The organism is Nocardioides psychrotolerans, assembly GCF_900113685.1.
Classification (GTDB): Bacteria; Actinomycetota; Actinomycetes; order Propionibacteriales; family Nocardioidaceae; genus Nocardioides; species Nocardioides psychrotolerans.
Genome location: NZ_FOQG01000007.1, coordinates 168,784 through 224,738 on the forward strand (window position 1 = coordinate 168,784; position 55,955 = coordinate 224,738).

The window sequence follows — 55,955 nt, forward strand, 5'->3', positions numbered from 1 at the left end:
GACGCCGAGGTCGCACCCGAGCAGTCTGCCGCCGGCACCGCAGCGGACATCAACCCCGATCCGCCGATCCCGCCCGTCAGCGGCTACAGCAGGTCGGACCCGCGCTCCGAGTGAGCCTCGGCTGACGGCATGCTGAACGGCTGCCTGGTCGCCGGTGAGTCGTGTGGCGCTGGCTCCGACACACGACTGGGGCCCGGCGATCGGCGCCTCGCCGTCCCAGCACGGTCATGTGCCTGACGCAGCACTGGACCGCGCTCTGCGGCACACGACCCGACCGGCGGCCGCCAGCCACGACCAGCCCTCAGCGACAGGCAGTCGCTTCGGGCAGAGGCGCGGGGACGCCGACCGACGGCATGCCGAGGGTGACGCCGGAACCGGCGGGGGCGCCCTGGCGGGCCTCCCACGCGTCACCGGAGCGCGTGCGGCGCACGACGGCGACACTGTCGGCGACCAGGTGGTGGGGCGCGGCGTAGGTGATCTCGACGGTGACGTGGTCGCCCGGCCGCACCGGCTCCGCGGGCGCCGCGAAGTGCACGAGGCGGTTGTCGGGGCCACGGCCGGAGAGCCGCAGGGTGGCGGCGTCCTTGCGGCCCTCGCCCTCGGAGACCATCAGCTCGACCTGGCGACCGACGAGCTTCTGGCTCTCCGACCATGCGATCTCGTTGACCAGCGCGACCAGGCGCTCGTAGCGGTCCTTGACCACGGCGGGTGACACCTGGTCCTCGAGCGTGGCGGCCGGCGTGCCGGGGCGCTTGGAGTACTGGAAGGTGAAGGCCCCCGCGAAGCGGGCCTCGCGCACGACGTCGAGCGTCGCCTGGAAGTCCTCCTCGGTCTCGCCGGGGAAGCCCACGATGATGTCGGTGGTGATCGCGGCGTCGGGCATCGCGGCGCGCACCCGCTCGATGATGCCGAGGTATTTCGTCGACCGGTAGGACCGACGCATGTCCTTGAGCACCTTGTCGGAGCCGGACTGCAGCGGCATGTGCAGCGACGGCATCACGTTGGGCGTCTCGGCCATCGCCTCGATGACGTCGTCGGTGAACTCGGCGGGGTGCGGCGAGGTGAAGCGCACGCGCTCCAGCCCTTCGATCGAGCCGCACGAGCGCAGCAGCCGGGAGAACGCCTGGCGGTCGCCGAACTCCACGCCGTAGGCGTTGACGTTCTGCCCCAGCAGGGTGATCTCGGAGACGCCGTCGGCGACCAGCGCCTCGATCTCGGCGAGGATCTCGCCGGGTCGGCGATCCTTCTCCTTGCCGCGCAGCGCGGGAACGATGCAGAACGTGCAGGTGTTGTTGCAGCCGACCGAGATCGACACCCAGGCCGCGTAGGCCGAGTCGCGCTTGGTCGGCAGCGTCGAGGGGAAGACGTCGAGCGACTCCAGGATCTCGACCTGGGCCTCCTGCTGCACCCGCGCGCGCTCGAGCAGCACGGGCAGCGAGCCGATGTTGTGGGTGCCGAAGACGACGTCGACGTAGGGCGCCTTGGCCGTGATCGTCGCGCGGTCCTTCTGCGCCAGGCAGCCTCCGACGGCGATCTGCATGTCGGGGTTGGCGGCCTTGATGGGCGCCAGGTGCGAGAGGTTGCCGTAGAGCTTGTTGTCGGCGTTCTCCCGGACCGCGCAGGTGTTGAACACCACCACGTCGGCCTGCACGTCGGACGGCGCCGGCACGTAGCCCGCGGTCTCGAGCAGCCCGGTGAGCCGCTCGGAGTCGTGGACGTTCATCTGGCACCCGTAGGTCTTGACCTCGTAGGTGCGTGCGGGACTCTCAGCGGGGGTCTCGGGCAGGGCAGTCATGACTCGGTCAGCGTACGGCGACCGCCGCTGCGGGCCAGCATCCGGTCACCGTGCGCTGGCTAGGCTGCCGAGCATGCGCCTGCTCCTCACCGGTCACGACCTGGCCCGTCTCTCGAGCGAGAACGAGGCCGGTGAGGGGGGCGGCGACATCGACCTGGCGCAGGCCTATCCGTGGCCGGCCGAGGGCCCGTGGACACGCGTCACCATGCTTCGCGCGCTCGATGGCGGCGTCGCCGGCCCGGACGGCCGCAGCCGCTCGATCTCCTCGGACATCGACCGCGAGGTCCTGGGTGAGGTGCGCCGGCTCGCCGACGCCATCGTCGTCGGCGCGACGACGGTCCGCCAGGAGCCCTACGGCCCGCTGAAGGCCGACCCCGAGGCCGCCGAGGAGCGCCGGGCCCTCGGGCTGAGCGAGGCGCCGGTGATGGTGATCGTCAGCGGCAGCCTCGACCTGCCGTGGTCGGAGGACATGTTCGGCCAGTCCTTCCACACCCCCATCGTCGCGACCACCGAGGCGGCGCCCGACGAGGCGATGGAGGAGGCCCGCAAGCACGCGGAGCTCCTCGTCCTGCCCGGCGAGGACCTCAAGGCCGCCGACCTGGTCGCCGCGCTCCACGAACGTGGCCTCCGACGCCTGGTCTGCGAGGGCGGACCGGGTCTCCTCACGGCCTTCGCGGCCGATGACGTCATCGACGAGGTCGACCTGACGGTCGCCCCGCTGATGCCCACGACCGTCATCGAGTCCTCGCCCGGGGGCCTCGACGCGGTTCCCGGCTTCTCGCTGGCCGGGCTGCTGCTGCACGACTCCTTCCTCTTCGCCCGCTACACCCGCGACCACACCCACGACGTCGCAGCCCCGGACGAGGACGGGGAGCCATGGTGATCAGCCTCGCAGCCCTGGCCGAGCTGGCCGAGGCACACCGCGACACCCTCGACCTCCCCGTCGCGCCGGTCGTCCTGGGCGAGAAGGTGATCGACAGCGACTCCACCCCCGTTGTGATGGCCGCGCTGAACCTGTCGCGCGACTCGACCTACCGCGACTCGATCGCGACGACGACCGAGTCGGCTATCCGGCGCGGGCGGATCTTCGCCGCGCAGGGTGCCGACCTGGTCGACATCGGCGCGGAGTCGACCAACGCCACCGCCACCCGCGTCGAGCGCCAGGGCCAGATCGACACCCTGGTGCCGGTGATCAAGGCGCTGGCCGACAGCGGCGTCGTCGTCTCGGCCGAGACTTACCACCCCGACGTCGCTGAGGCCTGCCTCCAGGCCGGCGCCCAGGTCCTCAACTTCACCGGCGCCGCGCACCAGGAGGAGTTCTTCGATCTCGCGGTCGCCTACGACGCCACGGTGATCCTCTGCTCGGTGCTGGGCTCCAACGTGCGCGACGTCGCCGACGTCGAGAGCGAGGCCGACCCCTTCCCCGGCCTCGTCGCCCACTTCACCGACCGCGTCGCCCAGGCCCGCTCGCAGGGCCTCGAGCGGATCATCCTCGACCCCGGCCTCGGCTTCTTCTACGCCAACCTGACCGTGCCGTCCGTGCGCGTCGACTTCCAGACCCGGGTGATCCTCCAGACCTTCCGGCTGCGCTCGCTGGGGCTCCCGGTCTGCCATGCGCTGCCCCACGCGTTCGACCTGTTCCAGGAGCAGTTCCGCGAGGCGGAGCCGATGTTCGCGGTGCTCGCCAAGCTCGGCGGCACCGGCGTCTTCCGCACCCACGAGGTCCCACAGGTGCGTGCCGTCCTGGACGCGCTGCAGTTCCTCCAGGTGCGCTGAGGCAGACCGGCGTACGACGACCCGGGAGGTCACGGCTCGGCATCACCCCAGTCGCGACATAGCCCATTCGGACTATCTACGGCTAGTGTCACCGGCCATGACCATGGTGGAGGGCGAGTCACGCCCAGCGGAGACCGGTGAGCCCCTCGTCGTGCTCGAGGGCGTCAACAAGTGGTTCGGCAAGCTCCACGTCCTCCAGGACATCAACCTCACGATCAAGCGCGGCGAGGTCGTCGTCGTCATCGGCCCGTCGGGCTCGGGCAAGTCGACGCTGTGCAGGGCGATCAACCGCCTGGAGACCATCGACGAGGGTTCCATCACCCTCGACGGCCAGCCGCTGCCCCAGGAGGGCAAGGCGCTGGCCCACCTGCGCGCCGAGGTCGGCATGGTGTTCCAGAGCTTCAACCTCTTCGCGCACAAGTCGATCCTGGAGAACGTCACGCTAGGCCCCATCAAGGTCCGCAAGAAGTCCAGGGCCGAGGCTGAGACCCGCGGCAAGGAGCTCCTCGACCGGGTCGGCATCGGCCACCAGGCCGACAAATATCCCGCCCAGCTCTCCGGCGGCCAGCAGCAGCGGGTCGCGATCGCCCGCGCGCTGGCGATGGACCCCAAGGTGATGCTCTTCGACGAGCCGACCTCCGCGCTGGACCCCGAGATGATCAAGGAGGTCCTCGACGTCATGGTCGACCTCGCCGAGCGCGGGATGACCATGGTCGTCGTGACCCACGAGATGGGCTTCGCCCGCACCGCCGCCGACCGGGTGCTCTTCATGGCCGACGGTCAGGTCGTCGAGGAGAACACCCCCGAGCAGTTCTTCACCAACCCCCAGAGTGATCGGGCCAAGGACTTCCTCGGCAAGATCCTCAAGCACTAAGGAGACATGGATGCGACACATGAGGATCAAGGCTGCCGTGGCCGCTCTCGGGCTGAGCCTCAGCCTGGCCGCCTGCGGTGACGCCGGCAGCGACACCGGGGGTGTCGACGTCGAGGCAGCAGACGTCACCGCCGAGGACTTCGAGTCCGGCTCCGCGATGGCCGAGATCGCCGAGGCCGGCGCGATCACCGTCGGCGTGAAGTACGACCAGCCCGGGCTGGGCTTCCAGGACGCGTCGTCCGACATCCCCACCGGCTTCGACGTCGAGATCGCCAAGCTCCTCGTGGCCGCGCTCGGCATCGACCCCGAGTCCGACTCGGTGACGTGGGAGGAGACCATCTCCGACAACCGCGAGCCCTACCTCGAGGAGGGGCGCGTCGACCTCGTCCTCGCGTCGTACTCGATCACCGACGAGCGCCGCCAGATCGTCGGCCAGACCGGCCCCTACTTCCTCACCGGTCAGCAGGTCCTCGTCGCGGCCGACAGCGACATCACCGGCATCGAGGACCTCGAGGGCGAGACGGTCTGCTCCGTGACCGGCTCGACCTCGCTCGAGAACGTCGAGGCCGCCGGCGCTGTCGGCGCCCCGGCGGAGGCCTACTCGCAGTGCGCAGAGGACGTCCTCAACGGCACCGTCGAGGCGATGTCGACCGACGGCTCGATCCTGCTGGGCCTCGCGGCTCAGAACGAGGGCGAGCTCAAGGTCGTCGGCGAGGAGTTCTCCGAGGAGCGCATCGGCGTCGGCTACAGCCTGGAGTCCCCCGAGATGTGCGAGTTCATCAACGGCGTCCTGCAGGACGCCTACGACGACGGTTCGTGGGCCGAGGCGTTCGAGGCGACCCTCGGGGGAGACGGCGTCGAGACGCCGGAGCCCCCGGCGCTCGACGCCTGCGCCGCCTGATCCGCCGCACCTGACGACGCGAGGGCGGCCGGTCTCCACCGGCCGCCCTCCGCTCGCTCCTGACGAACCCGACTGAGAGGTCCCTGGTGGAAACGGTCCTGGACAACCTGGACGACGTGGGTCTGGCGTTTGCCTACACCGTCCTGCTCTTCGTGATCGCGGGAGTGCTGTCCCTCGTCTTCGGCACGCTGCTCGCGGCCGCACGTGTCGGCCCCATCGCGGTCCTGAGCAAGGCGGCGGCCCTCTACGTCTCCGTGGTCCGCAACACCCCGCTGATCATCGTGTTGATCTTCTTCCGGATCGCCGGGCCCAAGATCGGCCTGAAGTTCAACTTCGTCGACATCACCATCGGTGACGTGCGGCTCAACAACCTGTTCACCGCGTGCGTCATCGGTCTGACCGTCTACACCTCGACCTTCGTGTGCGAGGCTTTGCGCTCCGGCGTCAACGCCGTGCCCCTGGGCCAGGCCGAGGCCGCGCGGGCGATCGGCCTGCCGTTCTCCGGCGTCATGCGTGAGGTGATCCTGCCGCAGGCCTTCCGCGCATCGGTGCCACCGCTGGCCAGTGTCCAGATCGCCCTGCTGAAGAACACCACCGTCGCCGGAGCCCTGGGCGTCTTCGAGGCCTTCGCCCGCATGCGCACCCTGACCAACAAGAACGCCGGCGACCGCATCGAGATCTTCCTGACCTTCGCGCTGCTCTTCGTGATCCTGGTCGAGATCGTCTCCTTCGCCGCCAACCGTCTCGAGCGCCGCTGGAGGGTCGCCTCATGAGCTCTGCCGTCCTGTTCGACGCCCCCGGCCCCAAGACCGTCGCACGCCACCGGATCTACACGGCGGTCGCTGCGCTCGGACTGCTCGCACTGCTCGCCTTCGTGATCTGGAAGCTCTACAGCGAGGAGCAGTTCGCCTACGACAAGTGGGAGCCGTTCATCACGCCCCGCTACCTCACCGCCCTCCTCGAGGGGCTGCTCACGACGCTCCAGATGGCCTTCACGTCCGTCCTGGGGGCCGTTGGTCTCGGTGTCGTCCTGGGCGTGGGCAAGCTCTCGGAGCACGGCTGGGTGCGCTGGCCGGCCTGGGCCGTGGTGGAGTTCTTCCGGGCCGTGCCCGTGCTCCTGCTGATGATCTTCGTCTTCTACTCTTACGGCATCAGCCGTGGTGACAGCGGCGCCTACTGGAGCGTCGTCATCGCGCTCACCCTCTACAACGGCTCCGTGCTCGCCGAGATCTTCCGCGCCGGCGTGCTCGCCGTGCCGAGGGGTCAGGCCGAGGCGGCCTACGCGATCGGCATGCGCAAGACCCAGGTCATGCAGATCGTGCTCCTGCCGCAGGCCGTCAAGATCATGCTGCCCGCCATCATCAGCCAGTGCGTGGTCGCCCTCAAGGACACCAGCCTCGGCTACGCGATCGCTGCTCCCGGCCTGACAGTCGTGGGCACCAGGATCTACACCAACTTCCAGAACCAGGTGCCGACCGTCTTCGTCATCGCGGCGATGTACATCGCAGTCAACTTCCTGCTGACACTGCTGGCGACCTACATCCAGCACCGGCTGGTCGGCGAGAAGAGCCCCCTCGACCTCACTCGTGTCGGCAACATGCAGGGCGGGGAGAACACCGGCGGCGCCGGCGGCCTGGTCTAGGACCTCGGGGTCACCCAGAGCTTGATGACTCCCTCGATGACGACCGTGCCGTCGTCTCGGACGCCCTTGACCCGGACCGGCAGGTCGGGGTCGCCGGAGGTCCACTGCTCGGGGTCGGTCTCGGCGGTGCACGTGATGTCGCTGGTGGCTTTCGCGGTGTAGGCGATGTCCATGCCCTTGGGGATCCAGCGCTTGTCCGCCGGGATCGTGGCCTCGGCCAGCGCCCCCATCGCGGCCTCGAGGCCGTTGCACAGCGCAATCGCGTGGACCGTCTTGAGGTGGTTGTGGACGCCGCGGCGCTTGGGGATGACCAGCTCGGCGTAGTCGGGGCGGATCTCGACGAAGCGCGGCCGGATGGTGGCGAAGTAGGGCGCCATCTGGCTGAACGCGAAGGAGAACACGCGCTTGCCGACCAACGGGCCGACGACGGGCAGGGTGGTGGACTTCTGCCACAGGGTGAGGACCTGACTCATGGCCAGCACGTTACCAGTCAGTAACTTCGATCCGGTCAGGACGCTTGCTGACACGCGTCAAATCCCCTGCTAGCGTCCGCCCACGTGACGACCATCACCCAGGAGTTCCCCGAGCTCGCGTGCTACGGCCTGGCCGGGCACAGCGCCAGCCCCGCCGACCTGCTCGACGAGGTGCGACTCGCCGAGCGGCTCGGCCTCGGGTCGGTCTTCCTCTCCGAGCGCTTCAACGTCAAGGACGCGGCCGTCCTCGCGGGCGCTGCCGTGGCGGTGTCGACCTCGATCGGGATCGCGACCGCCGCCACCAACCACAACACCCGCCACCCGCTGGTCACCGCCACCATGGCCACGACGCTGCACCGGATGAGCGGCGGTCGCTACGCGCTCGGGCTGGGCCGAGGCTTCAGCCTGCTCTTCGACGTGATGGGCGTCCCCCGGATCACCGGAGCGCAGATGGAGGACGCGATCGGGATCTACCGACGCCTCTGGCACGGCGAGGCGTTCGGGCACGACGGCCCCGCCGGTAGCTATCCGTTCCTCAGCCAGGACAGCAGCTTCGACGAGGACATCCCGGTGCTGATGATGGCGATCGGCGAGAAGTCACTCGAGCTCGCCGGGCAGGTCGCCGACGGCGTCGTCCTCCACACCTTCCTCAGCGACGAGACCCTCGCGCGCTCGGTCCGCACCATCCGCGACGCCGCGGCCGCTGCCGGCCGTGACCCTGCCGCCGTACGGATCTGGGCGGTGCTCGCCGTCGTCGAGGAGTCCGTCCCCGAGGAGCTCGCCCTGCGCAAGCTGGTCGGGCGGCTCGCGACCTACCTGCAGGGCTACGGCGAGGTGCTGGTGCGGGCCAACGGCTGGGACCTCGCCGACCTGAAGCGCTTCAAGGAGGACCCGCTCGTGCAGGGGTACGCCGGCGCGTTCGACGCCGTGGGCACGACCGAGCAGCTCACCTACCTCCGCGACGAGGTGCTGCCCGGCGCCTGGACCGCAGCTTCGGCCACCGGGTCCGCGGCCGACTGCGCGCAGCGGATCGTCGACCAGCTGAACGCGGGAGCCGACAGCGTGGTGCTGCACGGCGCGACGCCGACCGAGCTGGCTCCGGTCCTGGAGGCCTACCGCACCGTCCGACCGGACCTGCCGAACCTGCCGGTCAACCCGGGACACGTGCGATGAGCGCGCCGATCGTCACCGACGTCTCGGGCCTCACCGCCGCCTGGGTCTCCGAAGCCCTCGGAGCAGAGGTGACCGAGGTGGTCGCCGAGCAGGTCGGGACCGGACAGATCGGCACCTGCTACCGCCTGCGCCTGACGGGCCAGGGTGTCCCCACCTCCGTGCTGGTGAAGCTGCCCGCCGCCGAACAGGGCTCGCGCGACCTGCTCGCCGGCGCCTACCGCGGCGAGCTGATCTTCTACGCCGACATCGCCCCGACCGTCCGGGTGCGGGTCCCGACGTGCCACTTCGCCGCGATCGCGCCCGACTCCGGCGACTTCACCCTCGTCATGGAGGATCTCGCCCCGGCCGAGCAGGGCGACCAGATCGCCGGCTGCACCGTCGACCAGGCGCGCGAAGCCGTGGTCAACCTCGCCGGGCTGCACGGCCCCCGCTGGAGCGACCCGACGCTGGAGGACTTCGACCACCTGGCCCTGAGCGGGCCCGAGGACGCCGCGATGCTGGCCGAGCTCGCCGGCCCCACGACCGAGCTGTTCATCGACGGGCTCGCCGACCTGCTCGCGGCCGAGGACGTCGAGACGCTGCGCGCGTGCGTGCCGGTCATCGAGGCCTGGACCCTGGCCCGGCCGGAGCGGTTCGCGCTGGTGCACGGCGACTACCGGCTCGACAACCTGATGTTCGCGCCCGCGGAGGTTTCCCCGGGGGCACGCGACGTCCCCGCCGTCGTGGCGGTCGACTGGCAGACCCTGTCGCTCGGGCTGCCGGCCCGCGACCTGGCCTACTTCGTCGGCACCTCGCTCGACCCCGCGGTGCGGGCCTCGAGCGAGCGCGACCTGGTGGCGGCCTACCACGCCGCCCTCACGTCGTACGGCGTGAGCGGGCACAGCCTCGAGGAGTGCTGGGACGACTACCGCTTCGCGATGGTCCAGGGGCCGCTGGTCGCAACGTTCGGCTGCGCCTACGGCACCCGCAGCGAGCGGGGCGACCGGATGTTCGCGACGATGGTGGCGCGCTCCTGCGCCGCGATCAGGGAGCTGGGGACGCTCGACCTGGTCTGACGCACGCAGTCACGCCAACGACAAGAAGAGCTTCTCCAGCTGGTCCATGCGCTCGGCCGGCAGCTGCTCGCCGAGCTCGCTCGCGCGGCGCCACTCGGAGGCGATCATCGCGAAGCCGGCCCGGTCGAGCGCGTTGGACACCGCCTTGAGCTGGTGGAGGACCGCGTCGACGTCACGCGCTTCGTCGATCATGCGCAGCACCCCGCCCAGCTGTCCTTGAGCGCGCTTGATCCGGTTGACGACGGCGACGAGCTCGGCCGACTGAGTCTCCACTGCACTCCTGCTCGACGTGCGGCCTCCGCGGACCCGGATGAGGGCTGCGGAGGTCCCCATGCGGACCCCCTGGCACACCGGACGGGTGCGCCAGGGTGGACAACCGAGCAGGTCAGGCGCTGGTTATGCAGGTCTAGACACGCGGCCCCAAAATCTCGATTCGGTTCCCGTGGCCGTCGCGGGTGTGCAGCCGGTCGTGGCCCGGGAAGGTGTCGCGCTGGCTCAGGTCGAGCTCGAATCCAGCCAGCGTGAGGCGCGAGGCGACCGCCCGGAAGTGCGCCGGGCTGTCGAGCACCAACGCCGGGTGCGCCTTGCCGGCGGGGACGAAGGGGTCTTCGACACCGACGTGGATCTCCGCGGTGACGGCTCCGTGCTCGTCGTGGGCGCGGAACCACGCGCCGCCACGGGCGCGCAGGTCGTCGGGCTTGTCGACCTCGGTCATCTCCAGGACCTCGCCGTAGAACGTCCGGGCCACCTCCTCGCCCCCCGGCGGGCAGGCGACCTGGACGTGATGGAGCCTCATGCCGGCGCCTGCGCGACCACGAAGACGCGTCGGAAGGGCAGCACGACCCGGCCGGCTCGCGTCGGGTAGGCCGCGCGGAGCCGCTGCTTGAAGTCCCGCTCGAAGTCGGTGCGCAGGTCGGGGGGCAGCGCCTCGAGGGTCGGTCGCGCCCCGGTGCCGGAGACCCAGGTGAAGACCGGGTCGTCGCCGGTGAGGACATGGAGATAGGTCGTCTCCCACGCATCGACGTCACAGCCGAGCACGCTGAGCGCCCCGAGGTAGACGGCCGCGTCGTGGCTCGCGGGAGAGGCGATGCCGCGCGTGTGCTCGTCGTACGGCGGCAGGTCGGCGAGCTCGGCCCGCAGCGTGTGGCTGGGCTGGTCGAAGTTGGCGGGGACCTGGAAGGCGAGCCAGCCGCCGGGGCGCACGGCGCGCAGCAGCGTCGGCAGCAGCTCCAGGTGCCCGGGGACCCACTGGAGCGTGGCGTTGGAGACCAGGACGTCGACGCTGCCGGGCTCCGGAGTCCACTCGCGCAGGTCCGCGACCTCGAAGGCTGCCCGCGGCTCGGTCGACCGCGCCGCTGCGATCATCTCGGGGCTGGAGTCCAGGCCGCTGACGACGGCCCGCGGCCAGCGCTCGACCAGCAGACGCGTCAGGTTGCCCGGCCCGCAGCCGAGGTCGACGACCACCGCGGGGGCTGCGGCGGCGACGCGCGAGAGGAGGTCGACGAACGGCCGGCCACGCTCGTCGGCGTAGGTGAGGTAGCGCTGCGGATCCCAGCTGTGCGGCATGGTCACTCTCCCGAATTGTCTTGACATCAAGATAACTTCACCATCGAAATCTCTCGATGTCAAGATTCTCGATCAAGTCCGCTACGCTGCTGTCATGCGGGACGAGGTGGATGAGCTGGTGGAGGCGTGGGCGCGCGAGCGTGCCGACCTGGACCTCGAGCCCGTGGCCGTCTTCAGCCGGATCACCCGCCTCGCCCGCCACCTCGACCTGGCCCGCCGCGCGGCCTTCACCGCCCACGGCATCGAGTCCTGGGAGTTCGACGTGCTGGCCGCTCTGCGCCGCGCCGGCGCGCCCTACGAGCTCTCGCCGGGACGGCTGCTGCGCGAGACCCTCGTGACCAGCGGCACCATGACCAACCGCGTCGACCGGTTGGCAGCCCGCGGCTTCGTCGAGCGCTACCCCGACCCCGAGGACCGCCGCGGGGTCATCGTCCGACTCACCCGCGAGGGCAAGACCGCCGTCGACGCGGCGTTCGAGGCGCTGCTGGTCGCCGAGCAGGCGCTGCTCGCCGACCTGCCCGCGCGCGAGCAGAAGAAGCTGGCCGCGCTGCTGCGCACGCTGCTGGCCCCCTACGCGTGAGGCCTCAGCTCAGCACCTCGGCCGCTTGGAGCCACTCGACCTCGACCGCGTCACGCTCGGCGCTGACGGTGGTCAGCTCCGCGCTCAGCCCGGCCAGCAAGTCGTAGTCGTGGGCGTGCTCGGCGATCTGCTGGGTCAGCTCCGTCTCCCGCTTGGTGAGGCGGGCCAGCTGCTTGTCCAGGCGCGCCATCGTCTTGCGCGCCGTGCGCTCCTCGGCGCTCCCGCTCTTGGGCCGTGAGCCCTCGTCAGCCGCCGGAGCGGCAGCAGGTGCAGCCGGCACAGCAGCGGCAGCTGAGGCGGCCGCGAGGGACGCCGTACGACGCTCGAGGTATTCGTCCACGCCGCGCGGCAGCATGGAGATCTGCCCGTCGCCGAGGAGCGCCCACACGGAGTCGGTGACCCGCTCGAGGAAGTAGCGGTCGTGGGAGACCACGATCAGCGTGCCCGGCCAGCTGTCGAGGAAGTCCTCGAGGACGTTGAGAGTGTCGATGTCGAGGTCGTTGGTGGGCTCGTCGAGCAGCAGCACGTTGGGCTCCTCGAGCAGCAGCATCAGCAGCTGGAAGCGGCGGCGCTCCCCACCCGAGAGCTCGCCGATCCGAGCGGTCAGCTTGTCGCCGGTGAAGCCGAAGCGCTCCAGCATCGAGGTGGCGCTGATCTCGCCGCTGTCGGTCTTCACGACCCGGCGGAACGACTCGACCATCGGCAGCACCCGACCGTCGGGATCGAGGTCGTCGAGCTGCTGGGTCAGGTGCCTCATCGCGATCGTCCGACCGTGCTTCACCGTGCCCGCTGAGGGCTCGAGGTCACCCGCGAGCAGGGAGAGCACCGAGGTCTTGCCGGCGCCGTTCACGCCGACCAGGCCGACCCGGTCGCCCGGGCCGAGCCGCCAGGTGGCGTGGGTGAGCAGGGAGCGTTCGCCGCGCTTGAGATCCACGTCCTCGACGTCGATCACCTGCTTGCCGAGCCGCTGGGTGGCGAATTTCTGCAGCTCCAGGCGGTCGCGGGGCGGAGGGACGTCCTCGATCAGGGCGTTGGCCGCCTCGATGCGGAACTTCGGCTTGGCGGTCCGGGCGGGTGCGCCGCGGCGCAGCCAGGCGAGCTCCTTCGTGGCGAGGTTCTGCCGCCGGGCCTCGGAGGCCGAGGCCTGGCGGGTGCGCTCGGCCTTGGCGAGCACGAACGCGGCGTACCCGCCCTCGTAGGCGTCCACCACACCGTCGTGGACCTCCCAGGTCCACTGGCAGACCTCGTCGAGGAACCACCGGTCGTGGGTCACGACCACCATCGCGGAGGCCCGCTTCACCAGGTGGTCGGCCAGCCAGGCGACCGCCTCGACGTCGAGGTGGTTGGTCGGCTCGTCGAGCACGATCAGGTCGTGGTCGCCGAGCAGCAGCGCGGCCAGCGAGCAGCGACGGCGCTCACCACCGGAGAGCCCGACCACGGGACGGTCGAGGGAGACACCGGCGAGCAGCACCTCCACGACCTCACGCGTGCGGTAGTCCGCAGCCCACTCGTGGTCGTCCATGCCGCCCAGCACGGCCTCGCGGACGCTGTGGGTGTCGACCAGCTCGTCACCCTGGTGCAGGTAGCCGACGTGCAGGCCACGGGTCATCGAGACCCGACCGGAGTCCGGCTCCTCCAACCCGGTCATGACCTCGAGCAGCGTGGTCTTGCCGTCGCCGTTGCGGCCGACGATGCCGATCCGCTCGCCGACGGCGATCCCGAGGGACACGTCGGTGAGCAGCGGACGGACCCCGTAGGACTTGGAGACGCGTTCGAGGTTGAGCAGGTTAGCCATGAAGGTTCTCCACGAGGTGGGCGCCGGCGACGGCACCGTTGGCGACCAGGACGACGGTGCGCCCGTGGCGCATCAGCGCCCCGGCCAGGTCGCGTGCATGGTCGGAGGACTCGCACAGGAAAGCGCACGTCGGTCCCGAGCCACTGATGATCCCGCGCAGGGCGCCCTCGGACTCTCCCCGCTCGAGCAGCACCCCGAGGTCGGGACGCAGGTCGAGGGCAGGCTCCTGGAGGTCGTTGCGCAGCAACCGCGCCAGGCGCACCGGGTCACCCGATGCGACGGCGTCGAGCAGCTCGTCGGCCGGGGGCGGCACGGCCGGGGCATCGGGGAAGAGCTTGTCGAAGTGCCGGTAGACGTCCGGCGTCGCGAGCCCGTCACGGCTGGGCACGAGCACCCACCACCAGGTGCCGCCGTCGGGCAGCGGTGTGACGAGCTCGCCGCGTCCGGTCCCGAGGGCAGTGCCGCCGATGAGCGCGAACGGCACGTCGCTCCCGAGCTCGGCGGCCAGGGTCAGGAGGTCGTCGTCCGAGGTGCGCGCGTCCCAGAGCCGGTCGAGCGCCACCAGCGCCGCGGCCGCGTCGGCCGAACCACCGGCAAGTCCCCCGGCGACCGGGATGGCCTTGTCGACGTCGATGTGCCCGCGCACGGGAACGCCGTGGTGGGCCGCCAGGAGCGTGGCTGCCCTGGCGACGATGTTGTCGTCGTCGACGGGGACGGCGCCCGGGTCGATGTAGTCGGCGACCCTCAGCCGCAGGTCCCAGGGGGCGTCCTGCTCGCCCGGCAGGGTCGCGGTGAGGTCATCGCACAGGCCGACGGCCTGGTAGACGGTCGTCAGGGGGTGGAAGCCGTCGTCACGTGGGGCCCCCACCCCGAGGTGGAGGTTGATCTTCGCTGCAGATCGGACGGTGATGTTGACCGAGGTCCGGACGGGGATGCTCACGCGTGCAGGACCTCCGCGATCCGGGCGAACTGCTCGATGGTGAGGCTCTCGCCCCGGGCCAGGGGGTCGATGCCCGCGTGTTCCAGCGCGGCAGCGGCAGCCTCGGCCGATCCGGCCAGGTCGCGCAGGGCACCGCGCAGGACCTTGCGCCGGTGTGCGAAGGCCAGGTCGACGACGGCGAAGACCTGCTCGCGGGTGGCCGCGGTGACCGGCCGCTCGCGCCGGGTCCAGGCGACCAGCCCCGAGTCGACGTTGGGCGCCGGCCAGAAGACGTTGCGTCCGACGGCACCCGCGCGACGTACGTCGGCGTACCAGGCGGCCTTGACGGACGGGACGCCGTAGACCTTGGAGCCGGGCGAGGCGGCGAGCCGGTCGGCGACCTCGGCCTGCACCATCACCAGGCCGCGCTCCAGCGAGGGCAGCAGCATCAGCAGGTGGAGCAGGACCGGGACCGAGACGTTGTAGGGCAGGTTGGCCACCAGGGCCGTCGGTGCGGGTCCGGGCAGCACGGTGATGCGCATGGCGTCACCGAGCACGACCTCGAAGCGGTCCGCCTGCTCGGGGGCGTGGGACGCCACCGTCTCGGGCAGCAGACCGGCGAGCTTGTCGTCGATCTCGATGGCGATGACGCGCTGGGCGACCTCGAGGAGGGCCAGGGTCAGCGACCCCAGCCCGGGGCCGACCTCGACGACGACGTCGTCACCGGTGATCGCCGACTCACGCACGATACGGCGGCAGGTGTTGGCGTCGATCACGAAGTTCTGTCCGCGCTGCTTGGTCGGTCGCAGGTCGAGCCTGGCCGCCAGCTGACGCACGTCCGCCGCCCCGAGGAGTCTCGGGGCGGCGGAGGAGGTCATGCAGGAGAGGTTAGTGCTCAGGTCGGCAGACCCAACGAGGCGGCACAGCCCGGCCATGATCCGTAGCCCCCGGTGGCGTCACGCAGGCGCGTCGCCACGGCGATCTGGGTCTCGCGGCTGTTCTCGCTCGGGAGTCCCGTCCCGCCGTAGGCCTGCCACGTGCCGAGGTTGAACTGCAGGCCGCCGTAGTAGCCGTTGCCGGTGTTGATGGCCCAGTTGCCGCCGGACTCGCAGCCAGCGAGGGAGTCCCAGACGGTGGTGCCGGTGGCGTAGGCCTCCACGACCGGCGCGGTGCCGATCTCGACGACCTCGTCGACGGGTGCCCTGAGGACCTCCTGGCGCACGACCTTGCGCACGGTCAGCTCGCCGTTGCGGAAGACCAGGCGGTAGGTGACGTTGCGCAGACCGTCGCGGCCGCTGCGCACGACGCTTGTCTCGCCCTCGGTCATGGAGTCGTCCTCGCGCTCGACCGTGCCGAAGCCGATCCGCTCGCCCTGGATGGTCTTGCGGACCACGCGGACGTTGGTGAAGACGATCCGGTCACCGTCCTCGACGACCGACGCCGGACCCGGCACGGTCTCGTCGGTGCGGTGCAGGACGACGCCCATCTCGGCCAGCGCCTCCTCGACGGTCAGCGCGACCACCGTCTTCTTGACGGACTTCTCCGGCCCGAGCTTGAAGGTGAGGTTCTTGGGGGTGACGACCTCGAGCTCGAGGCCGTCCCGACTGATCGGTGCGCCACGGCTCGTGGACAGGTCGGCGTCACGGAGCGTGAGGCCGATCTGACCGAGCGCGGAGGCGACGTCGGTCGCGGTCACCCAGTGCGTCGTCTCGACACCGTCGACGCTCAGGTCGACCGGTCGGGCGTACTTGATGGTGATCTTCGAGCCGTCGGTGACGACCTCGTCGAGGTCGGGGGCGACGACGTCGCGCTCGCCGACCTCGATGCCCTCCTCCGCGAGGAGCTCACCGACGGTGTCCGCCGTGGAAGTGACCTCCTGCGTGCGGCCGTCGACCGACATGGTCACGGTGGTCCCCATCGCTGCGTAGCCGTAGGTGGTGCCGGCGACGGCGATGGCGGCCACGCCCACGAGGGCGGCCAGGGCCCGCTTGCTGCGGACCAGTCTTGCTAGCTTCGAGTGCTCATTGCTGGGCACGATTCTCCGAACGTCGTCCTACCCGGTCCTCGGGTGCCAGCGTGCCGCGCGGTGAAGCTGTCGCGGGGTGCGCGACGGGTGCACGGAGGGTGGTGAGCGCTGGTCAGAATGATCCCGATCCCGGCTGTCTGTCATCCAGGACAACAGTGGGACGGTGGATTGTGCAAACCCTCGACCCACTCCCAGGCGGGCCGGAGTGAGCCACGTCTCCTCGCCCTACCTGCTCGAGCGGGCTACCAGGACCCGCCGAAGGCGGCCTCGGAGTTGGCGTCGACGGCGACGCACAGCTCCTCCAGGTCGTCGCCGCGGACCTCCGCCATCAGCCGCATCGTGTGGGGCACCAGGTAGGACGCGTTGGGCCGCCCGCGGTAGGGCACCGGGGTGAGGTAGGGAGCGTCGGTCTCGACCAGGACCCGGTCCAGGGGGGCGATGGCGAGCGCGTCACGGAGGGGCTGGGCGTTCTTGAAGGTGACTGTGCCGGCGAAGGACAGGTAGGCACCACGATCGAGGCAGCGGCGGGCGAAGTCTGCGTCGCCGGAGAAGCAGTGCATGACCCAGCGCTCGGGCGCCCCCTCGTCGTCGAGGACCGCGAGGACCTCCTCGTGGGCGTCGCGGTCGTGGATCACCAGGGTCTTGTCAAGGCGCTTCGCGAGATCGATGTGGCGGCGGAACGACGTCACCTGGGCGGCGCGGCCCTCCTCGCCGGTGCGGAAGTGGTCGAGACCCGTCTCGCCCACGGCGCGGACCTTGTCGTGCGCCTGGGCGAGCCGCTCGATCTCGTCGAGTGCCTCGTCCAACGTGCCTGCACCCGCCAGCCGGGGCGCCTCGTTGGGGTGCAGGGCGACGCCGGCCACCAGCGCGTCGTGGCGCGCGGCTGCCTCGACCGCCCACCGGGCTCCCTGCAGGTCGCACCCGATCTGGACGATGCGCGGCACCCCGACGGCGGCAGCGGAAGCGATCGCCTCCTCGGTCGCCAGCCAGTCGCCGTCGGCGATGTCGAGGTGGCAGTGGTTGTCGACCACCGGGTGCGGCAGGGGCTCGGGGGCCGGCGGTCGCTCACGGTCGCGACGGCTGCCGCTCTTCTCCTCGGTCGCCGCCCGCGAGCGGGTGGGCTCACGCGTCGTGTCGTTGCTCATCAGGCCCCGATCCGGTCGAGGATCGCCTCCGCGCAGGCCTCGGGCTCCTGCGTGGGGATCCAGTGACTGACGCCGCGCAGCGCGACGAAGCGGTAGGGGCCGTCGACGTACCTCTCGGTCAGCTCGGCGCCCTTGCGGCCCAGCGCGACGTCGCCGTCGCTCCACAGCAGCGTGGTCGGGACGGTGACGTGCTTCCCGATGAGGGTCCGGTCGAGGAAGGGCAGCGCGCGGTACCAGTTCATCCCGCCCGTCAGGGCGCCGGCCTCGATCACCTCCGCGCGACAGCGCGCGACCTCCTCGGGCCGCATGCCGGCGTGGGCGAGCGACCGGTCGAAGACCGATCCGCGGCGGCGCGCACTCAGCTCGGGGACCCAGGGCAGCTGGAAGAGCAGCATGTACCAGGAGCGCAGCACCTGGTCGGAGCTGAGCATGGACCTCAGGAACGCCGTGGGGTGGGGCACCGAGACCGCCGTCAGGGTGCGCACCAGCTCCGGCTGCCGCAGGGCGAGGGCCCAGGCGACGATGGCCCCCCAGTCGTGGCCGACCACGTGCACCGGGGCCCCCGCGCCGGCCGCGGTGACGAGCGCGGCCACGTCGTCGGAGAGCTCGGTGAGCCGGTAGTCGCGGCGGCGGGGCGGTCGGGCGCGCGGCGCGTAGCCGCGCTGGTCCATCGCCAGCGTGCGGAAGCCGCGCTCGTGGAGCAGCGGCGCCACCGAGCGCCAGCAGGTCGCCCGCTCGGGGAAACCGTGCAGCAGCACGACGACGTCCCCCTCGATCGGTCCCTCGTCCAGCACGTCGAAGGTCAGCCCGGAGCGGTGGACCTCCGCGATCCGGCCGCTCACGCGCCGTGCACCAGGTTGTAGACCTCGCGCTTGGGCACACCGGCCAGCTTGGCGACCTCGACGATCGACTCCTTGCGACTCATGCCCCGATCCTCCCGCTCCTGTACGGCGGCCCGCAGGCTGGTCTCGTCCGTGGACACGACCGGCCCGCTGGTGCCCTCGACGACGATCGTCACCTCGCCGCGGATCCCCTCCGCGGCCCAGGTGACGAGGTCGGCCAGCGGACCACGGCGTACCTCCTCGTGGGTCTTGGTCAGCTCGCGGCACACGGCCGCGGCCCGGTCCCCTCCCCAGGCCTCGGCCATGGCCCGCAGCGCGACCTCGGTGCGGTGCGGCGCCTCGAAGAACACCATCGTCCGCTCCTCGGCGGCCAGCGCGGCCAGGCGACGGGCCCGCTCCCCCTGCTTGCGTGGCAGGAAGCCCTCGAAGCAGAAGCGGTCGACCGGCAGACCGGAGACCGCGAGTGCGGTGAGCACCGCGGACGGTCCGGGGACCGCGGTGACCAGCACGTCGGCCGCGACGGCCGCGACGACCAGGCGGTAGCCGGGGTCGGAGACGCAGGGCATGCCGGCGTCGGTGACCAGCAGCACCCGCTCCCCCGCGAGCAGCGCCTCGAGCAGCACCGGGGTGCGCGCCGACTCGTTGCCCTCGAAGTAGGAGACGACGCGTCCGGTGATCGTGACACCCAGGTCGCCGGTCAGCCGCTTGAGGCGCCGCGTGTCCTCGGCCGCGACCACGTCGGCGGTCGCGAGCTCGTCGGCCAGGCGCGGCGGGGCATCGGCCACCCGGCCGATCGGGGTGGCGGCGAGCACGAGCACACCGGCGCCGCCTGCTCCGTCGGTGGTCTTGTCAGTCACGGTGCCGATCATGGCAGCCCCGTCACGAGGGCCCTGTCGAGAGCGGCCCGTATCGTTCAGCAGCGTGACGACCCCGACCCGGCTGCGCGGCACCCTCGAGGAGCCGCTGGCCAGCTGGGGCGCCTCGATCGGCGTCGCGCTCCTCGCCCTGGTGCTGCGGCTGTGGCACCTGGGCTCGCCGAAGGTCTTCGAGTTCGACGAGACGTACTACGCCAAGGACGCGTGGTCGATGCTCAACCACGGCTACGTCCGCACCTACGTCGACGACGCCAACGAACGCATCCTCGACGGCCAGACCGCCGGCATCTGGAACGCAGACCCCTCGATGGTCGTGCACCCCGAGGTCGGCAAGTGGCTGATCGCCCTGGGCGAGAAGGCCTTCGGGATGGACCCCTTCGGCTGGCGCATCTCCGCCGCGGTCGTCGGGGCGCTGATGGTGCTCGTCATGTGCCGGCTGGCCAAGCGGGTCACAGGATCGACCGCCCTCGGCCTGGTCGCCGGTCTGCTGCTGACCTTCGACGGCCTGCACTTCGTCCTGTCGCGCCTGGCCCTGCTCGACATCTTCCTGGCCTTCTTCGTGCTCAGCGCCGTCACCTGCCTGGTGGTCGACCGCGACTGGTACCGCGCCCGCCTGGCGCGCGAGATCGACGACGCGGACCTCGACGGTCGCGTCCCCGCGCGATCGTGGGGGCCGGTGCGCCCGCTGCTGGTGCGCCCCTGGCTGCTGCTCGGTGGCGTCTGCTTCGGGCTCGCCATCGGCACGAAGTGGACCGCGGCGTTCCCGCTCGCGGCGTTCGGCATCCTGGTCTGGCTGTGGAGCGCGGGTGCCCGGCGCTCGGTCGGCGTGCGGTGGCCGCTGCTGCGCTCGGCGGTCGTCGACGGAGTCCCCGCGTTCGTGCAGCTGGTCCTGGTCGCCTTCCTCGTCTACGTCGCCACGTGGACCGGCTGGCTGCTCAACGCCAGCGTCTACGAGGACGCCCTCTCCTCCACGCAATACACCCGCTTCGTCGCGGAGGGCGCCACCTGCGACGACGAACCGACGCTGGACGACGACCGGTGGCCCACCGCGACCGAGGCCGACGCCACCGGGGTCGCCGAGGCCTGGCAGTCGCTGCGCTCCCTGGCCAGCTATCACCAGGACCTCTACACCTTCCACGCACACTTCTTGAACTGCAGCGAGCACACCTACCAGTCCCAGCCCACGGGGTGGCTCCTCCTCAACCGCCCCGTGGGGGTGGCCGCCGACACCGGCATCGAGCCCGGCACCCGCGGCTGCGACGCCCCCGCAGGCAGCAGCTGCCTGCGGCAGGTGCTGCTGCTCGGCACGCCCGTGCTGTGGTGGGGCGGCATCGTGGCGCTGCTCTTCGCCGCGGTCATGTGGGTCGGTGCGCGCGACTGGCGCTTCGGGCTGACCATCGTCGGGGCCTCGTCGACCTGGTTGCCGTGGCTGCAGTACGACGACCGGCCGATCTTCCTGTTCTACGCGATGCCGATCCTGCCGTTCCTGATCCTCGCGATCACCCTGGCCATGGGCAAGCTCGTCGGTCCCTCGCCCCACCCCTCGCCCCGTCGGACGACGGGCGTGGTGCTGGCCGGCTCGTTCTTCGTCCTGGTGCTGATCAACTTCGCGTGGTTCTGGCCGATCTACACCAACGAGCTGCTCACCCGGGCGGAGTGGCTCGACCGGATCTGGTTCACCCGCTGGATCTAGGGACCCACCCGGCCCGCCGCTAGTCTCGGGAGCATGACCTCGTGGCACCCCGGGTGGGGAGACTTCCCCCAGCCCCTGCTGGACTTCTGGACCGAGCGCCACCTGTGCACGCTGACGACCCTGCGGCCGGACGGCCGTCTGCACGTGGTGCCCGTGGGCGTCGCCCTCGACCACGAGGAGCAGTGCGCCTGGGTCATCACCAGCGCCACGTCACGCAAGGCGCGCAACCTGCTCGAGCGCGGCCAGGTCGCCGCGTGCGCGGTCGACGGCGCCCGGTGGTCGACGCTGGAGGGCCACGGGATCGTCGTGGACGATGCGGCCTCGGTCGCGCGGGCGTGCGAGCGCTACGCCTCGCGCTACCGGACCCCGCGGGAGAACCCGACGCGGGTCGCGATCCGCATCGAGGTGGACCGCTTCGTGAGCTCAGCCGGCCTGGGCTGAGTCTTCCTGAGGCGCCTCGTCGAGGCAGGAGTCGGCGTAGGCGACCAGGTCGCGGGCGTTGAAGTGGGACGGGTCGTCGTGGAAGCCCTCGACGATCAGCTGGGTCACGTCGGCGCCGCGCTCACGCAGCCCCGAGGACAGCGGGCCGGCGTTCTCCTTGAAGATCACCCACTGGTCGCCACGCGACGCCACGATCCGGTAGCGGACGCTGACCGGCAGGGAGGCGACGTTGGCCACGGGGTTGCGGTCGGGCGGCACCTGGCCGGCGAAGGCCTTGAAGATGAACCCCGGTCCGCCGGGGACCTCGTCCATCTCGGTGAGCGCGATGGCCGGCTTCACGCCGTACCAGCAGTTGGGGGCCTTGACGCCGTGGATGAGGGCGTTGAGCGAGACCGAGCCACCCATCGAGCCCGAGACCCAGAGGGTCACCGGCAGACCGGTCTTCTCCTCGGCCCAGTCGACCAGGAGGTCGGCGTCGCGGGTGGAGGCCGGGTTGCCCCAGGACTGGGCGTGGAAGTTGGACGAGGCGATGGCATAGCCCTCGCGGCGCAGCGCGTCGAGCCACGGGCCGTCGATGCGGTCGTTGACGTTGCCGCCCTGACCGTGGAACCAGATCACGAGGCCCTTGGGCTCGATGCCCTCCCCGGGCGTGGTGAGGCGGACCTCCTCGCCGGCGAGGCTGCCGCGCAGGGTCTCACTCGGGGGCTGCCCCGTGGACCCGGTGGTCAGCAGGACCGCCACCAGGGCCAGCGCGATCACGAATGCACTGCGCATCGGCCATCACCCCCACTCGTGCCAGGCCACTGTCGCGGCCAGAATATCCGGCCGGCCCGACAGCGCGGCAATCCTGACCCCATCACGGACGACGAACGCGGTCCGGACCGGTCATCGAGACCGGTGGCAACGAGCACTGCCGGTCCGACCCGTCGGCTCGCCTCAGGCTGCCGGCAGGTCGAAGGCGAAGGTCGTGCCCATGGCCCCCGGCCGCCCCGTGGTGGCGGACCTGCACGCGATCTCGCCACCGTGGCGTTCCACGATGGTGCGGCAGATGGCCAGCCCGAGGCCCGTCCCGACGTAGCTCGTGTCCTCGGCGTGAGCCCGGTGGAAACGGTCGAAGATGGCCTCGCGCTGCAGGGCCGGGACCCCGATGCCGTTGTCCGTCATCTCGATCAGGACACGGTCCCCGGAGCGGACGCCGGTCAGCACCACCACCGGCACCGTGCCGTGTGCGACGTACTTGAGCGCGTTGCCCACCAGGTTCGACACGAGCTGGCGGACCATGTCGACGTCGACGAGCACCGCCGGGATCGGGCCGACCCGCACCGACTCGGACGCCCCAGCCTCACCCGCGACCTCGGCGACGAGGCCGTCCTCGCCGTCCAGCTCGCAGCGCACCGGCTCCATCAGACCGCTCGCTGCCGTCGCCTGGATGAGGAGGTCGGAGATCAGCTCCTCCATCCGGGTCGTCGAGACCAGCGCCCTCTCCATCGCGCGCCGCACCAGGGGTGTGGCTCCCGGTGCGGTCCCCACGGTGACGGCGTCCCCGTCGGGGCCTGGTCCTAACCCGGCGAGGGCCACGTCCAGCCACCCGTGCATCACGGTCAGGGGGCCGCGCAGGTCGTGGGCGACGACCTCGGCGAACTCCGTGAGTCGGTTGCTGTGGCCCCGCTCGTCCGTCACGTCGCGATAGACCACCATCGCGCCCTGTGCCTCGCCCCCTGAACCACCTGCCGTGAGCGCGGACGCGGTCACCGACAGGACGCGCTCGGAGCCGTCCGCCCGGCGCAGCACCAGGTCGTAGGCCGGCACCACGCCGTCGCGGAGGGCCCGCCGCGAGGGGTGGTCCTCGACCGAGATCTCGGTCCCGTCTTGACGGAGGACCCGGTAGCCCTGGGTCGTCTCCTGGTAGCCCGTGGCCGACGAGGCCAGGAGCGTCCGGGCTGCGGCGTTGGTCCTGACGATGACGCCGTCGATGTCACAGACCACCAGCCCCTCGCTCATCGACTCGGTCATCGCGTCGAGCAGCTCCGCGCGCCCCGCTGTCTCCCGTTGGGAGGCACGCAGCCGACCCATGAGCGCATCTCGCTCGTCCCTCCCCGTCGCCAGCGCGAGGACCGTCAGCAGGAGGGTCAGGAGGTAGGCCTGGGTCACCAGGACTTGGGCCTCCGGGCCGCCGAGGGTCCCGAAGGAACCCCGTCCCAGGAACGTCGCGGTCAGGACGATCGCGCCGAAGGAGGCGGTGTGGAGGACAGCGAGGAACGTCGAGAAACGCGTCGCGCACCACACGCTCACGGTCAGCGGCAGGAACGCCAGCGGCAGCGCGGACTCGAAGAAGATGACGCCGTAGGTGACACCGGAGACCGCCACGAGGGCGGCCAGCTCCGGGAGCCGGGCTCGCTCCACCAACACCCATCGCCCCTCGGAGCGGGAGTCGCGCACCCACTCCCATGCCAGGTGACCGGTCGCCCCGACCAGGACGACCCCGGTGAGGTTGCGGGCCCACCAGTCCACGAACACGTGGCCCTGGACATCGGCACCCAGCACCCCGACCAGGCCCGATCCGACGACCGCTCCCGTGCCGGTGGCGAGCACGACGGCCAGGCTGACCCACACCAGGACCCCCGAGTCGTGGAAGCTGCGGGCGCCCCCTGTGCCCAGGATGCCCGGGCACCAGCGGCGCACGAGGACCACGCACGACGACGTCTGCACGAACGCAGCAACCACCACCGCCAGCGTCACCTCCCAGGCAGCACCCGTGGCCGCCAGGAGCACGACACGGGTGCCCGCCATCGTGGCGAGGCAGAGCACGACCGCAGGCATCGAGCCTTGCGTCAGCAGCCACAGGAGTGCCGCCCCGGCCGCCGGGGCCACGAGGCCGACCGATGCCTCGTCGACAGCGCTGACACGTCCGACCAGCACGAGAGCCGCGAAAAGAGCCCACCACGCCATGAAGGCGAGGACCCGGGGTCGGCGACCGGAGGCGGACATCACACCGGCCCCTCGGGGATCGAGCCGGCCCACTGGGCCTCCTTCACGAGCTGCCCCGCCCGACGCGCCAGGTCAGCCGCCCGCCCCAGGGCGGCGTCACGGTCGGTGCCCGCGTCGGACGCCGTGTGGATCGCCACCTGGAGGGCGGCGATGGCCTCCGCCAGTGCCACCAGGGAGGAGTGTCCTGCGCGGACGGGCACCGAGGTCGGCTCGTCGGGCGCGGTGGCGTGGGCGATCCAGCGATAGCCGATGCCACTCTCGGTCCTCACGAAGTCCGGCTCCCTGACTGCGTCACCGAGCTTGCTGCGCAAGGAGCGCATGTGGGCCCGCAGCGAGGTCTGGGTCTCGGCGCCGTGCGTGGGGTCCCACACCTGCGTCACCAGCCAGCGGTGCGTCAGCAACCGACCGGGATGTCGGGTGAGCGCCTCCAGCAACCGCCACTCCATCGAGGTGAGCCTCACCTCGCGCCCCTCGAGCAGCAGCCGCTGGGTCTGCACGTCGACACAGACCTGACCGAAGCATCGGCGCAGCCCGCCGTCGTCCATCGAGGTTGCCGCCCTCCTCGTCACGGCGCGCAGGCGCGCTGCGAGCTCACGGGAGTCGAAGGGCTTCTGGAGGAAGTCGTCGGCTCCGACGTCCAACGCGTCGGCGCGGCTCCCGCGGCGACTCGTCCCACTCAGGACCAGCAGCGGCGCTGCGCTCCAGCTGCGGAGCTCCTTGATGACCTCGATGCCGGACATGTCGGGCAGACCGAGGTCCAGCATGATCAGGTCAGGCTTGTGACGCGTGGCGAGCTCCAGGCCCGCGGCTCCGGTGAGCGCGACGATGATGCCGTAGCCGAAGTGGTCGAGCAGGACGCGCAGGAGATCGTTGACCTCCGGCTCGTCCTCGATCACCAGCACCGTGGGCATGTGGCCCACGCTAGGGCACGGAAGCGCGAGCGAAATATTTACGAGCCGTTTCACAAGTCCTTTACAGGTGCGACCCCACTCGTCCCGCGCGGACGGGCCCCCCGGTCCAGGCTGGATCCGTGACCCACATCCTCGTCGCCGACGACGACCCCGACATCCGCGAGATCGTCGCCCTCCTCCTCGAGGTGGCCGGCCACGAGGTGAGCACCGTCGCGGACGGTGCGGCTGCCTTGGCAGCGATCAAGCACCAGACGTACGCCCTGGCCGTCCTGGACAACGCGATGCCGGTGATGTCGGGCCTCCAGGTGCTCTGTGCCAGCCAGGACCTGGGTCGTGAGTCCCGCCCGATCTTCTTGATGCTCTCGGCGCTCAACAGCCGTCGCGACGTGCGGGCGGCGATGGATGCGGGAGCCGACTACTACCTGCCGAAGCCGTTCGAGAGCACCCGACTCGTCTCGTGCGTCCGCGAGCTCCTCGACACCGGCACCCTCGCGCCCGCAGCGGACGGATGAGTCTCAGGACGGCTCCTCGGGAGGGTGAATCGGCGCGAGGGCGAGCGGTGTGCGCGGTGACCCGGCCTCGTTGAGCCGGGCTGCCTGCCGCGTCAGGTGGTCGCGCTCGGCCAGGTGGGGCGCGTGCAGGGCGGCCTCTGCGTAGAGCCGTGCCGCCAGTGCCGGGTCGCCGTCGCGCTCGTGGAGGTACGCCGCCACGGCGGTGTGGCGGGGCACCGACCCGTCCACGGCGGCGAGGGCCGCGAGCCCGGCGCGTGGGCCGTCGACCTCACCGACCGCGACCGCGCGGTTGAGCCGGACGACCGGGCTGTCGGTGAGGAGCACGAGCTCGTCGTACCACTCGACGACCTGCACCCAGTCGGTCTCCTCGGTGGTGGGTGCGTCGGCGTGCAGGGCCGCGATCGCGGCCTGCGCCTGGAACTCCCCGAGCCGGTCCCGGGTCAACGCCGCCTGCAGGATCGCGACTCCCTCAGCGATCGAGGTCGTGTCCCACCGGGCGCGGTCCTGATCGGCGAGCGGCACGAGGCTCCCGTCGGGCGCTGTCCTGGCAGCGCGGCGCGCGTGGTGGAGCATCATCAGCGCCAACAACCCGGCCACCTCGGGGTGGTCGATGATCGCCGCGAGCTGTCGGGTGAGCCGGATCGCCTCGACGGCGAGGTCGACGTCGCCGGAGTAGCCCTCGTTGAAGACCAGGTAGAGCACGCGCAGCACGGTGGCGACGTCGCCAGGCCGGTCGAGACGCACGCCGGAGACGGTGCGCTTGGCGCGACTGATGCGCTGCGCCATGGTCGCCTCGGGCACGAGGTAGGCACGCGCGACCTGACGCGTCGTCAGCCCGCCCACCGCGCGCAGCGTGAGGGCGACGGCGGACGACGGGGTCAGGGACGGGTGGGCGCACAGGAAGTAGAGCCGGAGCGTGTCGTCGAGCTCCCGCGTCGGCCCGGGCGGTGGCTCCTCCTCCACCCGCTCCTCGCGCCGGCGCCGGGCCGTCTCGGACCTGGTGGCGTCCAGGAAGCGGCGCCAGGCCGCGGTGACCAGCCAGCCCTTCGGGTCCCGTGGGGGGTCGTCCGGCCAGGCCCGGAACGCCTCGAGCAGCGCCTCCTGGACGGCGTCCTCGGCCGCCGCGAAGTCGGCGCCGCGACGCACGAGGATCCCGAGCACACCGGGCGTGAGGCTCCTGAGCAGGACCTCGTCGACCTCGCGTGTCACCCGCTGCTCACTCCGTGATGGTCGGCGGCTCGGTGAGGAACGGGCGCAGCTCGAGCCACTCGTGGATCGGCCTGCCGCCGGCTCCCGGTGCGGCCGACAGCTCTGCGGCCAGCTCGAGCGCCCGGTCGTAGGTGTCGACGTCGATCGCCATCCACCCCGCGATGAGGTCCTTCGTCTCCGCGAAGGGTCCGTCGGTCAGGGGAGGTCGCCCCTCGCCGTCGAAGCGGACGAACGTGCCCTCGGGCGAGAGCGCCTGCCCGTCGACGTACTCGCCGGTGGCCTCGAGCCGGGTGGCGAAGTCGTTCATGTACTGGATGTGGTCCGAGATCTCGTCCTGGGTCCACTGGTCCATGGGGACGTCGTTGACCCCGGCCGGGGCGCCTCGGTAGTGCTTGAGCATCAGGTACTTGGCCATCGTGGTTCCTCTCGCTGGTGCGACCCATCCTGGTCGCTTCACACCGGGGACGGAACCGGTCAGCCGCTCTCGACATCGGCGCGGTGACCGAGGGCAGGAATTGCGAGTACTCGTAGCGACGGTTGTCGCACGAGAGCTAGGCGCCGGGGAGGTCGACCGGTGGGAACCAGGGGCCATCAGCTCCGATGTCAGTGACCGTCATCGTGATCTGGTACGCGTGTGGTGTGCCCGCGCCTACACGCGAATCCTCAGTCGGGGGGCTCCCCGAGCACTGCGTACAACGACGCGAGGTGGGTCACGAGGCGCGGGCCTCCCAGCAGGGCCCCCGGCACGGGGAGCTGGCGCAGCAGCAGATCTGTCGGCAGCTCCGCCTGTACAGGCAGGGCAGGGATGGGCGCCCCGGTCCAGAAGTCGCCATCGGCCGTGGCCAGATCAGTCAGCGCCATCATCGCTCCCACCCGAGGACCTTCAAACGGCAGCGCCGCCGGCTCCTCCGCAGGACGTGCAGCATCACCGCCACGCAGCTCGCGGAGCCGGTGCAGGAGTGCCTCGCGGCTGCGCCCGCGCCACAGCAGGATGGCGAAGGGGTCGTTGTCGAAGCTCTCCGCGAGTAGGTAGAACGTGGCCGCGAGGTGCTTGCATGGGACTTCCCGGTCCGGGCAGGAACAGCTCAGAGTCAGATCCTTGGCACGCTGCGGGAAGAGGGGCGCGCCCGCTGCCAGAAAGACCTCCTCGAGGTCGTGGGGCATCTCGCCAGCGAGCAGCCGGGCACTGTGGATGGCCTGCTCGGCAAGGGTCACCTCGACCTTGGCCCACACCAGCTCGCTGAAGGCCGGCAAGGCGATTGACACCCTGTACGGCGTCCTGCGGGAACCCTGCACTGACGCCGTGACCACGCCCGTGGCCACCTCCAGGGAAAGCACCTGACCCCGTCGGGCGTAGTTCTTGCCACGGGTGAGCCGGGAGCCGAGTGCGAAGGACTCCAGCACCTCGAGGAAGCGTCGCGACCACCAGTGCTCCCCGATGGCGCCTCGTGCGCTGCGGGCAACGAGCCCTCCGTCCACCGCGCGGGGCCTGGATGGAGGCGGGAAGCCGCCTCTGCGGCTGCGACCGGGCGGGCTCACTCCACCACCGACCCGGCCTCGAGGGTGAACAAGTCGCGAAGGGCAGAGGTGGAGAGCTCGGTGAGCCAGCCCTCACCGGTGCCCACGACGCTGGCAGCCAGGCCCCGCTTCTCCTTGATCATCAGTGCGATCTTCTCCTCCAGGGTGCCCGCGCATACCAGCTTGCGCACCTGGACCGAGCGGGTCTGCCCGATGCGGAACGCACGGTCTGTGGCTTGATCCTCCACGGCAGGGTTCCACCAGCGATCGACGTGGATGACGTGGTTGGCTGCGGTAAGGGTGAGCCCGGTACCCCCCGCCTTCAACGACAGGACGAACAGAGAAGGCCCACCCCCAGCAGGGTCCTGGAACCGGGCCACGGTGGCGTCCCGCTGCCCCTTGCTCAGCCCCCCGTGCAGGTAGGCGACCTCACGACCGAACCGGGCACCGAGGTGGGTGCGCAGCAGGTCGCCGAACTCGGCGTACTGGGTGAACAGCAGCGCCTTCTCCCCTGAGGCGAGCACTTCGTCGAGGGTCTCCTCCACGCGCGCCAGCTTGCCTGAGCGCCCAGCGAGTCTGCTGCCGTCCCTCAGGAACTGCGCCGGGTGGTTGCAGACCTGTTTGAGCTTGGTCATGGTCGCCAGGACCAGTCCGCGGCGCTCAATGCCGTCAGTGCTCTCGATGCGGTCCATCATGTCCGTGACGACCGCCTGGTAGAGCGAGGCCTGCTCGCGAGTCAGCGAGCACACCACCTCCATCTCGATCTTGGCCGGCAGGTCAGTGATGATCGAGGTGTCGGTCTTCAGCCGACGCAGCACGAACGGTTGCGTCAACGATCTCAGCCGGGTCGCCGCTTCCACATCGCCGCGGCGCTCGATGGGCGTCGCGAAGCGCTGCTTGAACGTCGAGGGCTGACCGAGCAGTCCGGGGTTGGCAAACTCCATCAGCGACCAGAGGTCGCCCAACCGGTTCTCCACGGGGGTCCCGGTCACCGCGAACCGGTGCGACGACGGCAGTGACCGCACCGCAATCGCCGCCCGAGTCGCCGCGTTCTTCACCGCCTGGGCTTCGTCGAGGACGACGCGGTGCCAGCTCATCTCACGCAGCGCGTCAACGTCTCGGACTACGAGGCCGTACGTCGTCACGACCAGGTCGCAGGACGCCACCACCCTCTGGAACGCCTTGCCCTTGGGTCGCTCAGCCCCATGGTGGACGTGCACCCGCAGCCCGGGAGCGAAACGAGCGGCCTCACGCTGCCAGTTGCCGACCAGCGACATCGGGCAGACCAGCAGGGTCGGACCAACCTCCTGAGGGAGCTGGCCGCACATCAGGGCGAGCAACTGCACGGTCTTGCCCAGACCCATGTCGTCTGCGAGGACGCCGCCCAGACCGACCGACTCCAGGAACGACAACCACGCCAAACCACGTTCCTGGTAGGGGCGCAGCTCACCCCTGAAACCCTCCGGCGCGACCATCGGCGCGATCCGGTGGTCAACCTGGCCGGACAGGAGGTCCGCGAGCCAGCCCTGCCCCTCGACGTCCACGACGGGCAGGCCACCTGGTCCGTCGTCCAGCGCCCCGATGATCGCGAGCACCGCCCCGACGCTCATCCGCCCCGTGCCGTGCGACCGCGTAGCAAGGAACGCCCGGGCTCTTGCCAGGCGGTCGGCGTCCACGTACATCCACTGACCCCGCACCCGCACCAGCGGCTGTTGGGCCTCGACGAGGTCGGCGACATCCTGCTCGCTCAGGGTGTGCTCCCCGACAGCCAGATCCCAGCGGAAGTCCACGAGCCCATCACGGCCGATGACCGCCTCGGTCCCGGCCGAGCCCGGCTGCGCTGGGGTCGAGACGGAGAGCTTGGCGCCCAGCCGCATGGCGGGGTTGGTCCACCACCCCGGGAGCAGTACGCCGAAGCCGGCAGCCAGCAGGATCGGTGCCGCCTCCGACAGGAACAGGTGTGCGCCCTCGACGTCTAGGGTCAGCGACGACGGCCTCGCGGTGCGCAGCGCGCCCTCGATGTCCGGGTACAGGCGCACGGCCCGGCCGAGCTCACCGAGCAGAGTCTCCTGCGGATTAGCGACGTGACGCGCCAGCGCGCGCAACGCCCCCTTGGCGCGCCACACCTGCGCGGCGTCGACGACCAGGCTCGGCTCCTCCGTCGACTGCAACGCGAAGTCCAGTCGCCACGGCACGCTCTCGCCCACCGTCACATCGGCGACTGTCACGTGGGTCGTTGCCTCGCCCGCTCCCGGTGGTTCGACCAGCCGGAAGCAGGCCCGGACCGCACCGACCTCGGTGACCTCCCGCTGCCAGTCAGCCAGCGCCTCTTCGAGGGAGGCCAGCGCCGCTGGGGTGGTGGTGAAGTATGAGTCGGAGCCCGTCAGCGCCGATCGGAACGACGCCGCTGCGCGTCGGCGCGGGCCGGGGCCGAGGCGGGAACGCACCGCTGCGTCCACCAGGGCATCGGTCGCAGCTGCCAGCGACCGCACCGCGGCCGCAACTCGGTCGACGGCAACCGGGCACGCAGCTGTGAAGGACCCGGGCAGTCCCCCGGCCAATGCGCGCAACCACACGGCGTCGACTCCGGTCACCACCGCAGACCACATCGCCATCGCCCGACCGTCGCCCACGTCCCGCACGCCGGGCAGTACGCGGCCGCGTCCGACGAGATCCACGGCAAACCGTGCGAGTGCCTGAAGCGCTCGCAGGTCTCCACCGACAATCGGTCGTTCGAGGTCGATCTCGGCGTCGCCCGCTGCCAACAGGTAGCCCAGAGCGGCCTGGGAGTCCAACGCCAGGGTCGGGACCTCCCACAGTCCGTCGACCAGGGACTCCGGAGTCTGCGACTCCTCGCGGGTCCGGCACACCTCTGCTGAGGCAGCCGGACCCCGGCCCTGGGTCGGCAAGACGAGAACTGCCGTGCCCGGGCTGCCTGCGAGCGCCGTCGCGGATGCCAACGCCTGCGCAGAGACGGCGAAGGGGTGAGCCTGCTTGGCGGGGCGTCGACCTCGGCGCACGGCTGGCTGCGCCGGCGCCTTCGAGTCCTCAGCCCACAAGATCAGCTCGCCCATGGCATTGCTCTGGATCGACCACCAGCCGTGAAGGACGATCAATGCTTGCTCAACTCCCGGGACCCGCCTGCCAGATCGCAAAACTTACCCGACGGAAAGCCCGGCTTATCAGGCGCAACGGTACTTGCGCTACGGCACGCGCAGTTGCGATGGAGTTCGACACCAGGAGCATGCCGAACCCGATCCCAGGTCTATGCGTCGCAGCGTCGTCGCGTGCGGCCGGGGACTGCCCCCACAGCGTGCACTAGCCGCTCGGATCAGAAGCGACGCACCGATGCCACGGTGCGCTGCGCTTGAGCAGGGCCCTCAGTCTGGTGTCGCCGCCTTGGTGGGCCGCTTCTGCTTGCTCTTCTGGTAGTCGGCTACCCACCTCTTCGAGCTCTGCCACTTGCCGTTCTCGGACTGCTGCGCCCGCAGTCGGCCTCGTTCTGCGGCAGCGCGAAGTGCAGTTGCGGTGAGGCCGGCCTTCTCGTGGACCAGGCTCGCGAGCGGCACGAGGCGGGCCGGCCCGTTGACTGCTGGCACGATGAACTTGTAGAGGTTGTTGGTGACCGGGCGGGCGATGACCCCGCCGAGCGGGCCGTAGTCGCCCTTGTCTGCCGTGCGCATCGCCTTGAGGTACTTCGTCCGCTGGTTCTTGAACACGATCGCTGGCGGGTATCCCAGACGGACCAGGAGCAGGTTGAGAAGCAGCCGGCTCGAGCGGCCGTTCCCGTCGAGGTAAGGGTGGATCTTCTCGAAGTCGATGTGAGCCTTGGCGAGGCGCTCGGGGAACGCGACGTCGCTGTCCCCTCGGAGCTTGTTCACGGTTGCGACCCAGTCAGTCATCCGGTGGTCGACGTCCGGGACAGGCCGGTGACGTATCAGCGAGGTGCGCGGAGGGCCACCGGTTGCTGACGGCGGCCACGAGAGACTGCCCGCTGGCGGCCATGAAGACTGCCCGGTGGCGGGCTGGCCACGCTCGGGGGCGCGCATGCGGCCGGACTGGTTTGGCCGAGGTGGAACGGGCCCGCCACGACCAGGATGCGACGAGCCGCGACCATCGCGGACGAGCTGACGGTGGCGCAGGCTGCCCCGCAACGAGGAGAGTGATGAGATGACGAGCCGAACCGTAGCCATGAAGATGGGGATCAAGCCCGCGTGGCGGACCCACGTAGTGGGCGCCCCCGACGGGGTCCTCGAGACCCTCGGCCTCCCACCGCTTGAGATGGTGCCTGAGCTCACGGGGGACTTTGACTACCTGCACCTGTTCGTCACGGCGCAGGCCGCGATGCGCGTCGAGTTCCCCCGCCTCGTGCCGCACCTCGCCTCACAGGGCAAGCTGTGGCTCTCGTGGCCGAAGGCGCGCAAGCTGGGGTCTGACCTGAACGTGCCGAAAGTCATCGAGATTGGCTACGACTGCGGCCTGGTCGAGAGCACGTGCCTGCGCATCGACGAGACCTGGACCGCTCTTCGCTTCACCCACCCAAAGATCGGCAAGGTCTACGAGAACAGCTACGGCACGCTGCCGACGCAGCGCGCCTGACCGGTCGCCACCACCGCGAGGCCGACAACACTGCCACCGGGGCCGCCCAACACCCACCACCGCGGGCCTCCGGGCCCGGCGATCCTGAGGTGTCTGCCGCGGCGGGCCGCCATAGCCGGCATCGAGATTGCCCGGATACACCCGCACATGCTTCGCCACACTTCGTCACCACGATGCTCGACGCCGGCGTGGACCTCCGCGACGTACAGGTCGCGGCCCCGCACGCCGACCCCCGCACAACCATGCGCTACGACCGCGCACGCAAGACCTCGACCGCCATCCCCATGACATCCTGGCCGCCTTCATGGCGTCGGGAACCTGACGCTCAGCACCAGATCTGGGACGTAGGGCGAGTGCCGGCTCTCATCGAGCGCAATATCCACCAGCGCCCGCAAGACGAGTGGGGCTCAACACCATCTGAGCGTGACCTCATTGTCCGACTCCACCGGACCAAGGAAGACATCCCGGGTCTCGGCGTGGTGATCGACGCGACTCGACCGCTCACGGACGTGATCGGCGAGATCCTTCGTCAGGTGGGGTTGTCCGACGCTGGCCGGGACGACGCCTGACAACGACGCGCTGCCCCCAACTCGTCCGCGGTCTCGACCTCAGACAGGTCACACCGATGGGGGCCATCCGTCGCTAGGACAGCGGGTCCGTGTGGTGGCCGATCATGGCCCACCGGTCACCCTCGAGGCGGTATATGCTCGTGGCCCGGATGTTGACAGGTTGCGTGACGCCTCCGACCTTCACGCTGCCGCGTTCGAAGCCGACCACGAAACCGAGGTCGGACGAGCTGAAGCACCGGAGCTCCTCAGCGGCGACCTGACCGCCGAGTCGGGCAGCGGCCTGTTTTTCCCACGACTCTCGGACGGTCTCCCAACCCACGAGAAGCTCGCCGAACGGGCTCATGTAAGTCACGTCGTCCGCGTGCGACCAGACCTCCAGCATCGGTCCCACATCTCCGGTCAGCATCGTGTTCAGTGCCCGGTAGAACGTGTCGGAAGCCTGCTCGAGGGTGCTCATCGCCAGAGCGTCCCACCGCGCTGAGAGCACGTCAAGGAAGGTCCGGAAGCACGATGACTATTGCCGACTTGAGCCCTCACAGGTCGTCCCCGACCGAGCCGGGCGGCGTGCCGACAGGCACTACGCCGATAACTTGCGCTGCCGCTCATCATCCGGCCGGGCCTCTCAGCACAGATCCCGGTCTGTTCGGGGAGAGGGTCACAACCGAGTGTCGCTGTCATCGGCCATAGTGGTAACGACACGCCGCAATGCGAACGTCACTCTCGGTCACCTTGTACACCAGCCGGTGCTCATCAGTAATCCGTCGCGACCAATATCCGGCAAAGTCGTGCTTGAGTGGCTCCGGCTTGCCGATTCCCTCGTTGCCGTTTCGCACCACGTCCTGAATCAGCAAGTTGATGCGCTTCAACACCTTGCGGTCCTGGGTCTGCCACCACAGATAGTCCTCCCAAGCATTGGCGTCCCAGACCAAGCGCATTCTCAGTCGACGTCCACGAGGTCGTGACTATCCCCTGCGCCAGCCTCCAAGCGCTCCATGGCATCGAGAAGGCGACGGGCGTTAGTCGGGGAACGCATGAGGTAGGCCGTCTCGCGCAGAGACTCAAAGTCCTCAAGCGATACGATCACAACCGACTCATGGCCGGCTCGAGTGATGACGACCTCTTCCCGGTCGTTGACAACGTCATCGAGGACCTGTGCGTAGCGCGCACGAGACTCGGTGTAGCTCATCGTCTTCATAGTGCCTCCTGTACAGAAAACCGTACAGGGCGTGAGCAAGCTTGTCGACTCCATGCGCCAAGGGGTCTGGGCGAGGAGTTCATTGACACTGTCAGCTGCGGTTGCTGTCCCCGGCTGACCCAGCCGCCGAACCGTCCACCACGACCTGAGGACGCACAGGGGCCGGCCGGAACCGGAGCCCGAGCACACGCCGGGACCACTGTCAGCCCCGAGTTTCGGCATCACCGACTGAACCGCTTCTGCAACCTCGTCTAGATCCATGCCGTCCAGCGTGTAGCGACTGAGGAACAACGGCTAAGTCGAGGCATCTAAGGGTCGAGCTTGAGAAGATTTTCGATCATTGTGGCGACGGAAGCCTAACGGCGGCGAGTGTCCGTGATGAGGCTGCAGAGACAGGGGGCGGGTGAACCTCGTCCACAGGAACCTGCCAAACGTTGCGGAAGTCTTACTGACTAGCCCACATCCGCGGACGGCTGCGCCGATGAGGGCGCTAGGGCTAACGTCGCCTCACTGCTTTCGTCGGGTGCTCCGAATGACGTCCGAGCTCGAGGTCGGACACCGTCGCCGTCGCGTGGAGCGTCTCATCCCAAGTCGACGGAAGGCCAACGCATGTCCCCCACGGAGCCCCTGACCTGCCTTCGACGCAGGGCGGTCGTCATGGCGATGGCCGTCCTCCTCAACGGCTCGCTCCTCCTCCCGGCCCACGCGGAGGCACACGCAACGAGCCGGCAGCCCACGACTGTCTCGTCGGACCCGCACGGACCCGCCTCGACGCTGACCGACCCGGGACGAATTCGCTCGCTGGCCGCCAAGGCCTACCGCTGGGGCCTGCCGGCCGAGTTCGTCTACCGCTTCTCGCGCTACAACTACTTGGCGACCGCGCCGCGCAACAAGCTCGGCGGTGGGAGGGTTGCGGCCGCCTGGAACAACAACGCGACCAACGCAGGCGACGCCTCGGTCGTCTACCTCAACGCGATGCTCGACCTGAGCGGTGACCCGAGCCGTGGCCGCACGCGCGAGCTCGTCCTGACGGTGCCCCCGTCGCAGGACGACTACTACGTGGCCAACCTCCTCGACAGCTTCGTCAACACGGTAGGCAGCATCGGCACCCGGACCACGCCGTCCACGACCGCGCAGACGTACCTGGTCGCCGGCCCGACGTCGGAGTACGCACATCGGCGGAAGGTCACCATCAACGGCTTCACCTACCGGGTGATGACGATGGACACGAACCTCAACTGGCTGCTGATTCGCATCCGGGCCGACACCCTCGTGGACCCGGCGTCCCCCGCGTCGGCTCGGTCGGTCATCGACCACGTCGTCGCGGGCTTCGGGCTCCAGAGCCTGCGTAGCTTCGAGCGGAGTCATCATGAACCCCGCTACTTCGAACCCGGGTACACACCCACTGCCGAGCAGAAGGCGGCAGCCCAGAAGTGGCACAACACGCCCACGCGGGCGACGACGTTCTTCAAGCAGATGGGGCGCTCGCTGCGCATCAGCCCCCTGCCTACCCGACACACCGGGCTCAACGGGACGCCCCTGAAGGCGCTACCGGCGTGGGTGATCGCGCAACCCGGCGCGAAGAAGATCTACCGGTACCCGTCGTACGGCCAGCGGAAGTCCCTGGAGCGGTTCGCGCGACTCGGCCTGACCGAGCGCGGCTTCCGCGTCCCCAGCAACTGGGGCGAAGCCCAGCTGGAGGCCCTGCAGGACGGCTTCGAGCTCGGTCAGCAGCGGGTCGCCCGAGCTGCGACCTCGGTCGGCGTCAGCAGCAGCACCCACTACTGGAGCTACCTCAACGACGACATCGGCAGCTACCCGAACTCCGCGGCGGGCTACCTCATGCGCGCCATCGTGGTCCTCGCGGGCGGGTCGGCGAACCTCCCGGAGGACGCTGTGTACGCCCAGCTGAACGAGTACGTCGACCCCGACGGCGTCGCGGAGGGCCTCGACGGCAACAACACCTACACGCTGACCTTCACGCCCCCGGTCGACGGCGCACCCGTGCCCGCCGACGGGATCCTGCCGCCGATGGTCACCGGCCCCGACGGCAACCCGAAGGGCTTCTGGTCGATCCACGCCTACGCGACGGACGCCTCCCAGGCGGCTGCGCCGTTCATTCCCCAGGCCAGCGTGCTCAACACGGCCTACTCGGACGCCGACCTCGCCGTCACCGCGGTGGACCCCGTCGCCGACACGGTGACGGTCACGCCCTCCGACTGGGGCCCGCTGGTGCAGAGCTCACCCGTGCTGTTCGGGTCGACGGCCGGGGCGTACGGGCTGCAGCCCAACACGCCGTACTACGTAGCCAGCGTGCCGACCGAGACCACCGCCGACGGGATCGTCACGAGCTACACATTCCAGGTCAGTACGACGTGGCAGCAGGAATGGGAGGCGACAGAGGCACACCCCGTGCCGATCCAGGGGACGGGCGGCGAGCCCGGAGACGTGGTGCCGATCGACGACCCGGGCGATGCGTTGGACCTCACGTGGGGGCCGGTCCAACCGGTGTCCCAGCTCGGCTCGCAACAGATCACGTCGGGCCGGTTGGCGACGAACTCCGACGGCTCGGTGACGATCTGGATCGCACCCACGCTGCCGGACGGCGCGCCGATGACCAACTGGCTCCCGACGCCCTCGACGGCGTACAACGAGTCGGTGTACGGCGCCGCCGGCACGTCGATGGCGACGAGCATCCGGCCGATGATGCGGATGTACTACCCGTCGCCCGGCAGCGACACCCAGCCGTCGATCCTGCCCCCGCCGAGCGGCGCGTCGACGACCACCTACGTGCTGCCCCAGCTGGCGAAGGTGGGCTAGTTCACGGTCAGGTCCTGAGCGTGGGGGTGAAGAGCTCGTGCCGGTGTGCCACTCGGCCGCTTACGAAGACGTGGATGGGGCCGACGTCGACTCCCCCATCTTCAATTGCAGGATCTTGCCCACTCATCGCAGTTCGTCTGCCCGCCCCTTGAAGAACGTCTCGGCGAGCGGGAGGTCGCTTGCCGCAAGCGGGATCTCGTCGGCGGCGAACCGCTTGAGGGTGCCCATCATCTGCGCGAGGACCTGGGGGTCGAACCCTGCGTCAAGCACCTGGGCCTGTTCCAGCAGATCGTCCTTGCCGAATCGTTGCGCGAGAACGTAGACATCGGCGAAGTCGCGAGCCTCGGCTCGACCAAAGAGGGCGAGAAGCTTTCGGCCAGCCAGCTCCAACGGCGCGAGCGTGGGGCCGAGCATGGTCACGATCGGCGCCGTGCGCGGGGGTGAGTCGATCGCAAGGTCGACAAGAACCTCCTGCGCCGAGCGATTGCGACCATGCGACAGAACGAGTTGAGGTTCTCGGTTGGACGCGCGATCAGGTCGCTGGCCAGGAGTGCGGCACCCCCGGCGACGAGATAGCCGATGGAGGCATCGAGACCTAAGAAGATGCGAACGACCTCGACCTGATGGTCGTGAGGTGTTCCGACTCCACTACGCGATCCGTACGTCGATCGCGCCGTTGACGACGCAGCTCCATGCTGCCCGAATGCCAGGTGGCAGCACGAGTTCGTCCCACAGGTCGATGAGCAGCGCTCCGTCGACGTAGGTGACGACGTCACCGGGGCCGCCCTCCCGCAGGACCATCTCGTAGACGTGCGCCCGCTGCCTGCGGTCGCGGAGGTCGAAGTGTCGCCCTCGATCCGACCAGCTCAGATGTAGCGGCAGTGCCACCGTCGCGAACGCTCGATCGCACGGCAGTCGTGGCAAGGCGGTGGGAACCTGGATCGGGCGTCCGCGTTCAACAGCAACGTCGCGGAACTCGATCCTGGGTGTGATCGTGAGATCGAACCCTGCCTCCGCCAAGATCCGCGCAGCCGTGTCGAGCGTCGGCGACTTCCTGCCGCGCTCGTAGGCCGACAAGGTCGGACGCGAGGTTCCAGCCCGCTCAGCGAGGGCGGCCTGCGAGAGACCCGCGGCCACGCGAGCCTGCTCGAGAAGACTCTGAGAAGCCATCTGGCCATAGTATCCGAACGGATACCGCCAGGCCGCAACGTTCATGGCCCGTCACGGAGGTCGATGGTCTGATCCGGCTCGACGTGGAGGCCCTCGGTGCCGTTGACGTCCACCACCATCCCGTGGCGCCCGGCGATGATGTCGCGGCGCCGCGACGCCAGCACCTCTCCGGTTCGCACGGCGGTCTCGAGCAACACCTCGATGATGTCGCGCACCTGGCATCACTCTTAGGCCCGGGAACCTTCCGGTCGGCTACCGCGGGATTGCGAAGAACCGCGACCACCTGCACGTGCTGTTCGCCTCGGCGAACTGGCCCCTTGATCAGCGCATCCCTAGCCAGCCCAGGCGCTCGTCACCGCCCCAGGACGGCCGTGCGCTCGAACATAGGGTCGGTGAATTCGGTCAACCCCGAGTAGACATCCAGGATCCTTTCGTACTGGCGCTGGGCCTCCGGGTCAGGCTCGAAGACCTGACCACCACGGACCATGGCCTCCAGCGCGTCCTCGAAGGTCGCGTAGGTGCCGCTGCCGACCGCGGCGCAGATCGCGGACCCGAGCCCGGCAGCGTCGCTGACCCCGGCTCGTTCCACGGGTCGCCCGAACACGTCGGCGAGGATCTGCATCATCAGGTCGGATTGCGAGCCACCGCCCGAGGCCAGCATCCGCCGTGGTGAGCGACCCAGGGCGGACTCCATGGTCTCGGTGTGAACCCGCATGCTGAGGGCGATCCCCTCGAGGACCGAGCGGTAGAGGTGGTGCGCCCCGTGCGAGCCGTCCAGCCCGATGATCGCGCCCCGCCGGTGCGGGGCGTGACCGGGCGCCAGCCAGTCTGGGATCGTCATCAGCCCACCGCAGCCCGGCGGCACCGCACGAGCCCCGGCGTTGAGCCAGTCGCGCGCAGCACTCTGGTCGACGGGAGCGAGCTCTGCGCCGCTGACCAGGTTCGTCAGCCACGTCACGGTCCACATGCCGCGGCGGATGCCTCCGCTCTCGTAGAGGTGACGTCCCGGGATCGCCGCAGCGTTGACCCAGTAGCCGTCGTTCTCGCAGGTCAGCTCGTCACCGACCGTCATCGAGGCGATGTAGGTGCCGAGGGACAACAGCACCGTCCCTGGATCGACCAGACCGCAGCCGAGCGCCTCGACCGCCTTGTCGTTCGCCGTGGCGTAGACGGGCACTCCCGCTGGGATGTTCGTCTCCTCCGACGCCTCGGCACTCACCAAGCCCAGCAACTCGCCAGGGTCGACCAGGTCCGGGAGCAGCTCCAGCGGCATGCCCGTCCGCTCCGCCTCTGCCGGTTCGGTCGACCACTGGCGCGTCTCGGGATCGATCGGCCACATCCCCAGATAGCTGGCAGCACTGTCGCGTCTGTTGCCGGTCAGGCGGATCGTCAGGTAGCCACCAGCGCTGGCCAGCGTCGCCACCTCCGGGTCGAGACCGGTCACCGGCAGGGAGACCCGCGCATCCATCCAGCTCAGGACCGGCTCGGTCAGGTGGCCGGACGCATCCACCATGGCTCGACAGAACCTGATCCCACACAACCCCACGGCGACGATGTCGCCCGGGTCGCCGGCGAACGACGCGAGCGCCTGCCGGGAGGCCTCGGCGAGGGTGTCCCACAGATCGTCCCCAGGGTGTACGGCGCGCCCGTCCGGACCGAGCTCGTAGGGCTGGAGCGCCGCCTGTCCGGAGGCGTGGACCGTGCCGACAGCGTCGATGACGGAGACCTTGGCGCTCTGGGAGCCGCCGTCGACGGCGAGGAAGTACGCGGTCACGACACAGGTGACTCGGTGAGGACGGCTCGACCGTCCTCGTCCATCGGGTAGACCGATCCCGGGTTCATGATGTTGTGGGGATCGAAGACCCGCTTGAGCCCGGACAGCACGTAGTAGGCGCTGCCGTGCTCCTCCTGAACCCACGGCGTGCGGTACTTTCCCACGCCGTGGTGGTGCACCATGGAACCACCCACCCGAAGCGCCTCCTCGACGATGATCGCGTTCAGCGGCAGGTGGTAGAGGTCGATCTCCTCACGCGGCTCGCAGGTGATGGCGTAGTCGTAGACGAAGTACAGGTTCGTGCCAGTCTGGTAGGAGTGCGAGGAGTGCGCCCCCAGCATCGTCAGGTCTGCGAGCCGCGGGAAGGTCGTGCGGATCCGCGTCATGACGGCGTCGTAGAGCTCGGCGGTGCGCGACCAGTCCACCGACACCTCCGTGGTGTACCCCAGGTGCGCCGTCTCGAGCATCACCGATTTCTCGGCCGCGATCTTGTCCACCCCCCAGTTCAGCGACTCGAACCAGGCGCGGATCACGGTCTCCGAGATGCTCTGGTGCTCGACGGCTGCGGCCATGGCCTCGATCGCAGTGGCGGTGGCCTCCACGAGGGGCGTGGGACCCTCGGCCGTGAGCACGACGAGGTTCTGGTCCATCGGGTGGTCTGGGAAGTGCTGGCGCGCATCCTCCGGTGAGTAGAGCCGGGCGACCGAGGGTCGGTAGCCGGCAGTGACGACCTCCCGCAGCAGCGCCACCCCCGCGGCGAAGTCCGGGAGCAGGAAGCCGAAGTAGCGGGTGTTGTCGGGATACCAACGGAACAGCTTGACCGTCACCTCGGTGATGAAGGCGAGCGCTCCCTCGTTGCCGATGACCACATGGCGGATGTCGGGTCCGGCCGCGCGGCGGGGCACGTTCTTGATCCGGGTGACCTGTCCGCGCGGGAACACGGCCTCGAGTCCGACCACCATGTCCTCGATCGCGCCGTAGAGCGTGGAGAACTGGCCGATCGACCGGGTGGCGACCAGGCCGCCCATCTGGGCGATGGGCTTCGACTGGGGCGAGTGGCCCGTGGTCAGTCCTTGCGCTCTCAGCAGATCCTCGAGGTCCTGGAGGGGGACGCCGCACTGCGTGGTGGCCATCATGTTCTCCGCGTCGACGTGGAGGACCTGGTCCATCCGCGACCCGTCGATCACGAGCGCGTCCTCGACGACCGTCTCGAGGCCACCCTCGGTGCTCGTGCCACCGGTGCGGGGCACGACGGCCACCCGCTCGCGGTGGGCGAAGTCAAGCAACTGGGCGACCTGGTCGGTCGAGGTGGGGTAGACGACGGCAGCGGGGATCGGTCCGTCGTAGATCCCGTGCACCGAGGTGTACTTGCGGAACCTGTCCACGCTGCTCTCACGTAGGCGGGTGGCGTCGGTGTCCACCTGGTCGGCACCGAGCAGGTCGGTGACGGCACGGACGATGTCCGCACGACTCATCGTCGATCGGGAGTTGACCATCGGGAAGGGGCCTTTCTCGGGATGGGGAGGCATGTGCGAGGGGCGGTGCAGGAGCGGACGACTAGCGGACGAGGTAGCCACCGTCGACGGCGAGCACATGCCCGTTGACGTAATCGGAGGCACGGGACGCGAGGAACACCGTGGCGCCCATCAGGTCGGCGGGGTCACCCCACCGGCCGGCGGGGATGTGCTCGACGATGCGTCGGTTCGTCTCGGGCTCTGCGCGGGTCGCGATGGTGATGGCGGTAGTGAAGTAGCCCGGGGCGATGGCATTGACCTGGACGTTGTGCTCGGCGAGCTCATCGCAGTAGGCCTTGGTGAAGCCGACGATCCCCGCCTTCGAGGCGGCGTAGGCCGGCGACTGCCGCCCGCCGAGGAAGGAGAAGAGCGACGCGACGTTGATGATCTTGCCGGCGCCTTGCCGGACCATCTCGAGGCTGGCGTGACGGGCCATCTCGAAGGCAGCGGTCATGTTCACCGCGATCATGGGGTCCCAGTGGGAGCGGTCGAAGTCGGCCACGTCGGCGAGCACGCAGATGCCGGCGGAGTTCACCAGAATGTCGACGCCGCCCAGGTCTGCCACGCACTGGCTGACCACCGCGGCCGGCACCCCCTCCTGGGTGATGTCGGCCTCGACGAAGACGTAGGCGCGACCGCAGTCGGTGACGAGCTTCTCGGTCTCGCCCTCGTCCGGGGCGAGGCTGGGGACGAAGACGTCGGCCCCGGCCCGGGCCAGGGCCAGGGTGAAGGCGCGACCGAGCCCGGTGTTGCCCCCCGTGACCAGCGCACGCTTGCCCGCCAGCGAAAAGGTGTCCAGCGTGAAGTCGGTGATCTCCATCAGCTGGGCTCCTCAGTGGCGAACGGGTCGCGGATGCCGATGTAGACGGTTTCGAGGTACTCCTCGATGCCCTCCGCTCCACCTTCGCGTCCCATACCCGAGGCCTTGACGCCACCGAAGGGCGCGGCCGGGTTGGACACGACACCGGTGTTGATGCCGAGCATCCCGGCCTCGAGTCGCTCGGTGAGGCGCAGCGCCCGATCGAGGTCGCGCGTGTAGACGAAGGCGACGAGCCCGTACTGCGTGCTGTTGGCCAGGCGGACCGCTTCGGCGTCGTCGTCGAAGACCATGATCGGCGCCACGGGTCCGAAGATCTCGTCCTGCACGATCGCCATGTCAGCCGTGACGCCGGTGACGACGGTCGCCGGGTAGAAGTAGCCCTCACCAACAGGGACCGCCCCGCCGACGACGAGCGTCCCGCCGGCCGCGACGGCCTCGTCGACCAGCGTGGCCACCTTCTGGCGTGACCGCTCGTCGATGAGGGGTCCCAGGGTGGTGCCCGGCTCGCTGCCGGGGCCGACGACGAAGCCCGCCATCCGCTCGGCGAAGGTCGCGGTGAACTTCTCGGCGACCGAGCGGTGCACGAGGATCCGGTTGGCTGCGACACAGGCCTCGCCACCGTTGCGCATCTTGGCGACGATCGCACCGTCGACCGCCGCGTCCACGTCGGCGTCGTCGCAGACGATGAAGGGGGCGTTGCCGCCCAGCTCCATCGACACCCGCAGCACCTGGTCGGCAGCCTGGGAGATCAACCGACGGCCCACCTGGGTGGAGCCGGTGAACGAGAGCTTGCGCAGGCGCGGGTCGGCGATGACCGGTCCACTGACCTCGGCGGCGCTGGTGGTCGTGACGACGTTCAGCACTCCCGCAGGGACGCCGGCCTCGACGAGCACCTGGGTCAGGAGCAGCGAGGTCAAAGGGGTGAGCTCGGCCGGCTTCAGCACCATCGTGCACCCGGCGGCCAGGGCCGGGGCGATCTTCCGCGTGGCCATTGCGATCGGGAAGTTCCACGGGGTGATGAGCAGGCAGGGCCCCACCGGGCGCTTGCGCACAAGCAGCCGGTTCACTCCGTCCGGAGCGGTCATGTACCTCCCCGAGATGCGGGGTGCCTCCTCGCTGAACCAGCGCAGGAACTCCGCTCCATAAGCCACCTCGGCGCGGGACTCGGCCAGAGGCTTGCCCATCTCCCAGGTGATCAGCCTGGCGAAGTCCTCGGCACGCTCGGTCACCAGGGTGAACGCGCGCCGCAGGATCTCTGCGCGCACGCGGGCTCCGGTGCGGCCCCACGACTCCTGGGCGTCGTGGGCGGCGGCGAGGGCGGCCATCCCGTCCTCCGCAGAGGCATCCGCGACCTTCAGCAGGACCGACCCGCGCGCCGGGTCGACCACGTCGAAGGTACGTCCCCCGGCGGCCTCCACCCAGGAGCCGGCGATGAAAAGACCGGTGGGCACCGAGGCCAGGAGCGCCTCGTCGGTGAGCGCACTCATGCGGGGACCGCCTGAGTGCCGACTGGGCCGTCGACAGGACCGTCGAGCCGCAGGCTTTGCCCGATCAGGTCCTCGTAGAGCTTGAAGGGGGTCATCTCGCCGGCCTGGTCCCCGTAGGAGGCCCTGGCCCGGCGATAGACCTGCTCCACCAGCGACGAGACCTCGACCGGGACGCCGACCGACCGGGCCAGGTCGATCGACAGGCCCAGGTCCTTGCAGGCCAGCGCGATCGCGAAGCCCTCGTCGTAGTCGCCGTCGTTCAGGATCGACAAGACGTCGCGCTCCAGGAAGGTGCTGTTCGCCGGGCTGGCGATCAGGGAGTCGCGCAGGACATCGAGGCGCACCCCCGCTCGTACGCCGACCGCCAGCACCTCCGCCGTCGCCACCAGGTGGGAGAACCACAGCTGGTTGATCATCAGCTTGGTGGCGTAGCCGGCCCCGTGCGGACCCACGTGCAGGATGCGCTCGGGGTCACCCATCGCCTCGAACACCGGCCGCCAGCGCTCGACGTGGTCGGCGTCGCCCCCGATGAAGATCTGCAGCCGCCCCATGGCCGCACCCACGGACATTCCACTGACCGGGGCGTCGATGACCACGATGCCCCGGTTGGCCCCGCGTCGCCGCACGTCATCAGCCACGGCGGGCACCGACGTGGACATGTCGATCCACGTGCCCCCGTCAGGCAGCCCCTCGAGGATCCCGTCGGCCCCGTTGAGGACCTCGCTCACGATCGCCGGCGTCGGGAGCATGGTGATGACCACGTCCGTGATGGCTGCGACGGCCGCCGGAGATGCGCCGACCTCCGCGCCCAGGCTGACGAACTCCTCGAGGACCTCGAGTCGGGTGTCGTGGACGACCACGGGGAACCCGGCCTTGAGAAGGTTCCTCGTCATTCCGGACCCCATACTTCCCAGGCCGATGAAGCCGATCCGGGGGGGTTGGGTGTGCTGCATGGCGTGCTTGTCCTCACTGGGGTGCGGGCGGTGGCCCGGCGGATGGTCAGGCTGGCGGGGTGTAGAAGGGGTTGTGCAGGTCCTGCCGGGCGGCGAGCACCTCATCGGTGCTCGGGAGGCGCTGGGCCCCGTTCGTCAACGCCGTCATGGTGGCCTCGCGGTTGTTCCGGTAGACCTCGTCGGCATCGTCGGCGGCCGGGTTGACCCAGACGGCGACCACGAGGGCGCCGGCGTCCACGGCGTCCCCGGTGATGACGCCGGAGGCGACCGCGTCCGCGACCCCGCCGGCGACACCGGCCTGGGCGGGACCCCAGATCATCACCCCGTGCTCGTCACTCGCGGGTGCGGCCTTGGTGACGAACAAGGTCACCGGCTTGACGGGGACCCCCGGCTTCAGCACGGCCATGAACGGCACGTGGCCACTGCTCGGCGTGGCCAGGGCCGTCGCCCAGGCCGTGCCGACTGGACCGTTCCGGTCACCGAACACGGTGTTGATGTGCGCGGCGTTGGCGCCCGTTCCGATGAACGACTCACCGATCTCGACGGTGGACTCAGCCATCGATGAGACCCTGCTCGGTCAGCCAGTCGATGGCGATGTCCTCGGGGTCCTCGCCATCGACGTCGGCCTTGGCGTTGAGCTCCTGCATCTGCTCGGTGGTCAGCAGGCTCGAGACCTCCGCCATCACGTCGGCGATCTCCGGGTACTCCTTCAGCACGTCGGCGTCCATGGTGAGGGCTCCCTGGTAGACGGGGAAGAACTTCTTGTCGTCCTCGAGGACGAGCAGGTCCATCGCCTTGATGCGACCGTCGGTGGCGAAGACCTCGCCGAAGTTGCAGTCCTTGCCATCCTGCGTAGCCGTGTAGATCACGCCGGTGTCGAGCATCACCAGGTCGTCGTCGGAGACGCCGAACCCGTAGGCCCCCTTCAGACCCGGCCAGCCGTCGTCACGGGTGCTGAACTCGCTCTCGATGCAGAAGGTCTGCTCGGACGGGTCGAGGGCGGCGACATCGCTGAGCGTCGTGACACCCAGCTCCTCCGCCTTGTCCTGCCGGATGGCGAAGGCGTAGGTGTTGTTCAACGGCGCGGGGTCGAGCCAGGCGATCCCGTTGGCGGCGTCGGCCTCCTTGACGGCATCGAACTGCTCCTGCGGGTCGGTGATCGGGGTGGTCTCCTGGTTGTAGGTGATCCACGAGGTGCCGGTGTACTCCCAGTAACCGATGAAGTCACCGTTCTCGAGAGCCTGGCGCACGTTGGCCGAGCCCACCAGCTGGGTGTTCACCTCGACATCCGCGCCGTTCGCGTTGAGTAGCTCGCCGGTGATGTGGGCCAGGATGTACTGCTCGGAGAAGTCCTTCGAGCCGATGGTGCCGGTCAGACCTTCGAGCCCACCACCGCTGGAGCTGGAGTCGGAACCGCCACCGCAAGCGGAGGCCAGCGCCACAGCGCCGAGGGCGAGGGTGAGCGGGACGATCTTCTTCATCTGCGTCTTCTTTCGTCGTTGAATGAGAGGGCGTGCGTGAGGTGGGGGCTAGAGGCCGCGTGGGCGGGCGAAGTCCTCGACGAGTCCGGCGAGCCAGTCGATGAGGATGGCGATGCCGGCGACGAGCGCAGCACCGACGATGAGCACGGGGTAGCGCTGGAGCTTCAGACCGTTGACGATCATGTCGCCGAGACCGCCGGCGTTGATGAAGGTGGCGATGGTGGCCACGCCGACGGCGAAGACGAGCGAGGTCCGCAGACCAGCGAGGATGACCGGCGAGGCGAGGGGCAGCTCGACTCGACGCAGCACCTGCCAGCCGGTCATGCCCATGCCCAACGCCGACTCACGGATGGCACTGTCGACCTCCGCGAGGCCCGTGAGCGTGTTGCGCAGGACCGGGAGGAACGCGTAGGCCACCAAGGCGATGAGCGCGGTCGAGAAACCGGTCTTCCACACGATCGCGAGGAGGATGACGACGCCCACCGCAGGAGTCGCCTGGCCGATGTTGGCCAACGTCAGCACGACGGCTCGCAGGATCCGCGACTGGGACCGGTGGATGAGGACTCCGGCCGGGATGGCGAGCAGCGCGACCAGTGCGGCGGCGGAGAGTGACAGCACGAGGTGCTCACGGACCCGGTCGACGATGTAGTTGGCGTTGAGGGTGCGCTTCTCGATGGAGTCGAGCTCGAGGGACGCGAGCCAGAGCGTCGTGCCGAGGGCGAGGAGGGCCACGACCACGGGCGCCGCGAGGACGCGGGCGATCAGGGCGCCCCGAGAGCGCTGGCCCAACGGCGCAGCCGTGGCAGTGGCGGGCGCGGTCATCGCGCGGCGCTCCCGCTCAGGCCCGCCTGCGTCAGCGCGGCCGAGATGTCGGCGTGGGTGAGCTGGCCGAGCCGGTTGCCGGTGGGGTCGATGACGTCGACCGCCTCGGCTCCCGTGACCACGAGCAGGTTGAGGGCGTCGCGCAACGTGCTCGCCGGGTCGATGCTGGGTCGACCACCGAGATCTCCGGTGGCCCCGCTCAGCCGCGCGGTCCCCACCGGCATCAGCGCGAGGCGCTTCAGGGCCGCACCGGAGCCGATGAAGGAGGCGACGTACTCGTTGGCGGGCGCCGCCAGGATCGCGGCAGGGGTGTCGAACTGCTCGACCTGGCTGCGTTCGCTCAGCACCGCGATGCGGTCGCCGAGGCGCACGGCCTCGTCGAAGTCGTGGGTGACGAAGATGATCGTCTTGCCGATCTCGGCCTGGAGCCGGAGGAACTCCGACTGGAGCTTCTCCCGGGTGATCGGATCGGTCGCACCGAACGGTTCGTCCATGAGCATGACCGGCGGGTCCGCTGCCAGTGCCCGGGCGACGCCGGCGCGCTGCTGCTGACCGCCGGACAGCTGGCGGGGATAGCGGTCGGCGAACTCTGCGGGGTCGAGCTGGACGGTCTCGAGCAGCTCCTCGACGCGCGCCGCGATCTGCTGCTTGGACCAGCCGAGCAACCGGGGCACGGTGGCGACGTTCTCGGCGATCGTCATGTGCGGGAAGAGCCCGATCTGCTGGATGACGTAGCCGATGTGGCGGCGCAGCTCGTGCGGCGACAGGCCAAGGACGTCCTGGCCATCGATCCGGATCGACCCGGAGGTCGGCTCGATGATCCGGTTGACCATCTTCATCGTGGTGGTCTTGCCGCAGCCGCTGGGACCCACGAACATCACCAGCTCGCCTGGCTCGATCCGCATCGAGAACGCCTCGACGGCGCTGACCTTCTGACCGGGATAGGTCTTGGTGACGCTGTCCAGCTCGATGCTGACGCCTCCAGGACTGGTCGCGGAGGACGGGAACAAGGCGTTGCTGTGATCAGGCACGAAGACCCCTCGGAGTGGTGTAACGGGTGATCAGGATGAAGACGGCGTCGGCCACGAGGGCGAGGACGACCACCCCGACGGTTCCGCTGAGTGCGTAGTTGAGTGCGTTCTTGGAGCCCAGCGAGGACAGGCCCCTGAAGATGAACTGGCCCAGCCCGGGCCCGGCGACGTAGGCACCGATGGCGGCGATGCCGATGGCGAGCTGGGTGGCGACGCGGATGCCGGTCAGGATGATCGGCCAGGCCATCGGCAGCTGGATCCGGATCAGGACGGTGCTGGGCTTCATGCCCATGCCGCGCGCCGACTCCAGGACGGGGGCCGGCACCTCGCGCAGCCCGACCACGGTGTTGCGGATGATCGGCAGCAGGGAGTACATGACCAGGGCGACCACCGTCGGACCCCACCCAAGACCGAAGAGCGGGCTCAGGATCGCGAGCAGTGCCAGGGACGGGATGGTCAGGATGATCGCTGCGGTGGTGATGGCCACGGAGCGGCCGATGTTGCGGTCCCACACGAGCAGGCCGATGCCCACGCCAAGCACGGTGGCGATGCCGACCGACAGCGCGACGACGATGAGGTGCTCGGTCGTCATCTGGACCAGGTCGTCGGACCTCCGGTCGAGAAACGTTCCGAGGCCATCGAGGGCCATGGGCACTGAGTTGGCCACGCTGAACTCCCATCGTGTGACGACGCTCACAGGTCGTGAGCAGTGAACATCCCACCGTCGATTCCACTTACACAACACGCCTTGCGTATATGGCAACGCCTGACTACTTTGCTGCCATGACGCGTACCTCCGGAAGCCGGCCTCCAGCACGTCGCAACACCTCGGGACTGGCTCGGGACCTGGAGATCCTCGACCTCCTGGCCAGCCCGGAGGCGCAGCGTGAGGGTGGGCTACGCGTGCTGCGCATCGCCGAGCTCGTGGGCCGTGACAAGGCCGCGGTGTCTCGCGCCCTGGCCACGTTGGCCGACGCCGAGCTGTTGGCCCGCGACCCGGAGCGACTCACCTACCACCTCGGGTCCAGGCTCTATGCGCTGGCCGCGAGGACCGGGGAGGCGGCGCTCACGCAGCGCGCCCGTCCCTTGCTGCGACAGATCGTGCAGTCCGCCCGTGAGACGACCCACCTGTGCGTCCTGCGGGGCGGCAACGTGCTGACCCTGGTGAGCGAGCTCAGCCCGCACGAGGTCGGCACGGCGGGATGGGCGGGGACGACCTCTGCTGCCTGGCGGACACCCTCGGGCCGCGTCCTCATCAGCGACTGGGACCGCGCTTCGGTCGACTCCTGGTATGCCGCGCACGGTCGAGACCGGGCACTGGTCAACCCCCAGGAGTCCCGGGCCCCGGGAGCCTTCTCGGTCCTCGTCGAGCCGCCCCCGGACACGCTCGCCGTCCGCGACCTCGCCACGCTGCACACCGAGCTCGAGCAGATCAGGCAGCGTGGCTACGCCACTTCCGACGAGGAGCTCGAGCAAGGCGTCGTAGCCGCGTCGGCGCCGGTGTGGGACGCTACCGGCTCTATCGTGGCGGCGCTCAACGTGAGCGCCCCCAAGTCCCGGTTGGGCCAACGGCTAGAGGATCTCGGCGCCTACGTGGCCAGGTGCGGCGCCACGCTCTCAGCAGAGCTGGGAGGCCCGGCGCGCTCGACCGCGGCGGTCAGAACAACGGGCGCCCGACGCTGAAGCGCTGATCTCACCCCGCTGGAGGTCGTCTGCGACGCTAGGCGTCACTCCCGCGTGGCCTGTGCGGTGATCCGTGTCCCAAGGTCGTCCAGCTCGTCCGCCAGCGACGAGGTGACCCACACCTGGTTCCGCGTCCGGTTGGTCAGTGGACGGATGACGCCCGCTTCGTGCAGTCGGTGGATAGCCGAATACCCGATAGCGGTGGCCCCGCCGACTCGTCGCTCGGCCTCCTCGACGGAGAAGACCGGGTGGTCCAGGAGGCTGTCGAGAATCTTGGCGGAGGCGCTTCCCCTGCGCGGCTTCCCTGCGCCCTCCCGCCACACGGTAGGCATCTGTGAAGGTCGATCGGCGGTAGTCCACGACTTCTGTGCCGCGATCATCGAACCCCGCGAGAAGGACGCGATGATGGGTCCTGCGTCGCCGGTGCGGCAGGCCTCGAGGGAGTCGAACTAGGAGTCGCGTCGGGCAACGATCACCGACGCCAGGGGCACAGCGACGCGCCGAGTCGTCCCCCGCCTGCGCAGGATCGTGTGGATCAGGGGTCGGCCGATGCGTCCGTTGCCGCCGGTGAACGGGCAGATCGACTCGAACTGCGCGTGGGCGTGTCAATGGCTGGGCCAGAACTCCAGTGTCGGTCCTGTTTGAGAAACGGAGCAGGTCATCCAGGTAGGCGTCGACAGCGCGCGGCGGCGGGACGTACGACGCATTGCGTGGCGAATGGTCAGAGCTCTCAATCCAGTTCTGCATGTCTCGCGCTCGGCCCGAGTAGACACGTCCATGGGGATCGTCTGCCATAAGGATCCCCTGGGCGCGGTAGATCTTGTCGAGGTCGATGGCGTGACCGTCTTGCACAGATCGAATGAGGTCGTTGAGTGCTGTTGTCGAGGCCACCATCGACACCGCAGACACGTTCGGCTTGGGATCGTGCAGGGCTCGGGCATAGCGCTGCACTCTCACGCAGGGCAGCGTCCATCTCGGCGCCGACGCGCGATGGCATGAGCACGTCCAGGTCGGCAATATTCGGAGGCAGCCAGACGGTCACCTCCCGCAGTCTCGACCGGACGGGCGGAAGAGCCCGACGACGTCAATAGGAGGCGCTCTCGGGAGGTACGGCGGCCCCGCGCTTGATTGTGCATTCTCGTGGGTGGAGCTGAGGGGATTCGAACCCCTGACCTTCTCGTTGAGAACCGAGGCTCTCCACCTCTCGTCGAATCTACGCGATTCTCTGAGAAAACATGCTCTGAGCTGCACTGATGCCGAAGTCGCTGTGGCTGGCAGCCTTGACTGTACCCGAGTGTCTCGGACGTTCTCTGGCCTCTTCGGGCCCGAAAGTGCTGACTTTCCGCTGACACCTCGCGGATCCGCACCTGATGGAAAAACCCGAGGACCGGACCCCTCTGCGGCGTACGCTGGGGTCTGCTGCACGATCAGGTGGCCTGCCGCAGACCCCTGCTTCTGTTGATGACCAGCCCGGATCAGAGCGATCGCTCGGGCACGGAACGCGCCAGGGCAGGCCGGGGCACGCCTGGAGATAGCTCGGTTGAACCCGACTCCACCGGCCCTCCCCACCTGAGATCGCGCAATCTCTGGTCGAGCTGCGCGTATCAGCACGTGTGCCGGGGTTACCTGACGGGCACAAGCGTGAGGGAGTCATCCCGCGACCCCTCATGCCCCGTCAGTGGGTCGAGGAGGCGACCGAGATGGGAGGCCACGACCGCGGCGGCTTGGTCGAGCGTTATCCCGGGCACCCACTGATCCACGGAGCCGACGGTCACCGGGTCAAGCGGCAGACCGAGGGCGGCGTAGGCCGCGGTCAACATATGGCGCACCGGCTCGGGGTGGGCAACCGAGAGGACGGCGCAGAAGAGGTACCCGTCGCGGAACAGCCGCTGTCCGGTTCCGGCCAGCTTTGCCCGGCCACCGACGTTGACGCTCCATGCACCGTCGCAGTACTCGCCCGGGACCGCACCGATCCGCAGTTCCGGTACGCCGAGCACCGTCAGCGCGCCAGAGAGCGCCTGGGAGACCAGCGAAAACCGGTCGCGCAGGCCCAGTCGCGGGTGCGGGTGTGACCCCCACAGGTGCAGGACCAGACACCCTTCGTCGTAGCCGGCGAGGTGACCGCCGACCGGCCGCACCACCGGCTCGAATCCCCTGGCGGCGACGACCTCGGCGGCAGCTGGGTACCCCGGCAGCAAGGTGTCACGACGGCTGAAGGCAGCCGTGGGGGCACAGCGCGACACCAGCAGCACGGGCCTGGCCGTGCCGGGTTGCTGAGAGGCGGAGGCGAGCACACCGCGCAGGTCCTCGGACCCGGTGACCGGGGCCGGCCGGCGCAGCACGGTCAAGGGTCCGTCGCCGAACGGCCCGGTCACGAGTCGGACCGCCGATCGCAGGCTTGCTGGTATAGGCGCCCGGCGCGGTACGACGAACGCACCAGCGGTCCGGACATGACCCCGGAGAAGCCGATCTCGTCGGCCTCGTCCTTCATCTCCACGAACTCCTCGGGCTTGACCCACCGCTCCACGGGGTGGTGCCGGGCCGAGGGGCGCAGGTACTGCGTGATGGTGATCAGCTCGCACCCGGCCTCGTGCAGGTCACGCAGGGCCTGCGAGATCTCCTCGCGGGTCTCACCCATGCCCAGGATCAGGTTGGACTTGGTGACCAGGCCGAAGTCGCGCGCCTGGGTGATGACATCGAGGGAGCGGTCGTAGCGGAACGCCGGGCGGATCCGCTTGAAGATCCGCGGGACCGTCTCCACGTTGTGGGCCAGCACCTCGGGACGCGACTCGAAGACCTCGGCGAGCAGGTCGGGCTTGCCGTTGAAGTCGGGGATGAGGTTCTCGACACCGGTGCCGGGGTTGAGCTCGTGGATGGCGCGCACGGTCTCGGCGTAGAGCCAGGCGCCGCCGTCGGGGAGGTCGTCGCGGGCGACGCCGGTGATCGTGGCGTAGCGCAGCTGCATCTTCTGCACCGATTCCGCGACGCGGCGGGGCTCGTCGCGGTCGAGCGGCTGGGGCTTGCCCGTGTCGATCTGGCAGAAGTCGCAGCGGCGGGTGCACTGGTCGCCACCGATGAGGAACGTCGCCTCGCGGTCCTCCCAGCACTCGAAGATGTTGGGACAGCCGGCCTCCTGGCACACGGTGTGCAGCCCTTCGGACTTCACCAGGCTCTGGAGCGCCTTGTATTCCGGGCCCATCTTGGCCCGGGTCTTGATCCAGTCGGGCTTCTTCTCGATGGGGGTCTCGGCGTTGCGGACCTCGAGACGGAGGAGCTTGCGGCCTTCGGGGACAGGAGCGGTGGTCACGAGACACCACCCGTCACCGTGCGGACGGCGGCCTGCCAGCCGGCGTACAGGCCCTCACGCTGGTCCTCGGACATGGTCGGCTCGAAGACGCGGTCGACCTCCCACCGGGCGGCCAGGTCGTCCAGCTTCCACAGGCCACCGGCGACGCCGGCGACGTGGGCGATGCCCATGGCGGTCTGCTCTAGCTGACGCGGCCGGACCACGGGCACCCCGAGGATGTCGGCCTGGAACTGGCACAACAGCTCGTTGGTGGTGGCCCCGCCGTCGACGCGCAGCTCCCGGACGTCGTAGCCACCCGTGCGGAAGGCCTCGACGTTGTCACGGGTCTGGTAGGCCATCGCCTCCAGTCCGGCCCTGACCACGTGGGCCCTCGTGCTCTCCAGGGTGAGCCCGACGATGCTGGCCGAGGCGTCCCGCGCCCAGTGCGGAGCGCAGAGGCCGGCGAACGCCGGGACGACGTAGACACCGCAGCTGTCCGTCACCCGGGAGGCGACCTCCTCGCTGCGCTCGTCCGGACCGAGGAGCTCGAGCTTCTCCCGCATCCAGTGCAGGGTCTGACCGCTGTGGAAGACGACCCCCTCCGCCTCGTAGTGGGTGGTGCCCTCGAGGGTCCACGCCACGCTGGCGGTCAGCCCCTCGAGAACGGCGGGGCGATCACCGGTGTTGGCGGTCAGGACCCCAGCCGTCCCGAAGGTGTTCTTGACCGAACCACTGGCCAGGCAGCCCTGCCCGAACATGCCGGCCATCTGGTCGCCCATGACGGCCGTGATCGGGAAGGGCGACGAGCCGGGCAGCCCGGTCTCGGACGGATGGGCCTCTCCGAAGACACCGTCGGAGGGGAGGACCTCGGGCAGCACCGACAGGGGCACACCCGCCGCACTGCACAGCACCTCGTCCCACGCCAGGTCGGTGAGTGAGAAGAGCGCGGTGCGTGACGCCTCGCTGGGATCGGTGGCGTGGCTGCGCCGGCCGGTGAGGTTCCAGACCAGCCAGGAGTCCAGCGTGCCCGCAGCGAGCTCGCCGGCCTCCGCGCGCGCCCGGGCACCGGGCACCTTCTCGAGGATCCAGGCCAGCTTGGCGGCACTGAAGAACGAGTCGTTGAACAGCCCAGTCCTGGAGCGGAACTCGTCGTCGAGCCCCTCGTTGCGCCAGCGCTCCACGATCTCGTCGGTCTGCTTCGACATCCACATGATCGCCGGGTAGACGGGCTCACCGGTCGCGCGGTCCCAGAGCAGACAGGTCTCGCGCGAGGTCGTGACCCCAGCACCGGCGATGTCGTCGGTCGTGGCCCCCGCCGCCGTCAGCGCCTCGCCGAGCGAGTCGCGCAGGCCGCGCCAGAGGTGCCACGGGTCCAGCTCGACCCAGCCCCGCTGCGGGAACAGCGGCTCCGTGGGACGGCTGGCCTGGGCGACGACTCCGCCACCCGCCTCGACCAGCACCGCCCGCGCGCTCGTGGAGCCCAGGTCGAGCGCCACCGCGAGGTGGCGGCTCACCGCTCGACCACCACCGCGACGCCCTTGGGCACCGCGAGCCGGGTCAGCCACTGCTGGTACTCGGCGATCTCGGCGGCGCGGTCCCCGCCGGACCAGCCGAGGAGCTCACCGAGCAGTTCCGCCGCCGCGTCTACCACATCGAGGCCGTGGCCGGGCTCGAAGGCCAGCAGCACGCGGCGCGCCAGCACGTCGGTGAGGCTGCGCGCGAGCTCGTGGCGGACTGCGAAGACCAGCTCCGCGGCGATCGCGCCGGTCGGCTCGTGGAGCACCGCGATGAGCCGCTCGTCCCCCTCCGCCTCGGCCAGCACGTCGACGCAGCGTCCGCCGTAGAGGGCGACGAGGCGCTCGACGGTGCGCGGCGCCAGACCGCGAGCGAGCAGGAATCGGCGGCTCTCGTCGAGGTCGCCGACCGCGCCGGGCAACGGCAGGCTGGCGGTGACGCACTTCGGGCTCTTGCGGCCGAGCCGCTTGAAGACGTCGTCGACGGCGTCCTCCGCCAGTTGGCGATAGGTCGTGAGCTTGCCGCCG

At 69.8% G+C, this 55,955-nt stretch carries 57 protein-coding genes (2 of these 57 only partly in view); 17 read left to right on the forward strand and 40 right to left on the reverse strand.

Features of this window, described 5'->3' with window-relative positions:
- Positions 1-114, forward strand: partial view of a hypothetical protein gene (locus BM204_RS10765; RefSeq protein WP_091112989.1) — the 3' portion only. It extends 180 nt beyond the left edge of the window; the window shows 114 of its 294 coding nt (coding positions 181-294); its start codon lies beyond the left edge, outside the window; it ends in the stop codon at positions 112-114.
- A 187-nt stretch (positions 115-301) separates the two neighbouring features.
- On the opposite strand, the gene miaB is transcribed toward BM204_RS10765, so the two are convergent.
- Complete coding sequence (miaB, locus tag BM204_RS10770; RefSeq protein ID WP_091112991.1) at positions 302-1,795, reverse strand: tRNA (N6-isopentenyl adenosine(37)-C2)-methylthiotransferase MiaB; 1,494 nt, start codon at positions 1,793-1,795, stop codon at positions 302-304.
- 73 nt (positions 1,796-1,868) lie between these two features.
- On the opposite strand from miaB, the gene BM204_RS10775 reads away from it, so the two are divergent.
- The 6 genes from BM204_RS10775 (at position 1,869) to BM204_RS10800 (ending at position 6,988) form a co-directional block, all read left to right on the forward strand.
- Positions 1,869-2,678, forward strand: coding sequence for a dihydrofolate reductase family protein (locus tag BM204_RS10775; protein WP_170259103.1), 810 nt, complete (start codon positions 1,869-1,871; stop codon positions 2,676-2,678).
- Entirely contained in the window at positions 2,672-3,571 is a 900-nt protein-coding gene (locus tag BM204_RS10780) for a dihydropteroate synthase (protein ID WP_091112995.1), read from the forward strand. Before BM204_RS10775 ends, BM204_RS10780 begins: the two co-directional genes overlap by 7 nt.
- Positions 3,572-3,674: 103 nt before the next feature.
- On the forward strand, positions 3,675-4,445 hold the full coding sequence (locus BM204_RS10785; RefSeq protein ID WP_246166162.1) for an amino acid ABC transporter ATP-binding protein: 771 nt from the start codon (positions 3,675-3,677) through the stop codon (positions 4,443-4,445).
- Positions 4,446-4,455: 10 nt separating this feature from the next.
- Positions 4,456-5,346, forward strand: a complete 891-nt coding sequence (locus BM204_RS10790; RefSeq protein WP_091113000.1) for a glutamate ABC transporter substrate-binding protein — start codon at positions 4,456-4,458, stop codon at positions 5,344-5,346.
- Between the two features lie 86 nt (positions 5,347-5,432).
- Positions 5,433-6,119 (forward strand): amino acid ABC transporter permease, encoded by a 687-nt coding sequence (locus BM204_RS10795; protein ID WP_218031166.1) that lies wholly within the window; start codon positions 5,433-5,435, stop codon positions 6,117-6,119.
- Positions 6,116-6,988 carry an amino acid ABC transporter permease gene (locus BM204_RS10800; RefSeq protein WP_091113005.1) on the forward strand — a complete coding sequence of 291 codons (873 nt, stop codon included), beginning with the start codon at positions 6,116-6,118 and terminating at the stop codon, positions 6,986-6,988. Before BM204_RS10795 ends, BM204_RS10800 begins: the two co-directional genes overlap by 4 nt.
- On the opposite strand, the gene BM204_RS10805 is transcribed toward BM204_RS10800, so the two are convergent.
- Positions 6,985-7,461 carry a hotdog fold domain-containing protein gene (locus BM204_RS10805; RefSeq protein ID WP_091113006.1) on the reverse strand — a complete coding sequence of 159 codons (477 nt, stop codon included), beginning with the start codon at positions 7,459-7,461 and terminating at the stop codon, positions 6,985-6,987. The genes BM204_RS10800 and BM204_RS10805 overlap by 4 nt on opposite strands.
- Positions 7,462-7,545: 84 nt before the next feature.
- Here BM204_RS10805 and BM204_RS10810 point away from each other — a divergent pair, with 84 nt between their 5' ends.
- Together BM204_RS10810 and BM204_RS10815 are read left to right on the forward strand one after the other, a co-directional pair.
- A complete protein-coding gene (locus BM204_RS10810; protein ID WP_091113009.1) occupies positions 7,546-8,634 on the forward strand; it encodes a TIGR03857 family LLM class F420-dependent oxidoreductase in 1,089 nt (362 codons plus the stop codon).
- Complete coding sequence (locus BM204_RS10815; protein WP_091113011.1) at positions 8,631-9,689, forward strand: phosphotransferase family protein; 1,059 nt, start codon at positions 8,631-8,633, stop codon at positions 9,687-9,689. The genes BM204_RS10810 and BM204_RS10815 overlap by 4 nt, the downstream gene beginning before the upstream one ends.
- 9 nt (positions 9,690-9,698) lie before the next feature.
- Here BM204_RS10815 and BM204_RS10820 read toward each other — a convergent pair whose 3' ends face one another.
- The 3 genes from BM204_RS10820 to BM204_RS10830 all read right to left on the reverse strand — a co-directional run bounded on the left by BM204_RS10820 (position 9,699) and on the right by BM204_RS10830 (position 11,255).
- Positions 9,699-9,962 carry a metal-sensitive transcriptional regulator gene (locus BM204_RS10820; protein WP_246166123.1) on the reverse strand — a complete coding sequence of 88 codons (264 nt, stop codon included), beginning with the start codon at positions 9,960-9,962 and terminating at the stop codon, positions 9,699-9,701.
- A gap of 133 nt (positions 9,963-10,095) precedes the next feature.
- Positions 10,096-10,485 (reverse strand): VOC family protein, encoded by a 390-nt coding sequence (locus tag BM204_RS10825; protein ID WP_091113016.1) that lies wholly within the window; start codon positions 10,483-10,485, stop codon positions 10,096-10,098.
- Entirely contained in the window at positions 10,482-11,255 is a 774-nt protein-coding gene (locus BM204_RS10830; RefSeq protein WP_091113200.1) for a methyltransferase domain-containing protein, read from the reverse strand. Before BM204_RS10830 ends, BM204_RS10825 begins: the two co-directional genes overlap by 4 nt.
- Before the next feature lie 94 nt (positions 11,256-11,349).
- On the opposite strand from BM204_RS10830, the gene BM204_RS10835 reads away from it, so the two are divergent.
- Entirely contained in the window at positions 11,350-11,835 is a 486-nt protein-coding gene (locus tag BM204_RS10835; protein WP_091113017.1) for a MarR family winged helix-turn-helix transcriptional regulator, read from the forward strand.
- 4 nt (positions 11,836-11,839) lie between these two features.
- Here BM204_RS10835 and BM204_RS10840 read toward each other — a convergent pair whose 3' ends face one another.
- The 7 genes from BM204_RS10840 to rsmI form a co-directional block, all read right to left on the reverse strand.
- The gene (locus tag BM204_RS10840) at positions 11,840-13,630 is read right to left on the reverse strand and encodes an ABC-F family ATP-binding cassette domain-containing protein (RefSeq protein WP_091113020.1); all 1,791 of its coding nucleotides are present in this window, start codon (positions 13,628-13,630) and stop codon (positions 11,840-11,842) included.
- Entirely contained in the window at positions 13,623-14,570 is a 948-nt protein-coding gene (locus BM204_RS10845) for a 4-(cytidine 5'-diphospho)-2-C-methyl-D-erythritol kinase (RefSeq protein ID WP_246166121.1), read from the reverse strand. Before BM204_RS10845 ends, BM204_RS10840 begins: the two co-directional genes overlap by 8 nt.
- On the reverse strand, positions 14,567-15,427 hold the full coding sequence (gene rsmA / locus BM204_RS10850; RefSeq protein ID WP_174812995.1) for a 16S rRNA (adenine(1518)-N(6)/adenine(1519)-N(6))-dimethyltransferase RsmA: 861 nt from the start codon (positions 15,425-15,427) through the stop codon (positions 14,567-14,569). The genes BM204_RS10845 and rsmA overlap by 4 nt, the downstream gene beginning before the upstream one ends.
- A 17-nt stretch (positions 15,428-15,444) precedes the next feature.
- The gene (locus BM204_RS23440) at positions 15,445-16,584 is read right to left on the reverse strand and encodes a resuscitation-promoting factor (RefSeq protein ID WP_281290189.1); all 1,140 of its coding nucleotides are present in this window, start codon (positions 16,582-16,584) and stop codon (positions 15,445-15,447) included.
- 233 nt (positions 16,585-16,817) lie between these two features.
- Positions 16,818-17,720: a TatD family hydrolase gene (locus BM204_RS10860; RefSeq protein WP_091113027.1), complete on the reverse strand. Its 903-nt coding sequence runs from the start codon at positions 17,718-17,720 to the stop codon at positions 16,818-16,820.
- Positions 17,720-18,562 (reverse strand): alpha/beta fold hydrolase, encoded by an 843-nt coding sequence (locus tag BM204_RS10865; protein ID WP_091113029.1) that lies wholly within the window; start codon positions 18,560-18,562, stop codon positions 17,720-17,722. Before BM204_RS10865 ends, BM204_RS10860 begins: the two co-directional genes overlap by 1 nt.
- Positions 18,559-19,419: a 16S rRNA (cytidine(1402)-2'-O)-methyltransferase gene (rsmI, locus tag BM204_RS10870; RefSeq protein ID WP_371863249.1), complete on the reverse strand. Its 861-nt coding sequence runs from the start codon at positions 19,417-19,419 to the stop codon at positions 18,559-18,561. Before rsmI ends, BM204_RS10865 begins: the two co-directional genes overlap by 4 nt.
- Before the next feature lie 64 nt (positions 19,420-19,483).
- Between rsmI and BM204_RS10875 the strand changes: the two genes are divergently transcribed.
- Together BM204_RS10875 and BM204_RS10880 are read left to right on the forward strand one after the other, a co-directional pair.
- Positions 19,484-21,130: a dolichyl-phosphate-mannose--protein mannosyltransferase gene (locus BM204_RS10875; RefSeq protein WP_246166118.1), complete on the forward strand. Its 1,647-nt coding sequence runs from the start codon at positions 19,484-19,486 to the stop codon at positions 21,128-21,130.
- Positions 21,131-21,163: 33 nt separating this feature from the next.
- The gene (locus BM204_RS10880; RefSeq protein WP_091113034.1) at positions 21,164-21,571 is read left to right on the forward strand and encodes a pyridoxamine 5'-phosphate oxidase family protein; all 408 of its coding nucleotides are present in this window, start codon (positions 21,164-21,166) and stop codon (positions 21,569-21,571) included.
- Here the strand turns inward: BM204_RS10880 and BM204_RS10885 are convergent.
- The 3 genes from BM204_RS10885 to BM204_RS10895 form a co-directional block, all read right to left on the reverse strand.
- Entirely contained in the window at positions 21,554-22,345 is a 792-nt protein-coding gene (locus tag BM204_RS10885; protein WP_091113036.1) for an alpha/beta hydrolase, read from the reverse strand. The genes BM204_RS10880 and BM204_RS10885 overlap by 18 nt on opposite strands.
- A 162-nt stretch (positions 22,346-22,507) precedes the next feature.
- Positions 22,508-24,559: a sensor histidine kinase gene (locus BM204_RS10890; protein WP_143099724.1), complete on the reverse strand. Its 2,052-nt coding sequence runs from the start codon at positions 24,557-24,559 to the stop codon at positions 22,508-22,510.
- Complete coding sequence (locus BM204_RS10895) at positions 24,559-25,470, reverse strand: response regulator transcription factor (RefSeq protein ID WP_091113041.1); 912 nt, start codon at positions 25,468-25,470, stop codon at positions 24,559-24,561. The genes BM204_RS10890 and BM204_RS10895 overlap by 1 nt, the downstream gene beginning before the upstream one ends.
- Before the next feature lie 119 nt (positions 25,471-25,589).
- Here BM204_RS10895 and BM204_RS10900 point away from each other — a divergent pair, with 119 nt between their 5' ends.
- The gene (locus BM204_RS10900) at positions 25,590-25,982 is read left to right on the forward strand and encodes a response regulator transcription factor (RefSeq protein WP_091113043.1); all 393 of its coding nucleotides are present in this window, start codon (positions 25,590-25,592) and stop codon (positions 25,980-25,982) included.
- A 3-nt stretch (positions 25,983-25,985) separates the two neighbouring features.
- Here the strand turns inward: BM204_RS10900 and BM204_RS10905 are convergent, their stop codons facing one another.
- The 5 genes from BM204_RS10905 to BM204_RS22985 form a co-directional block, all read right to left on the reverse strand.
- Entirely contained in the window at positions 25,986-27,191 is a 1,206-nt protein-coding gene (locus tag BM204_RS10905; RefSeq protein WP_091113045.1) for an RNA polymerase sigma factor, read from the reverse strand.
- Between the two features lie 7 nt (positions 27,192-27,198).
- Positions 27,199-27,606 (reverse strand): YciI family protein, encoded by a 408-nt coding sequence (locus BM204_RS10910; protein WP_091113047.1) that lies wholly within the window; start codon positions 27,604-27,606, stop codon positions 27,199-27,201.
- Between the two features lie 248 nt (positions 27,607-27,854).
- On the reverse strand, positions 27,855-28,670 hold the full coding sequence (locus BM204_RS10915; RefSeq protein ID WP_218031345.1) for an SWIM zinc finger family protein: 816 nt from the start codon (positions 28,668-28,670) through the stop codon (positions 27,855-27,857).
- Positions 28,671-28,726: 56 nt separating this feature from the next.
- Positions 28,727-31,783: a DEAD/DEAH box helicase gene (locus BM204_RS10920; RefSeq protein WP_218031346.1), complete on the reverse strand. Its 3,057-nt coding sequence runs from the start codon at positions 31,781-31,783 to the stop codon at positions 28,727-28,729.
- Positions 31,784-32,089: 306 nt separating this feature from the next.
- On the reverse strand, positions 32,090-32,902 hold the full coding sequence (locus BM204_RS22985; RefSeq protein WP_091113053.1) for a Fic family protein: 813 nt from the start codon (positions 32,900-32,902) through the stop codon (positions 32,090-32,092).
- Between BM204_RS22985 and BM204_RS10930 the strand changes: the two genes are divergently transcribed.
- Both BM204_RS10930 and BM204_RS22990 read left to right on the forward strand, forming a co-directional pair.
- The gene (locus BM204_RS10930; RefSeq protein ID WP_218031347.1) at positions 32,880-33,308 is read left to right on the forward strand and encodes a hypothetical protein; all 429 of its coding nucleotides are present in this window, start codon (positions 32,880-32,882) and stop codon (positions 33,306-33,308) included. The genes BM204_RS22985 and BM204_RS10930 overlap by 23 nt on opposite strands.
- A gap of 173 nt (positions 33,309-33,481) precedes the next feature.
- A complete protein-coding gene (locus tag BM204_RS22990) occupies positions 33,482-33,877 on the forward strand; it encodes a hypothetical protein (protein WP_218031348.1) in 396 nt (131 codons plus the stop codon).
- Between the two features lie 73 nt (positions 33,878-33,950).
- Here the strand turns inward: BM204_RS22990 and BM204_RS10945 are convergent, their stop codons facing one another.
- From BM204_RS10945 to BM204_RS10955, 3 genes are all read right to left on the reverse strand, one after another.
- Positions 33,951-34,334, reverse strand: a complete 384-nt coding sequence (locus BM204_RS10945) for a YybH family protein (protein ID WP_143099725.1) — start codon at positions 34,332-34,334, stop codon at positions 33,951-33,953.
- Between the two features lie 217 nt (positions 34,335-34,551).
- Positions 34,552-34,812 carry a Txe/YoeB family addiction module toxin gene (locus BM204_RS10950; protein ID WP_091113060.1) on the reverse strand — a complete coding sequence of 87 codons (261 nt, stop codon included), beginning with the start codon at positions 34,810-34,812 and terminating at the stop codon, positions 34,552-34,554.
- Positions 34,813-34,814: 2 nt separating this feature from the next.
- Entirely contained in the window at positions 34,815-35,063 is a 249-nt protein-coding gene (locus tag BM204_RS10955) for a type II toxin-antitoxin system Phd/YefM family antitoxin (RefSeq protein WP_246166522.1), read from the reverse strand.
- 618 nt (positions 35,064-35,681) lie between these two features.
- On the opposite strand from BM204_RS10955, the gene BM204_RS10960 reads away from it, so the two are divergent.
- Complete coding sequence (locus tag BM204_RS10960) at positions 35,682-37,892, forward strand: DUF1254 domain-containing protein (RefSeq protein WP_091113066.1); 2,211 nt, start codon at positions 35,682-35,684, stop codon at positions 37,890-37,892.
- A 123-nt stretch (positions 37,893-38,015) separates the two neighbouring features.
- Here BM204_RS10960 and BM204_RS10965 read toward each other — a convergent pair whose 3' ends face one another.
- The 13 genes from BM204_RS10965 to BM204_RS11020 form a co-directional block, all read right to left on the reverse strand.
- Entirely contained in the window at positions 38,016-38,393 is a 378-nt protein-coding gene (locus BM204_RS10965) for a nucleotidyl transferase AbiEii/AbiGii toxin family protein (protein WP_143099726.1), read from the reverse strand.
- Between the two features lie 147 nt (positions 38,394-38,540).
- Complete coding sequence (locus BM204_RS10970) at positions 38,541-39,107, reverse strand: helix-turn-helix transcriptional regulator (RefSeq protein WP_307725919.1); 567 nt, start codon at positions 39,105-39,107, stop codon at positions 38,541-38,543.
- A complete protein-coding gene (locus BM204_RS22660) occupies positions 39,104-39,277 on the reverse strand; it encodes a hypothetical protein (RefSeq protein WP_170259282.1) in 174 nt (57 codons plus the stop codon). Before BM204_RS22660 ends, BM204_RS10970 begins: the two co-directional genes overlap by 4 nt.
- Positions 39,278-39,414: 137 nt before the next feature.
- Positions 39,415-40,836, reverse strand: a complete 1,422-nt coding sequence (locus BM204_RS10975; RefSeq protein ID WP_091113071.1) for an FGGY-family carbohydrate kinase — start codon at positions 40,834-40,836, stop codon at positions 39,415-39,417.
- Positions 40,833-42,311, reverse strand: a complete 1,479-nt coding sequence (locus BM204_RS10980) for an FAD-binding oxidoreductase (RefSeq protein WP_246166524.1) — start codon at positions 42,309-42,311, stop codon at positions 40,833-40,835. Before BM204_RS10980 ends, BM204_RS10975 begins: the two co-directional genes overlap by 4 nt.
- Positions 42,312-42,393: 82 nt before the next feature.
- Entirely contained in the window at positions 42,394-43,170 is a 777-nt protein-coding gene (locus BM204_RS10985; protein WP_091113075.1) for an SDR family oxidoreductase, read from the reverse strand.
- Positions 43,170-44,657, reverse strand: a complete 1,488-nt coding sequence (locus BM204_RS10990) for an NAD-dependent succinate-semialdehyde dehydrogenase (RefSeq protein WP_091113077.1) — start codon at positions 44,655-44,657, stop codon at positions 43,170-43,172. Before BM204_RS10990 ends, BM204_RS10985 begins: the two co-directional genes overlap by 1 nt.
- Positions 44,654-45,715 (reverse strand): NAD(P)-dependent oxidoreductase, encoded by a 1,062-nt coding sequence (locus BM204_RS10995; protein ID WP_307725920.1) that lies wholly within the window; start codon positions 45,713-45,715, stop codon positions 44,654-44,656. Before BM204_RS10995 ends, BM204_RS10990 begins: the two co-directional genes overlap by 4 nt.
- Positions 45,657-46,169 (reverse strand): formaldehyde-activating enzyme, encoded by a 513-nt coding sequence (gene fae, locus BM204_RS11000; protein ID WP_091113082.1) that lies wholly within the window; start codon positions 46,167-46,169, stop codon positions 45,657-45,659. Before fae ends, BM204_RS10995 begins: the two co-directional genes overlap by 59 nt.
- Positions 46,162-47,091, reverse strand: coding sequence for a glycine betaine ABC transporter substrate-binding protein (locus BM204_RS11005; RefSeq protein WP_091113084.1), 930 nt, complete (start codon positions 47,089-47,091; stop codon positions 46,162-46,164). The genes fae and BM204_RS11005 overlap by 8 nt, the downstream gene beginning before the upstream one ends.
- Positions 47,092-47,139: 48 nt before the next feature.
- On the reverse strand, positions 47,140-47,913 hold the full coding sequence (locus BM204_RS11010; protein WP_091113086.1) for an ABC transporter permease: 774 nt from the start codon (positions 47,911-47,913) through the stop codon (positions 47,140-47,142).
- Entirely contained in the window at positions 47,910-48,944 is a 1,035-nt protein-coding gene (locus BM204_RS11015; protein ID WP_246166526.1) for an ABC transporter ATP-binding protein, read from the reverse strand. The genes BM204_RS11010 and BM204_RS11015 overlap by 4 nt, the downstream gene beginning before the upstream one ends.
- Positions 48,937-49,611 (reverse strand): ABC transporter permease, encoded by a 675-nt coding sequence (locus tag BM204_RS11020; RefSeq protein WP_246166528.1) that lies wholly within the window; start codon positions 49,609-49,611, stop codon positions 48,937-48,939. The genes BM204_RS11015 and BM204_RS11020 overlap by 8 nt, the downstream gene beginning before the upstream one ends.
- Positions 49,612-49,727: 116 nt before the next feature.
- On the opposite strand from BM204_RS11020, the gene BM204_RS11025 reads away from it, so the two are divergent.
- Positions 49,728-50,627 carry an IclR family transcriptional regulator gene (locus BM204_RS11025; RefSeq protein WP_091113218.1) on the forward strand — a complete coding sequence of 300 codons (900 nt, stop codon included), beginning with the start codon at positions 49,728-49,730 and terminating at the stop codon, positions 50,625-50,627.
- 1,622 nt (positions 50,628-52,249) lie between these two features.
- On the opposite strand, the gene BM204_RS11035 is transcribed toward BM204_RS11025, so the two are convergent.
- The 4 genes in view from BM204_RS11035 to BM204_RS11050 are tightly spaced (at most 23 nt apart) and all read right to left on the reverse strand, a layout consistent with a single transcriptional unit that may run on beyond the window.
- The gene (locus BM204_RS11035) at positions 52,250-52,975 is read right to left on the reverse strand and encodes a lipoate--protein ligase family protein (RefSeq protein WP_143099727.1); all 726 of its coding nucleotides are present in this window, start codon (positions 52,973-52,975) and stop codon (positions 52,250-52,252) included.
- Positions 52,976-52,998: 23 nt separating this feature from the next.
- Positions 52,999-53,934 carry a lipoyl synthase gene (gene lipA / locus BM204_RS11040; RefSeq protein WP_091113093.1) on the reverse strand — a complete coding sequence of 312 codons (936 nt, stop codon included), beginning with the start codon at positions 53,932-53,934 and terminating at the stop codon, positions 52,999-53,001.
- On the reverse strand, positions 53,931-55,427 hold the full coding sequence (locus tag BM204_RS11045) for an FGGY family carbohydrate kinase (protein ID WP_170259283.1): 1,497 nt from the start codon (positions 55,425-55,427) through the stop codon (positions 53,931-53,933). Before BM204_RS11045 ends, lipA begins: the two co-directional genes overlap by 4 nt.
- Positions 55,424-55,955, reverse strand: the 3' end of a protein-coding gene (locus BM204_RS11050; protein WP_091113097.1) for a glycerol-3-phosphate dehydrogenase/oxidase. The gene runs 1,088 nt beyond the window's last position; 532 of the gene's 1,620 nt are visible here — the last part of the coding sequence; its start codon lies beyond the right edge, outside the window; its stop codon occupies positions 55,424-55,426. Before BM204_RS11050 ends, BM204_RS11045 begins: the two co-directional genes overlap by 4 nt.

Coding starts and splice junctions, on each gene's coding strand:
- BM204_RS10910 (WP_091113047.1), bottom strand. CDS start 27,606: ATGGCCAAGTACCTGATGCTCAAGCACTACCGAGGCGCCCCGGCCGGG.
- BM204_RS10840 (WP_091113020.1), bottom strand. CDS start 13,630: ATGGCTAACCTGCTCAACCTCGAACGCGTCTCCAAGTCCTACGGGGTC.
- BM204_RS10800 (WP_091113005.1), top strand. CDS start 6,116: ATGAGCTCTGCCGTCCTGTTCGACGCCCCCGGCCCCAAGACCGTCGCA.
- BM204_RS10885 (WP_091113036.1), bottom strand. CDS start 22,345: ATGCGCAGTGCATTCGTGATCGCGCTGGCCCTGGTGGCGGTCCTGCTG.
- BM204_RS11010 (WP_091113086.1), bottom strand. CDS start 47,913: ATGACCGCGCCCGCCACTGCCACGGCTGCGCCGTTGGGCCAGCGCTCT.
- BM204_RS10955 (WP_246166522.1), bottom strand. CDS start 35,063: ATGAGCTACACCGAGTCTCGTGCGCGCTACGCACAGGTCCTCGATGAC.
- BM204_RS10825 (WP_091113016.1), bottom strand. CDS start 10,485: ATGAGGCTCCATCACGTCCAGGTCGCCTGCCCGCCGGGGGGCGAGGAG.
- BM204_RS10920 (WP_218031346.1), bottom strand. CDS start 31,783: ATGGGCGAGCTGATCTTGTGGGCTGAGGACTCGAAGGCGCCGGCGCAG.
- BM204_RS10835 (WP_091113017.1), top strand. CDS start 11,350: ATGCGGGACGAGGTGGATGAGCTGGTGGAGGCGTGGGCGCGCGAGCGT.
- BM204_RS10890 (WP_143099724.1), bottom strand. CDS start 24,559: ATGTCCGCCTCCGGTCGCCGACCCCGGGTCCTCGCCTTCATGGCGTGG.
- BM204_RS10880 (WP_091113034.1), top strand. CDS start 21,164: ATGACCTCGTGGCACCCCGGGTGGGGAGACTTCCCCCAGCCCCTGCTG.
- BM204_RS10960 (WP_091113066.1), top strand. CDS start 35,682: ATGTCCCCCACGGAGCCCCTGACCTGCCTTCGACGCAGGGCGGTCGTC.
- BM204_RS10990 (WP_091113077.1), bottom strand. CDS start 44,657: ATGAGTGCGCTCACCGACGAGGCGCTCCTGGCCTCGGTGCCCACCGGT.
- BM204_RS10785 (WP_246166162.1), top strand. CDS start 3,675: ATGGTGGAGGGCGAGTCACGCCCAGCGGAGACCGGTGAGCCCCTCGTC.
- BM204_RS10995 (WP_307725920.1), bottom strand. CDS start 45,715: ATGAGGTGCTCGCCGCCCGGCAGGACCTGCACAACCCCTTCTACACCC.
- BM204_RS10945 (WP_143099725.1), bottom strand. CDS start 34,334: ATGAGCACCCTCGAGCAGGCTTCCGACACGTTCTACCGGGCACTGAAC.
- BM204_RS22990 (WP_218031348.1), top strand. CDS start 33,482: ATGCTCGACGCCGGCGTGGACCTCCGCGACGTACAGGTCGCGGCCCCG.
- BM204_RS10860 (WP_091113027.1), bottom strand. CDS start 17,720: ATGAGCAACGACACGACGCGTGAGCCCACCCGCTCGCGGGCGGCGACC.
- fae (WP_091113082.1), bottom strand. CDS start 46,169: ATGGCTGAGTCCACCGTCGAGATCGGTGAGTCGTTCATCGGAACGGGC.
- BM204_RS10970 (WP_307725919.1), bottom strand. CDS start 39,107: ATGAACGTTGCGGCCTGGCGGTATCCGTTCGGATACTATGGCCAGATG.
- miaB (WP_091112991.1), bottom strand. CDS start 1,795: ATGACTGCCCTGCCCGAGACCCCCGCTGAGAGTCCCGCACGCACCTAC.
- BM204_RS10980 (WP_246166524.1), bottom strand. CDS start 42,311: ATGAGTCGTGCGGACATCGTCCGTGCCGTCACCGACCTGCTCGGTGCC.
- BM204_RS10930 (WP_218031347.1), top strand. CDS start 32,880: ATGACGAGCCGAACCGTAGCCATGAAGATGGGGATCAAGCCCGCGTGG.
- BM204_RS11005 (WP_091113084.1), bottom strand. CDS start 47,091: ATGAAGAAGATCGTCCCGCTCACCCTCGCCCTCGGCGCTGTGGCGCTG.
- BM204_RS10895 (WP_091113041.1), bottom strand. CDS start 25,470: ATGCCCACGGTGCTGGTGATCGAGGACGAGCCGGAGGTCAACGATCTC.
- BM204_RS11025 (WP_091113218.1), top strand. CDS start 49,728: ATGACGCGTACCTCCGGAAGCCGGCCTCCAGCACGTCGCAACACCTCG.
- BM204_RS10780 (WP_091112995.1), top strand. CDS start 2,672: ATGGTGATCAGCCTCGCAGCCCTGGCCGAGCTGGCCGAGGCACACCGC.
- BM204_RS10950 (WP_091113060.1), bottom strand. CDS start 34,812: ATGCGCTTGGTCTGGGACGCCAATGCTTGGGAGGACTATCTGTGGTGG.
- BM204_RS10790 (WP_091113000.1), top strand. CDS start 4,456: ATGCGACACATGAGGATCAAGGCTGCCGTGGCCGCTCTCGGGCTGAGC.
- BM204_RS10805 (WP_091113006.1), bottom strand. CDS start 7,461: ATGAGTCAGGTCCTCACCCTGTGGCAGAAGTCCACCACCCTGCCCGTC.
- BM204_RS10775 (WP_170259103.1), top strand. CDS start 1,869: ATGCGCCTGCTCCTCACCGGTCACGACCTGGCCCGTCTCTCGAGCGAG.
- rsmA (WP_174812995.1), bottom strand. CDS start 15,427: ATGACCTCCTCCGCCGCCCCGAGACTCCTCGGGGCGGCGGACGTGCGT.
- BM204_RS22985 (WP_091113053.1), bottom strand. CDS start 32,902: ATGGCTACGGTTCGGCTCGTCATCTCATCACTCTCCTCGTTGCGGGGC.
- BM204_RS10815 (WP_091113011.1), top strand. CDS start 8,631: ATGAGCGCGCCGATCGTCACCGACGTCTCGGGCCTCACCGCCGCCTGG.
- BM204_RS10985 (WP_091113075.1), bottom strand. CDS start 43,170: ATGGAGATCACCGACTTCACGCTGGACACCTTTTCGCTGGCGGGCAAG.
- BM204_RS10830 (WP_091113200.1), bottom strand. CDS start 11,255: ATGCCGCACAGCTGGGATCCGCAGCGCTACCTCACCTACGCCGACGAG.